Source organism: Marivirga sp., assembly GCF_051117495.1.
Taxonomy (GTDB): Bacteria; Bacteroidota; Bacteroidia; order Cytophagales; family Cyclobacteriaceae; genus Marivirga.
This window is the reverse complement of the sequence record NZ_JBNPEF010000006.1, coordinates 1-53,426: the sequence shown is the minus strand read 5'-3', so window position 1 is coordinate 53,426 and position 53,426 is coordinate 1. Positions and strand designations below refer to the sequence as shown.

Genomic DNA, 53,426 nt, shown 5'->3' with positions numbered 1-53,426 from the left:
TTGTTTGTTTACCATTACAATTTAATCATACCTCATTTTACCGTTTCCAGTAAGAAACGGTTTAGTTCAACAATTCTATAAAGTAACAAAGGTTACTTTATATGCATTGTACTTTTTTAGCAATCTAACGGATTTTGAATTGATTTAAAAATATTATTGGCCACATGAGTGTATATTTCTGTCGTTCGTGAGGAATTATGCCCCAATAGTACTTGTATATAGCGTAAATCCGTTCCAGACTCTAACAAATGTGTTGCGAATGAGTGTCTTAAGGTATGTGGCTTTACTTTAGTCTTAACTCCAGCCATTTTGCCGGCCTTTGCTACAATCTTACCAATGCTGGTGCCGCTGTATGGGATGCCATCACGTCCTTCAAATTAGTATTTTTTGGGTTTATAGGTTTGATAATAAAGCCGTAGCTTTGCTAGTATGCTATTACTTAATAAAGTGATTCGATCTTTTTTTCCTTTTCCATTTTTTATATTTATCAGCATCCTTTTACTGTCAATATCCTCTATTTTTAAATTAATTAATTCACTTCTGCGAAGACCAGCCGAATACAATAAGCTAATGATGCATTGGTGTTTCAGGTTAGTTGTTCTTACTATCATGGACTTTACTTGCCCTTTACTGATCACATTAGGCAACTTTTCTGCTACAGGCGGTCGATCAATGCTGTAAAATCGGTTGGGCATTTTTAAAACTATTTCATAGTAAAATTTTATGGCATTTAGGCTTTGGTTTCCGTAAGAATCTGATTTCCCTTTTTGAACAAGCTTCTGAAGATACTGTTTTATTTCTTCTTCCGTAATTTCTACCAACTTTTTACTTTTATAGAAATTAATAAAGTGTTCAAAATGAGAGATATAACTCTTTACCGTATTGGGGGAATAGCGTTTTCGCTCTAATTCATCAAAATATTCTTTAGGGCATGTTCTGTAATCCGCGTTCAAAGTTCGCTTTCTATAGGCTTTTAAGATTAGGGATGGATCAGAACTGCCCATCCAGCCCCTTTTACTAAAGTAACGCATGTCTAAATAGGCAATACCCCGAAATTTTTTAAGAAGTTCAGTATAATGCTCAGGTGTATTAGGAATACAAACCATTGAAAATTTCTTGCTCCACTTCACGTCAGAAAGCGTTTTTATTAGTTCCTGTAATAGCTTGTCTGGATAAAACTTTAATCCAATCATTCTTTGATTGTTAATTACAAGGTGTTTGAGGGTAATGACTTTAGTCAAATGCTCCATAACGCTATTTTTAATTGTCAAAAACCAAATTCGTTCTTATAAAGTCAAAAAAAACAGTATATTTATATGTATAATATGCGTATAAATATACTGTTATGAAAATTACTTCAAATTGTAAATATTGCAATGAACCTTTGAGTGGGCGTGTCGATAAGATGTTTTGTAGTCCATATTGCAAAAGTGCCTATCAGTATCAGCAGAAAAAGGATAAACCTAAATCTCTATTTGAAAAGGTGGATAAACAGTTGAAGCTAAATAGAAAAATCTTAAAGCAATACAATAAAGAAGGAGTTACCACAGTAAGAGAAAAATTATTGTTAGAAGAAGGCTTTAATCCTAAATATTTTACCAACTATTGGAAAAATCAAAAAGGGGATGTCTATCTGTTTTGTTATGAATATGGATTTTTGAGAAAATTTGATAAAAGAAAAAAACTTCACCGTTTTGTTTTAGTACAGTGGCAAGCTTTTATGAATTAAAAAAGTGATATAAAATTATTTGTTTTTAAGTAAATCCGAATTATTGTAAATGGAAAATTCACCTTGTTAAAATGGCAAGACCACATGGAGAAATAATGACTCCCTCTTCAATAGAAAGTCCTGATGCTTAAACATTATGTGTTTTATTCATCGACTATCTACCAAGCTATGAAAGTTAGGACGAAACTCTCACAAAGATTTTCGATCATTCCAAAATTCAATCCTTAAAACTACCTCATCAATTATTTGAATTGCTTACCTTTGCCCAAAATTTGAATTAAGATTTTATCATGCATAGGACACATCACTGCGGAGAATTAAGAATAGAAAATAAAGGAGCGAAAGTAGTATTAAGCGGCTGGGTACAGCGGGTACGTAATAAAGGAGGTTTGCTTTGGATAGATTTACGTGACCGCTATGGAATCACGCAACTTTTATGCGAAGAAGGGAAAACCAATGAAGATATTTTGAAAACAGCCCGGAAAGTAGGCCGTGAATTCGTATTGCAAGCCAAGGGAGAGGTAGTGGAGCGTTTCTCCAAAAATGATAAAATGGCCACCGGTGATATTGAAATTTTTGTGGAGGAATTGAATATCCTGAACGCGGCTAAAACACCTCCTTTCACCATAGAAGATGATACTGATGGGGGTGAAGAATTAAGAATGCAATACCGCTACCTTGATTTGAGAAGACCTGCCGTAAAGGAGAAACTAAAACTCCGTCACCAATTGATGCAAGCCACTCGCAGATTTATGGACGGTGCAGGTTTTTTGGAAGTAGAAACGCCTGTTTTGATTAAATCTACTCCAGAAGGGGCTCGTGATTTTGTAGTGCCATCCAGAGTCCACGAAGGGGAGTTTTATGCCTTGCCGCAATCGCCTCAAACTTTCAAGCAATTATTGATGGTGTCAGGCTTTGATAAATATTTCCAGATAGTGAAATGTTTCCGTGATGAAGATTTACGTGCCGACCGCCAACCTGAATTCACTCAAATTGACTGCGAAATGTCATTTGTGGAGCAAGAGGATATATTAAATACTTTTGAGGAAATGGTGAAATACCTTTTCAAAGAAGTGAAAGGAGTGGAAATTGAGGATTTTGAAAGAATGACTTATGATCAGGCTATGAAACTGTACGGCTCCGATAAGCCTGATATTAGATTTGGGATGCCTTTCGTGGAACTAAATCAATATGCGCAAGGTAAAGGATTTAATGTATTTGATCAGGCTGAGTTGGTAGTGGGAATTAATGTTCCTGGAGCAGCCGAATATACCCGCAAACAATTGGATGCTTTGACGGAATATGTAAAGCGTCCTCAGATTGGCGCCAAAGGATTAGTTTATGTAAAATGCAATGAGGATGGTAGCTTCAAGTCATCTGTTGATAAGTTTTATAGCCAAGAGGATTTAAAAGAATGGGCGGAAGCGGCTGAGGCCAAAGCAGGCGATTTACTATTGGTGTTGAGTGGAGATATTGATCATACTCGAAGGGCCATGAATGAACTGCGTTTAAAAATGGGGGCTGAATTAGGCTTGAGAGATAAGAATGTGTTTAAACCACTTTGGGTTTTAGATTTTCCTTTATTGGAATGGGATGAAGAAACAAAAAGGTTCCATGCCATGCACCATCCGTTTACCAGCCCTAAGCCAGAAGATATGGAGTTAATAGAATCCGATCCGGGTAGAATAAGAGCGAATGCCTATGATATGGTCATTAATGGGGTTGAAATAGGTGGAGGAAGTATTAGGATTCATGACAAATCATTGCAGCAGAAAATGTTCAAGGCATTAGGTTTTACGGAAGAAGAAGCGCAAAAGCAATTTGGATTCTTAATGGAAGCCTTTGAATACGGAGCGCCACCACACGGAGGAATAGCATTCGGTTTTGATAGATTGTGTGCGATGTTTGGAGGATCTGATTCCATCAGAGATTACATTGCATTCCCGAAAAATAATGCAGGTAGGGACGTGATGATCGATTCGCCAGCTACCATTTCTCCTGAACAATTAAAAGAATTACACTTAAGTATAAAATAAAATTAATATATTGTTCATCAGTTTAGTTTTGACTAAATAAGTTATTGATAAAATATCTTCAGAGCGTCATTTCGGAATTTTTCTTTTTATTTTTTAAATAAAGAAAAATATCCGAAATCTCTTAAGGCAGTAAACAGGAGATAGGAAGGTCCTCCTTGATTTTCCATTAATGCCCTTCTCGCTTTAAGGGAATTTACCTTTTAATCGAACATATTTAAATAATTTATTGATTTTTAGGTTTTTGAATTGTATTTAAATTGATTGAACATACTTATATAGAGTTTTTGGGATTGGAATTAGCCGATCCCCTAACCTTCATCTCAGATATTTTGATGGCTGTTTTTTGTGCCTTTTTTGGACACAGGCTTTTCCATGATTTGAAATCAAAATATGCAAAGTTATCCGCTTATTTCTTCTTGTTTTTAGGAGTTTCCGCCTTTCTTGGGGGCACTTCTCATCTTTTGGACTTATATCTAGGTAAAACACCGCATTTAATTGCCTGGACTTTGCAGGGTGTTTCTATCCTATTTTTTCAACTGGCAAGTTTAAGATTATTGTCATCTGCTAAAGTTAAATTCTTTTTAAGGGCTTTAATATTTTCATTTTTTGGGATATTTATTGCTCAAATCTTTTCAGTTCAACATTTTGATGTGGTAAAGGTCAATTCAATAGTAGGATTAATTGGATTTGTATCATGCATTCACATTTATAAATATTTTGAATCGGGAGATAAAACTTATGTAAGAATCCCATTGACCATCATATTATTTGCCGGACCTGCCCTTATTCATAGTTTTGGTCTTAATTTCAATAAATGGATTGATCAAAATGTCATCAGTCATCTATTGTTACTACCGTGCTATTATTTACTTTACAATGCAGTGAAACAAGTAGCCATGCTTAAAAAGAAAACTCAGCGAGTACCGCAACAAGTGCCCCTAAAAGAGAAATAAATAATTTCTTGAAATTAAAGCTATGATCAGGACTGCTTTCAAAAAAGATAGTAGTGGAGATATGCAGGAAATTCCCAGATACTAAGGCAAAAAGAATCAAGAATACTTTATCGGAGAAAATTTCAGCATCATGTAAAATATGGCTTAATCCCAATCCGGCAGGACTAGCTAAACTGAATATCACCAGAATCAAGACTGTTTTCCATTTTGTATGCAAATGGCAAATCATTACTGACATGAGTGCAAATGAAGCCGGCATTTTATGCATCAAAATCCCAAAAAATACAGAATTGGTATTGTCGTGAGAATGGATAGTATCGGGATGAGCTAAAAGCGTACCTTCCAAAAAGGCATGAATGGATAGTGCGATTAATAATCCGAGCCATTTGTTTTGGCCATGTTGATGATTTTCATGAACATTATGCAAATGTCCGTGCTCTACTCCCTCTGAAAAATATTCCAAGATGACTTGTATGAAAAAGCCAGCCAATACATATAGGCTGATATAAGCTACACTTTCTCCTTGTGAGAAAATTTCGGGTAAAATATGGATCACGGTCACCGAAAAAAGATAGGCACCGGCAAAAACCAAGGCGAATTTAAAAAAATGATTATTGACCTTGGGTAAAAAAAAGACCAAATAACCTGCACCAAAGGTGAGTAAAAACAATATTATGGAACTGCTGATCATAATTTCTTTACAATAAATATCATACGTTCGGAACTTTCAGGTATATAATCATTCAGTTCATAATCACCGAAGATTTGCACTAGCATAAAGTTAGCATTACGGAAATATTCCAGAAATGTCAATCTTCTGATGGCTTTCACCCTTTCTTCAAAATGATGGTCTTTCCCATTTGAATGGAAGTCTATTTCTTTGATGATGCTTTCCCCATCAAAACGTCTTTTCAAGTGAAATTCAATGCCGTCTATAGTCTTAACTTCTTCCTTCACCAAATTATGGATCACTCTATAGGGATTTAGAAAATCCAAGGTAAACACCCCGCCTGATTTGAGTGAATCAGAAATAGCACTAATACATTTTTGGTTTTCATCATCACTTTTGAAAAAGCCAAAACTGGTAAAAAGATTAAATGCATAATCAAAATGATTTTCATTTAAAGGATTTCGCATGTCCTGAACGTGAAAATGGAGTTCATCATTTTCATGCTTCTTTGCCATTTCAATATTTCTTTTGGAAATATCTATTCCTTCTACCTTATAACCTTGCTTATTTAAAAATATGGAATGTCTCCCGCTTCCACAGGCTACGTCCAGAAGCTTGGCATCTTTTGGGATTTCTAAATATTTCAGCAAATTAGATAAAAAGAACTGCGCTTCCTTTTCATCCCTGTTTTTGTAGAGGATATGATAAAAAGGGGAGCCAAACCATTCATTGAACCATTCTTTTTTAGCTTCAGACATTATTCCAGCATGATGTTTTTACTTAGATTTTCAGTATTGAACTTTTGCAATTCACCATTTTCATCTTCATAAATGAAAAATGCTTTAAGATGATTTTCAGAATTGAGCATTTCTTTAGCCTTTTCTAATCCTGTTACCATAAATGCTGTGGACCAAGCATCGGCTTCCATGCATGTTGGAGCCACAACAGTAGCACTTATAATATCCCTTTGAACAGGATATCCTGTTTTGGGATTGATACTATGCCCGTATTTTTTCCCCTCGTGCATAAAAAACTTTCTGTAGTTTCCCGATGTTGAGATGGCCTCATTATCCAAATTGATAATGGCTACCCTTTTGGGCTGTTGCCCAGCTTCTTGTTTAGGATCATCTATACCAATGGCCCACAAATCACCATTTTCATTATTGCCTTTCACTCTTAGCTCACCGCCTAATTCCACCATCATATTTTCAATTCCTTGAGATTGCAAAAAATCATAAACTACATCAATGGAATATCCCTGAGCAATGGCATTAAAATCAAGAGAAACTTTTTCTTTTGCTTTTTTAACTTGCCGCTTATCGAACTTTATATATTCAAAGCCAACATATTTTTTTATTTCTTCTATTCGACTGCTATCAGGAAAGTCAACTTTTTCAGGACCAAAGCCCCAAGCTTCAATTAAAGGATAAACCGTAGGGTCAAAGGCGCCTTCGGAAGCATTATATATTTCTTTTGATTTTTCTAAAACAGGATAAAAATAGGGTGATTGAAATTGAAAGCTATCCGAATTATTAAATCTTACTATTTCAGAACTTTTAATATAGGTAGATAAGCTTAAATCAAATTTCCTTAGAATTGAATCTACTTGGTTTTTAAAATTCCTGTTTTCCGTATCTGAATAGGTGATGTTATAGGTAGTACCTTGGGCTTCTCCAGAAATAAATATGTAGGGTAGTTTTTCGGTTTTCGGTTTTTGGCTGTCTCGGTAAAACCAAACGATGGCCACTATGGCCACTAAAATCAAGGAATAGATAGCGTTTTTCGTCCTATTGTTCATATTATTAAATTTGAGGCGAAATTACATTAAATGCAAGTGAATTGCGAATATGAGGTGGGATTTTTAAAATTGTTGGTAATAAAAAAGCCACCTTGTGGGGTGGCTTCAAATATTAAATAGTTTGGAAATGTTTGTTTAACACATCACGGTACTTACTACTAAAATTCCTGTAGCACCATTCCTTCAACAAATTCAGCTCATGTTCAACCAACAGAGCAATAGCTTTTCTCAACTCCTTTTCAAATAAACGTCTGTCGAAACTTACTTTTGAAAGAATTGATTTTGCATAATCTAACATAGCTATTATGGTTTGGGTTGTAGTTATTACTTTAAAGAACTTAATTTTTATGGTATCTTGAAAGTAGTAAAAATTTATTAAAATCGAAAATTAAACACTAATTTTAACGTTCGGTTTCTTGAAGTATTTGAATCTAAATACGAATAAAATGATAAGAAGGTTAGTGAAATTTTTAATTATATTTTCTGTATTTTTCTTTAACGTCATTGGGCTAAAAGCACAGGATATTTCCATAGAACTAGGTCCAGATAAAATTGCCTTGAATCAAGCTTTTACTATTACGGTGAAAGTAGAAGGGGAGACTTTGAAATCTTATGATAAATTCCCCGATATCAATGGTTTGGTGAAAAGAGGGACATCCAGTAGTTCTTCTACTAACATTTTTAATGGTCAAGTAACCAGGAGCCAAAGTATAACCCAATCTTATATTCCTGAAAAGGAAGGTGTCATAAACATCCCAGCTTTTAGTATAAATGTTAATGGAAAGGTGATCAGCTCATCAGGAAAGAAAGTTGAAGTTGGCCCTGCCAAACAACAAAATCAAAATAGAAGATATGACCCTTTTGGAAGCGATCCATTTGAGGATTTCTTTGGCCGAAGAAATGAGCCAGAGGAATTTGTGGACCTAAAAGAGGATGCATTTTTTGCTTTAACAACTGATAAAGATGAAATATATGTTGGGGAAGGAGTGAATACTACTTTGGCATTTTATGTTTCTAACGAAAATAGGGCGCCATTGCAGTTTCATGATTTAACCAATCAACTCACCAAAATTTTAAAAGAAATAAGACCTAACAACGTCTGGGAAGAAAATTTTAACATTGAGAATATTGCAGGAGAACCAGTTAATTTAGGAGGAAAAAGATATACTGTTTATAAAATTTATCAAGCCACCTTCTTTCCTTTGGGAGATGAGGATATTGAATTCCCTAAAGTAGGCTTGGAAATGATAAAATATCAAGTGGCCAAAAGCAGAAGCTTTTTTGGACAAAATAGAAAGGAGAGTTTTAAAACATTTTATTCTAAGCCGAAAACTGTAAAAGTAAATCCTTTGCCCGATCATCCATTAAAGGATCAGGTTTCCGTTGGAGATTATAAATTATCTGAAGACATTAATTCCACTGAGCTGAATACTGGCGAAAGTTTTCAATATGAATTTGATATTAGGGGAAGCGGGAATATTTCAGGCATAGCTGAGCCACAGGTAAAAAACAAAAAGGAGCTTGAAATATATTCTCCTAACGTAAGCGAGAATATTACCCGAAGTGGTGTGTCAGTCAGGGGATCAAAAGCTTTCCGATATTATATGATTCCAAAAGAGCCTGGTGAATATGATTTGTCAGATTATTTCCAATTCATATTTTTTAATACACGAACCGAAAAATATGATACCTTAAAACCAAATTATCAAATTAAAATTAAGGGCGAAAGCATGGCCAATGTAAATATTGAACAAGCTTCATCCGATGGTTTGTTTTATGATCGGATTGTTGATGCATCAAATGAATTACAATCTCATCAAACCACTGAAATCTGGAAATGGGTGTTTAACATATTTCTTGTAGTGGCTTTTTCGGTTTCATTGTTCATCTTACTGAAAAAATCCTAAATTGCGCATCAATTTTTGTATAAATGAGCAATAGTTTCGGAAAAATCTTCAAAATCACGACTTACGGTGAATCTCACGGTGTTGGAATAGGGGTCATCATTGACGGCTGTCCTGCCGGAGTAAAAATTGATGAAGCATTTTTACAATCAGAAATGCAACGCAGAAAGCCTGGCCAATCCAAAATCACCACTCAACGAAAAGAAGAAGATGAAGTGGAGATTCTATCAGGAGTATTTGAGGGTCTCACTACAGGAACTCCAATCGCTTTGGGTATCCGAAATACTAATCAAAAAAGCAAAGACTACTCTCATATAAAAGATAGCTATAGACCTTCTCATGCTGATTTTACTTATCAGGAAAAATATGGAGTGCGAGATTATAGAGGAGGAGGAAGAAGTTCAGCTCGAGAAACCGCTGCCAGAGTGGCGGCCGGAGCCATTGCCAAAATGTATTTAGAACAATTTGGAATTAGTGTTCAGGCTTATGTTTCTCAAGTAGGTAGTTTAAAGCTTGATATGCCTTATCAAGAAATGGATTTAAGTAAAGCAGAGGAAAATATTGTTCGCTGTCCGGATCCTGAAATGGCTGAAAAAATGATTCAGCATATTGATGAGACTAGAAAAAACAGAGATACAATAGGAGGAATTGTGAGCTGTGTGGTAAAAGGCACTCCCATTGGTTTGGGAGAACCCGTATTTGATAAATTGCATGCAATTTTGGGTCAGGCAATGCTAAGCATCAATGCGGTGAAAGGTTTTGAATACGGAAGTGGTTTTGAGGGGGTGAAAATGTACGGTTCAGAACATAATGACCCTTTTGAGACGGAAGAAGGAAAAGTAAAAACAACCACTAACAATTCAGGTGGCATACAAGGTGGCATTTCCAATGGGCAAGATATTTATTTCAATGTTGCTTTTAAACCCATTGCCACTATCATGAATGACCAAGAAAGTATTGATAAAGATGGAAACAAAGTAACAGTAAAAGGAAAGGGAAGGCATGATCCATGTGTGGTACCAAGAGCGGTACCTATTGTGGAGGCAATGGCTGCCTTAACTATTGCTGATTTTTTATTAAGGGCTAAAACGAATAAGATTTGATGAAAAAATTACCATTACACATAAAAATCATAATTGGTCTTGCACTGGGAATCATCTGGGCATTTATTTCAAGTTATTTAGGTTGGAATCAATTCACCATAGACTGGATAGATCCTTTTGGCACTATTTTCATTAGAGTGTTGAAAGCCATTGCAGTTCCGTTAGTCTTGCTATCAATCATAAGCGGGGTGTCGAGTTTAACTGATATCAATAAATTAGGGAAACTAGGCTTAAAGACTATTCTTTTTTATATAGGTTCAACTGTTTTGGCGGTAGGCATTGGGCTTACCCTAGTTAATTTGGTAAAGCCCGGAAAGTTTGTAAATGAGGATCAAAGAGTTAAAAACAGAATTAAATATGAGCTATGGGTAAGCGAAAACCCTGATGTGCCTCAACCAAAAGATGGGCGCTCATTTTTAAAAGAGCAACAATATCAAGACCTGGTAAATTCAACCATGAATGAAGGCGCCATGGATTCACTTAGAAATGTAGCTGAAGCATCTAATGAAAAAGTGGATCAATTATCACAATCAGCGGAAGAAACCACCAATCAAGGGCCATTAAAGTTTTTTGTAGATATGGTTCCTGAAAATGTCTTCGGTGCTTTTAGTAGCAATGCCAATATGCTACAGGTGATTTTCTTTGCCTTATTCTTTGGGATTTGTCTGGCAATGTTGCCGAACGATAAGGTAGGTGGAGTTATTAGTTTTGTGAATGGCGCCAATGAAGTCATCCTTAAAATGGTGGATATCATTATGAAAGCGGCCCCGTTTTTTGTCTTTGCGCTATTGGCAGGTGTTATAGCAAAAATGGCGGATACCCCGGCTCAGGTGTTGCAGATTTTCAAAGGACTTGGAAGTTATTCAATCACATTATTGGTGGGCTTACTTTTCATGATTTTTGTTTTATATCCTTTAATAGTAGCCTTATTTATCAAGAAATTAACCTACAAGGAATTTTTAAAGCGAATAAGTCCAGCTCAATTCTTGGCATTTTCTACCTCCAGTAGTGCGGCTACTTTACCAGTAACCATGGAGTGTGTAGAAGAAAATATGGGTGCCTCTAAAAAAATCAGCAGTTTTGTACTGCCAATAGGGGCAACCGTCAATATGGACGGCACAAGCATGTATCAGGCCATTGCAGTGGTTTTCTTGGCGCAATTGCACATGGTCGATTTAACACTCGGTCAGCAATTGACCATAGTTTTAACCGCTACTTTAGCCTCCATTGGCTCAGCAGCCGTTCCAAGTGCGGGATTGGTAATGATGATCATTGTATTGAATTCAGTAGGTTTAAATCCTGCTTGGGTGGCCATCATATTCCCTGTGGATAGAATTTTGGATATGTTTAGAACGGTAGTGAACGTTACAGGCGATGCTACTGTTTCTACTTTAATTGCAAAGTCTGAAGGTGAACTAAATGTGCCCGATGACGTTCCTGCAAATAAATAATTTTAAAAATATAAAAAGAGAAGATGAGTACACAGACACAACAACCTGTTACCATTTATATGGAAGCTAATCCGAATCCGAATTCTTTGAAATTCGCCACCAACCAAATGTTGGTTCCTGAAGGAGATTCTTTTGATTTTCCATCTATAGAAGATACAGCACAGGCGCCTTTAGCAGAAATCCTTTTCAAAAAGGAATATGTGGATAGAGTGTTTTACATGAGCAATTTCGTTACGGTTACCAAAAAACCCGAATACGAATGGGTAGAAATTCAAAATGATGTAAAGGATACCATTAAAGAATTTTTGGAGTCCGGGAAGCGAGTGATTGAATTACGTGCTCAAGATTTATTTGAAGAAACCAATACCAGTGAAAATGCTGAGTTAGAGGAGCAAATAAAGAATATTTTGGAAGAATATATTAAACCTGCCGTGGAGCAAGATGGTGGTGCAATTTCTTTCCATTCTTATGAAAAAGAAGGTCAAAAAGTGAAATTATTACTGCAAGGTGCTTGTAGTGGATGCCCGTCTTCTACTATCACTTTAAAAGCAGGAATAGAAAATCTCTTGAAAAGAATGTTGCCTAACGATGTGAAGGAAGTAGAAGCGGAAGGCGTTTAAATTCTTTATTTCATCCAGATTTCATCAAAGACCTGTCAGGTTTATATTTGAGGTTTAAATGGTTGGTGTGTCACCAACCATGGATTCTACCCTCTACCCCGGTCGGTGGCACACCGACCGGAATCTAGGATATTAAGAGCTATTTATCGCTAAAAGGTATAAATTAAAATATCATTAAATGAAAAATATAAGACCATTTCATGTGGCTTTTCCCGTATCAGATTTAAAAGCGACACGCCAATTTTTTGAAGATGTATTGAATTGTAGGATTGGGCGTACTTCAGAAAGATGGATTGATTTTGATCTATACGGCCATCAAATTACGGCTCATTTAACAGATGAAACTATACAGGAACCTGCAGCCAATCCTGTGGATGGAAAATCCGTTCCGATTAAGCATTTTGGAGTGATATTGGAATGGCAACAATGGCATGATTTGGCCGATAGATTGAAAGAGGCTAAAACAGATTTTATAATCGAGCCTTATATTCGTTTTAAAGGAGAACCAGGCGAACAAGCCACCATGTTCTTTTTGGATCCAAGTGGTAATGCATTGGAATTCAAGTCTTTCAAAAGAGACGAGGATATCTTCGCATCCTAAATAGAGCCTATTAGGCAATTACATGAGAGGAGTTTGTGTCTATTTGATATTCAGTACTAAATAATAATGTTTACGAAATTAATTATTAGATTCCATATAATAATACTTTCTGGCAATGGAGCTAAAAGACCTATATCGATTAGTAAGAAGAGGGGAAGGAGATACGCTTGAATTCAAAAGAAAAGCTGCTCATCCCGAAAAAATAGTACGAGAATTCGTAGCTTTTGCTAATACAAAAGGTGGAAATGTATTAATCGGTGTTGATGATAATGGCAATATTCCTGGAGTGAAATATGCAGAGGAAGAAATCTATGTTTTGAACAAAGCATTAGCAAAACTTTGCAAGCCCAGGCTTAAGTACGAATACAATATTATTCCATTAGATGAAGATGAAAGTAGGGCAGTGGTTCATTATAAAGTCCCAGAAAGTAAGAAAAGACCGCATTATGCCTTGCCTGATGAAAATACAGATTGGGGAAAAGCTTACGTCCGTTTAGCGGATAAGAGCATCCAAGCCAGCAAGGAAGTTCGAAATGTGATCAAATTTTCTAAAAGAAAGTACGGTAAAATTCTCCAAATTCAAGAAAAAGAAAAAGTTTTACTAGAATATTTAGGGGAACATGAGTCTATTACTTTGAGCAAATTCCAAGAGATTTCGAAACTTAATCGTTACAAAGCCTCTTGGATTTTAGTTAATTTGGTGGTGTCTAATATTTTAAAGATTAATCCATCTGATAAGGAAGATACTTTTAGTATGGCGCCTATTATTAATTTATAGGTTTAGTGCTCACTAGTTTTTCGCATATATTTTTTTGCCTTTTTTATCTAATTTCATCCATTTTCCCGTTGGATCGCCTTTTCTATAAATTCCATAAGATATGGTGTCTCCTAATTCATTAAATTTCATCCAGATTCCGTGTTTCACATCATTTTTAAAGTTCATAAAGGCAGAAAGGTTTCCATTTTCAAAATATCTTTCCCATTTCCCTGATTTTTCACCACTTTTATAATTTGCTTTATGGTTTATTGAGCCTGATTCAAAGTACACAAACCATTTGTCAATCTTTTGTCCGTTTTTATAATGCCCTGATGTGTAGATGCTTCCATTTTCGAAATAAGTAACCCATAAACCAGATTTCAAACCATTCAGGAATTTGCCTGATGACTTAATTTTTCCATTATCATGAAATTCATGCCATGTTCCGACTTTTCTATCATTGCGAAATTTTCCTACGGTAGCTATATTTCCATTATCATGGTATTTTAGATAATTTCCATTCAGTTTACCTTTTTCGTATTTCCTAATTTCTATTATTACACTGTCTTTATTTCTAACATACTCCAATCCATTTTTCGACAAATTTTTGTATATAAAAAACTGCTCTTTCCAAGTATTAGAAGATTTAATAACATTGTAGTCATATGGCATTTCATTATCGTTCTTATTAAATTCACAAGAACTGAAAAGGATTAGAAAGAATATGAAAAAGTAGGTTGAATTATCCATCCGAAAAAATCTGTATTATAGCTTCCAAAACCATCGATCTTAAGTCCAATCATTGACCTTTTATTTTTTGAGAAGAAACCATATTCTAAGCCTATATTAAGACCTAATTCATGATTCACATTATTATGCACCAGAGGAAATCCAGGGATATAATTACCATCTTCATCAAGCTCTATTTCGTAATCTACAATAGAAGTGAACAAGCGGTAAAAATGTAAACCATAATCAAATCGAAATTGATGGCGACTACTTTTTTTTATTAAATCAATATAGGATCCCAACACTAAGCCAGTATATAGCTTATCGAACTCTTCCCCCTCAAAAAACATCAAATCATCACTGTAGTCTTCTCTGAAATCTCCTTTGTAAAACTTTAATTGAACAGGGAATTTTTCATCCATTAAAAATGACCATGAAAAGGATATAACCCTGCCCACTACTAGTGGATCCTCTTCCCAGTTGGTCGCTAAATGTTCGGGACGACTACTATTTTCATCATATTTTGGGAACAAGGTATTGTTATAGTCAAAACCCATCCCCATCCCAAAGGATATTTTGCTTTCTGAAATGAATTTTTGTGCTTTTACATTCAGTGCTGAGAAGCAGATCAATAGTATGAAAATTAATAAAAATCGTCTCATAATTAAAAGTTGATTGTTACAAAAGGTGATAGAATAATACTCTCAAGCCCATAACCACCATATAAGGTGTAGCCATTTAAATTTAAACCTACATGAAACGCCTCTTTTATTTGCTGAGAGTAGGAGGCGTTAAATGAAAAACCGATATCACCAAAAGTTCTAGAATTTGTTTGTAGCTGTGTCACGTATAGTTTACCATTTGGCCCTTCGCTTACCATATATGATACAGCTGAGTCTGAAAACATTCTTATAATGGGACCAAAACCAAAACTAAGATCTCCTTTTTTTAAATTGAATTTCCTAACGATCATAATATCGATAGGCATATACTTTTCTACATATTTTTTATCTCCGAAACCACCTAAAACATCTACATTTGACTTTTGATACTCCCGCTTAAAGGTAGTGAACCCTATCCTTCCTAATAAACTCCATTTATCATTGAAAGCAAAATTAATTCTTACCCTATTGTTCCAACCCACTAAGACTTTTTGAAGCTCGAATTCATCTGGAAAATAAGACGGTCGAGGATTATGTGGGCCATAAGATGGTCTTAAAACCTGAACTAAATCTAAGTGAAGACCAGATTCAAAGCCAAGTGAGAACTTAGAACTGTCAGTTGTTTTTTGGGAAAATAATGGTAGTATTGAAATTAAATTCAGTAGTACTAACACAATAAAATTTTTCATGTTTTTTATTTAAAAGAGGACGGGTGGCTATTTCCTGCACCCGTCTTCCTGTTTATTTAGAAGAATTATTCATATTCCATTGTTGGAGCAAGAGTAAACCGCAGACTGCCAGCAGTTCTCCAGGCATATCCGTTATGTAATCCATTTCCAAAATCACGTTCATTTATCACATCATTATAGAAATTTTCTCTTCCTAAATCTTCATTTAATAAGACTGGGTCTTTAGAAGGATATTCTTCTGAGTAAGTAGCTGTACTGACATTACCATTACGCAATAACCGCACCGTTCCATCTAAAGTAACACTTTTTCTTTCAGTATTATCAAATTCATAAATCCCCAAGCCCTGTGTATATTCTTCAGGAGACCAGGCATCATCCCAACTAGCGTTAACGTTAACTACATCATATTCATTTATTTGTTTTCGAGTGAGTGTCACTCCGACTTCTGCCATTTGGGATTTTGTACCTCCTGAATAATAAGGGTATGCACGAACAAATTGGAATTCTGAACCCTTTCCGTTTCGAGTAAAACTTATTAAAGCATCATACTGCTCATTACACTTAATTGCACCAACTTCAACCATCATTCTATATAAATCTTCATATTCATGAGGGTGTGTTGATCCACCACCTGTGGAACCTCCACCTGTAGAACCTCCACCGGTTGAGCCTCCGCCACCATATCCTCCTCCTGATTCGCCACCACCATCAATTGGTGCTATAATTAAAGTGGAGTTGTTTGCGGCATAATCATCATTAACATCAACTAACTGAGGTTCTTCATAGGGCAGGGTATTCCTACTGCTTGAGTTAGATAAATCAACTCTGTACCCTTCAACTTCATCTCCCTGGTTTTCCAAGGTAGCGGCTACTATGGTAATATTATCAGATTCAAACATTTCCTCGTAAATATAGGGCATGTAAATTTCAATATCACCATCTACAAGTGTTTGGATTAGTTCTTCCAACTCTTCATTGTTTTGCTGATTTGTCCTTTGTGCATTACTATTATTTCCATGATAGTAATGAGCAAACTTATCTTTAAAAGTAAGTAAAGAAGGACTTAACCTTTGAAAACTTTCAGTGGTCGGGTCGAACAAGGTTTTTAACATAATGCCTTCTTCCTTTAATCCGATCTCAAGCAAATCCTTTCTTAAGTCAGGCTCCTTTTGCAACATTTCAAGTAAGACTTCCTGTGCTTTCACATTAGCATCTCCGAGCTTAATTAGTTCTTCAGTCTGAACTTCATCCTCAGAGATGATTAAATTCTCATCCTCTAAATTTGGATTACAAGCATACATAGCAACTATGCACAATAGTGCAGTAATTTTTAAATTCAAATGTTTCATAATTAACTTGATAGTTTAAATGTTATAATTATTTAACACAATAGGGAGGTATAAAAACTGAAGGGAAATTTATTGTTTGCTTCCTCAAGTAAGGAGAATACAAATCAAAAGTTATCTCTTCGTAAGGTTAATTAAAGGATATTAGGTACCATTTATCCTTAAATTGGTTTCACATATTTTCATACATTAACCCTAGTTGATATTCAAAAGTATAAACAAATATTCTTCTTACAAAAAAAACTTACATTGTTTGTATATGAATTTATTTCATAAAATATCGAGCCTTCTTAAAAAATTATTTTTAAGTAACTGTAAAAGAGTGTTAAGTATGGTTATGAGCTATTTTATGATTTATTTTATTGTTAATATTTTGAAAAAAAATTACTTTAATAGAATTTGCTTGATTTAATAAAATTTTATCAAAAACACTTCATTCCCCAAATCCAACACTTCATCCATCCCAAATGACACTTGAGTCAGTATTAATTTAAAATAGGGGAGCAATACCGCAACTTTGAAAAAAACAAAAGCGGTATGCGACATTTAATCACACTTTTCTTATTCCTTTTTTCTTCTATCCTTTACGGACAGACCCTTATCACAGGAACCATAACCGATAAAAGCAGAGAGGCTTTACCGGGCGTTAGTATTTATATAGAAGGAACTTACGAAGGAACTTCCACTATTGCGGATGGTAGCTTTCAGTTTTCTACTAAAATTGAGGGTGAAAAAAACCTGGTTTTTCAATCAATTGGGTATAAAAAGGAAGCCTTAACAATCAACTTAGAAGGCATGCCTTTAAACTTTCAGTTAGCCTTAAAAGAAGCTATTGATCAAATGAAGGCTGTTACCATCACGGCCGGTGCCATGGAAGCTTCTGATGAAAGAAAAGCAGTGGTATTGAGACCCATTGATATAGTAACGACTCCATCTGCCATAGGTGATATCGTAGGGGCGTTTCAAACTTTGCCGGGCACCAGTACAGTGGGCAATGATGGCAGATTATTCGTAAGAGGTGGAGACGCTTCTGAAACGGCCATTTTTATAGATGGTTTGAAAGTAAGCAATGCCTTTGGTACAACTGCCAATAATGTTCCTAGTCGGACTCGGTTTAGTCCTAATATGTTTAAAGGTACTTTTTTCTCCACTGGCGGATATTCTGCAGAATATGGTCAGGCGTTGTCCTCCGCCTTAGTGTTAAATAGTATTGACATGCCGGTTAGAAGTCAGGCAGATATTAGTTTAATGTCTTTAGGTGGAGGTGTTTCGCAAACATTGGTGGGAAAAAGAAATAGCATAACCGCAAATGCTAATTTCTTTGATTTAGGGCCGTATCAACAATTAATTGAGCAGGATTTTGACTGGGAAAGGGCTCCTCATAGCTGGGATGTGTCACTATTGGGCAGACAGAAGTGGGGAAATAGCGGAATGCTAAAGGCATTTTTCCAGAAAGAATCTAGCGGTATGGAATTATGGCAGGCACAGCCTGGAAGTTCAGATAGAGGTCAATTAATCAAGATTAACAATGATTATAATGTCGGCCAAGTCTCTTTCAAACAAGCCGCTAAAAATGATTGGAGCTTTACGGGAGGGTTAGGATATACTCAAAATAATGATTTATTCAATATTGATGGCTTGGAAGTAGAGCAAAGTACTCAGCTTTTTCATGCTAAAGGAGTTGCCATAAAGGATTTTTCAGATGCTTTTTCTACTAAATTCGGTGTAGAAACTTATTGGAATCAATATGAGGAAACGCTATTGCAAGAAGATTTAAGCCGAAGCTTTGAAGATCCTCAAGCTAATTTATTTATAGAGTCAGACTATTATTTAAACAACGATTTGGTACTAAGAGCTGGATTAAGATCTGGCCATAGTCAACTAATCAATAAACAATGGCTTGACCCAAGAGCCTCTTTAAGTTATAAATTCAAACATGAAGGGCAACTATCTTTGGCTTATGGACAATTTAGCCAACTGCCGGAGAGTAAATTTAGGGTGCTCAACAATAATTTGGGTAATACGGAAGCAAGTCATTATATCCTTAATTATTTCATCGCTAAAAATAATAGAACATTTAGGGCAGAGGCTTTCCATAAAGAATATAACAATCTCCTTACCTATGATGGAAATAATTTGAATCCAGTTAACCTGCAGGTGAATGGTGATGGGTATGCAACTGGAATGGATTTTTTCTACAGAGATAGGGAGAGTGTCAAGAACACCGATTTTTGGATTACTTACAGTTTCGTAGATTCCAAAAGGCAGTTCAACCACTTTCAAACGGAAGTCCAGCCAAATTATGCGCCCAGGCATAACGGTTCGGTAGTTATAAAGCATATTGTAAGCGCTATAAATTCGCAAATAGGGGGCTCTTTTTCTTTCAATGATGGATATGTCTATACAAATCCTAATATGGTTGGAGAACAAAACTCGAAAACTAAAAGCTTTCAATCATTGAGTTTATCATGGAGCTATCTTCCAAAGCCCAACCTGATTATACATTTTGCTTGTAATAATGTGTTGGAAAGAGATAATAAATTTGGATATCAATACGCAAACCAAGCCAATGAAGAAGGTATTTTTGCCTCTTCGCCCATTATTCAAGGAGCTCCAAGGTTTTTATTTCTTGGCGTATTCTTAACACTTTCAACCGATAAAAACGCAAATCAATTAAACAACTTATAAAATACTTTACATCTAAATTTTAATATTATGAAAACTAAATTCACATTAATCGCACTTTTATTCTTTATTTCAACTGCAGTTTGGGCATTTGACCCAGCGTATAATGCCGCAATGGAAGGGCAACTCAAAGCCTTGAAAGAGGCGCAAACAGCTGCAGATTTTAAGGCGGTAGCCAATGGGTTCAATAGAATTTCACAAATGAACCCCGATAAATGGTTGCCGGATTATTATGCAGCATTGGCCTATACTAACGCTGGATTTGTACTTGAAGGGAACCAAGATGCTCAGGATAAGAATTTCAAGCTTGCGGAGAAAGTTATTGATGATTGCATCGCCAGAAACGGAGAGAATGCAGAATTAGTTGCCTTGAAAGGCTATGCTTTAATGGGTGAACTTGCAGTGGATCCTCAGACCCGAGGGCAGCAATTATCTGGATTAGTAATGCAAACATTTGGTAGGGCTTTAAAACTGGAACCTGAAAACCCAAGAGCCATGGCTATGATGGCGCAAATGCAATTGGGAATGGCTAAGTTTTTTAGGGAAGGACCAGAAAAAGCTTGTGGCATGGCAAAACAAAGTTTGCAATATTTTGAAAAAGAAGAAAATCAAGAACCTTCCTACCCATTTGCACCAAAATGGGGTAAGGAATCTGCCGAAGCAGTAATAAATTCTTGTAACTAAAAAGATTAAACATGCCAAATGCTTAAGGCAACTCTTGCTGACTTGTCTGCCGACAGGCAGGGTCGCCAAGATGCGAAGGCCTCGCAGAGAAATGATTTTAACATTGCGTTAAACTCTGTGTCCCTGTCTGTCAATAGGCAGGTTCGCGCCTAATGTAGTTAAGTTAAGGCATACTGCTTTTCTTTTTCCGCCAGCATTTGTGCCTGCTTGTTCCGGCAAGTCTTCACAAATGCATACAGGAATGCTTAGCAACATTCTGCAATCTAGTTATGGAGACACAAACTGGGGAAAGGGAAGACAGCATACGCTCAAGATGATGAGGAAAATAGTGAAATAAAATCTGTATTCTACCTAATTAAATCTGTGAGTCTATCCCCTTGAGGGGATTATGGGGTTTTACTTGAGGGGACTATAGGGGTGTTATGTGACTGTTAATTTAGCATAATTAGAGCCATTTATATAGTAAATGAAAAAGATAAAGAACATTCAAACAGTCAATAACTCTAATAAGAATGAATCTATTACTCTTTTAAAGTAATTGATTTCTGATACCAAAATATAAAATGCATTTAATTGAATTAATCAATTCTAGCAAAAGCATTAAAACAAAAATGTATATTTGAAATAATAATGACTAAGGCAAAAACAACAACATATTCCTCCGCCTTTGGCAACCTGAAGAGTTTCTTAAAATTGAATTTAGGAATATCAGTTGTTTTGGTTTTTATATTTTGTCCCAGCTGTTTTTTTAAGCTGGATCAAATGCAATATTTATTGCCAAGTTTTATTAATGCATTTCTCTTATCATCCTCATTATCATACGGTGGTTTTTTGATTGATAGCCTGTTTGAAAAAAGATTTAAATGGGTGGAAAAGCCGATTACGCGCCTAATTGGAACTTTAATCACTTATTCCATTTATTCTTTTATAGCAAGTTTTGTGGTAATTACTGGATATGTATGGGCAAGAAATTCACATTTGACTTTTGAGGAATTGAACCTTTTGCATTTTGCTGAAGAATCGTTGAGCCCTGTTTCGATCGCTGTTGTCATTAATGGAATATTTACCACAAGGTCATGGTTAATTGAGTGGAGGAAATCGGTGTTGGAAGCAGAACAGTTAAAAAGGACTGTGCTAGCAAGTCAAAATCAATCTTTGAGAGATCAATTAAACCCACACTTTTTATTCAATTCTTTAAATACGCTCAATAGCTTGGTTTTCGAAAGTCCGCAAAGATCTTCAAAATTTATTCAGCAACTTTCCAAAATCTATAGGTATGTATTGGAAGTGCAAAGTGAGGAACTGGTGCCCTTGGAAAAAGAACTAGGCTTTGCAAAAAATTATTTAGGGCTCCAGCAGATTAGGTTTGAAGAGAAATTAAAGTTTAAAATTTCAGTTCAAGACACAGCTTCTTATTATTTACCTCCATTATCCCTGCAGTTATTGTTGGAAAATGCCATTAAGCATACTACAGCTAGTGCAGCTCATCCACTTTATGTGGAAATTAATCAGGAAGAAGATAATCTGTATGTCCTTAACAATTGGCGACCCAAAAAAGGGGATGCGAACAATACAGGAATTGGTCTCGAAAATATTAAAAAAAGATATCAGCTATTGGGTAAAAACCAACCTGAAGTGGAGCAAAATGGAGATTTTTTTATAGTTAAATTACCATTAATAAAACTGGAGTCATGAACATATTGGTAATAGAGGATGAAAGACCGGCCGCTAGAAGGATTATTAATTTGATAAAGGAATTACTTCCCTCCGCAAAGATATTTGGACATCTCGACAGTATCGAAGATTCCATTAAATGGCTACATTCAAATCCTGCACCAGATTTAATATTAAGTGATATTGAGTTGGCAGATGGAAAAAGTTTTGAGATTTTCAAGCAAGTTGACATTGTGAGTCCAATTATTTTCACTACTGCTTATGATCAGTATGCCATTAAAGCATTTAAGCTCAATTCTATTGATTACCTGCTGAAACCCATCGATCCGGATGAATTGGCATTGGCCATTGAAAAATATGAAAATCAAAACAAACCGGCCACTATCAATATTCAAATGCTGCAATCCATGATGCAAAGTCAGCAAAAGCAATATAAGGAGCGCTTTATGGTGAAAGTAGGGGAGAAAATCCATAGCGTGCCCACTAAAGATATCTCATTTTTTTACAGTGCAGAAAAGGCAACTTTTATCCAAACAAAGGAAAAGCGGAAGTATTTAATAGATTATACTTTAGATCATTTGGAGTCCGAAATTGATCCCAAAATTTTCTTTAGGCTCAATAGGAAATATATTGCCAGTCTGGATGCAATAGATGATATAATTACCTATTCCAATAGCAGATTAAAAATTAATTTAAAGGACTGTGGTGATCAAGATATATTAGTGAGCAGGGAAAAGGTCACTACATTTAAGCTTTGGTTAGATGGCTAGTGTTATAATTTTACAGCCAAACCCACTCGCATGGCAAATCCGCCACTAACGGCAAAATAATCAGCCATAGTTTCTAATCGCCAATTATTGTTGAGTCCTATTGCATATCCCATGCCTAAGGCTAAATCAGAATTTTCTTTTAAAATACCTCTCATTCTTAGAAAAACAGGATTAATTGGGTAGAATCTGAATCCAGCAGAACCCCCTAGATCCTTTTCAATAAATTCTAGCCCACCTGTTAAAGCAAAGCGATTTGCCATAAAGTATTGGGCTTCTGCTCCAAAACGATATTTTGGAATATTTTCAAAGAAAGGGGTGCTTAAGACATCGATACCCGCGGCCAATCTCCATTGGGCTTTTAATTCTGAAATTGCCAATAATGACATGAAACTGAGGAGTAGGATAAATTTTTTCATATCAAATTAATCAAGTTGAGTTACAAAATTAACCCAAAATTTAATTTTCGTGTTGCCGTAATGTTATGTTTTTTGTTACTGAAATTGAAAATAAATAGATACGCTATTGGTTACCAATTCATTGATGGGGCTACTATAGCTATTCTGCCTTTCAAAAAGGGCATTTGTTAAGCCTCTAGAAAACCGAATTTCAGGAGAAAATTTGAAAAGTTCGTAGTATATGTCAATTCCAAATCCAATTTCCAAAGCCAAATTAAAGGTGTTGATTAACAAAACATCCTCATTTATTTCAGAAGGTCTTTTTCCACTCACCTCAAAGGATGGTTTTGCACCACCTATCATATATGCTCTAAAATTCTTTCTTCTTTGTGATTTGTATTTTAATAAAAGCGGTAGTTCGGCATAGAAAGCCTCTTTTTTACCTTGGTAAGTAACCTCTTCTGCGCGGTCATAAGTATTGTAATTCAAGGTATATTGATACAGACCTACTCCCGGAAGTGTTCTGAAATCCAAATATTGGGCTATTCTTAAATTGAAAATAAAGCCGACAGTGAAACCCGGAGCACTTTCAGGAATCACTGAATGTAAGGAGTCAAATTGGTTGCTTAGGTATGCTTCATTGTATCGAACCTTTAAATTGGCTGTATGTCCCCCCAAATAAAATCCGTAATGAATTAAATCATCGTCATAATTGGGTAAGTTTTCTTGCTCATAATGCTGTGATGAGACTTGAAAACTAATAAATATACCGATTCCGAATAATATTATTTTATTCCAGTGTATATTGAGCTTATGCCAAAGGTTAATGGTTTGCATTCTGTGTTTTTGAAGCCTAGTTTATCCAAAATTGATGTAAAATCCTTTCCATCTGGAAATGACTTAACAGATTCCGGTAGATACGTATAAGCTGCGTTATCTTTTGAAATTGTTTTGCCTAAAGTAGGCAAGATATTTTTAAAATAGAAATTGTATAGCTGTTTAAATGGAAAGCTTTTAGGTTTGGAAAACTCCAAAACCACTACTTTACCGCCTGGACTTAACACCCTAAACATTTCTGCCAATCCTTTTTCAAGATTCTCAAAATTCCTTACCCCAAATGCAACGATGATGGCATCAAACTTATTATCCTCAAATGGAAGGTTTTCAGAGTCCCCAGAAGATAGCGTGATTCTGTCATCCAGTTTTCTTTTCTTAAGCTTTTCTCTACCAACATTGAGCATCCCCTCTGAAATATCAACTCCTGTCACATGATCAGGATTTAATTTTAATGCTTCGATGGCAAAATCACCGGTTCCTGTAGCGATATCCAAAATTTGCTTGGGTTGGATTTCCTTCAATAGCTTGATGGCTTTTTTTCTCCATCTGATATCGATTCCTAAGCTTAAGAAATGATTAAGGAAATCATATTTGTGGCTGATATTGTCAAACATATCGGCCACCTGTTGCTTTTTGCCTGTTTCCTTGTCTTTATAGGGTAAAACTGTCATCTGAAATTTGGATTTACTGTTATTAAAGAGCTAACAGCATGTTTCGAAGAAATGTTTGTTATGGGTAAAAATAAAACTGCCATGCTTTCAAAGTATTGCACAGCAGTTCTATTTCTGTAATGTTCAATTTAAATAATCAACATAGCATCCCCATAAGAAAGGAATCTATATTTGTTTTTTATAGCTTCTTGATAAGCATTCATAACATTTTCATAACCTCCAAATGCTGCGGCCATCATCAACAAGGTAGATTCCGGCATATGAAAATTGGTCAATAGCGCATTACAAATTTTAAATTCGTAAGGAGGGAATATGAATCTATCTGTCCAGCCTTCATTTTCTTTTAAACGATTGTTGGCTGTTACCGAAGATTCCATGGAGCGCATAGCAGTAGTACCTACAGCACAAACTCTTTTTTTGCTATCTAAAGACTCATTAACCAATTCCGCAGTTTTTTTCGGAACCTTAAAGTTTTCCGAATCCATTTTGTGTTTGGTTAAATCTTCCACATCAACTGGACGGAAGGTCCCCAAACCAATATGCAATGTAATCGGACTGGTTTTGATGCCTTTCAATTCCATTCTCTTCAATACCTGACGAGTAAAGTGCATACCCGCAGTTGGTGCTGCCACAGCTCCTACTTCCTCGGCATAAATCGTTTGGAATCTTTCCCTGTCGGCTTCTTCAACTGGTCTTTTTATATATTTCGGAAGCGGAGTCTCTCCCAAAGAATCTACCAATTTGTAGAAATCCTGGTCATCACCATCGTATAAAAATTTGATGGTTCTTCCTCTTGAGGTGGTGTTGTCAATAACTTCCGCTACTAATTCACCATCTCCAAAATATAACTTATTACCAACACGGATTTTACGAGCCGGGTCAACTAACACATCCCATAAGTGCATTTCTTTATTAAGCTCTCTCAATAGAAAAACCTCAATTTGGGCACCAGTTTTTTCTTTGTTACCATAAAGACGGGCAGGGAATACTTTGGTGTTGTTGGTAACCAAAATGTCACCTTCATCAAAGTAATCTACAATGTCTTTAAAAGTTTTGTGTTCAATTTCCCCGGTATCTTTGTGCAAAACCATTAGTTTTGCTAAATCTCTGTCTTCTGCCGGATGTTGTGCCACTAATTTTAGTGGTAATTCGAATTTGAATTCTGATAATTTCATACTTAATATTACGGTATTAAGTGGTTAGACTTAAAAATTTTAAGAGGGCAAAGTTAAGAATAGTTTTTGTAAACTTGTAGGATTATATTTTTATATTTACGTATGATTTACATTCATCTGCTTTTAGAGAGTTTCCGATTTGCTTTAAGTGCTTTACGAGCCAATTTATTAAGGACTATTCTTTCACTTTTAGGTGTAACAGTCGGGATTTTCTCTATCATCACTGTTTTTACTTTGGTGGATTCATTGGAAAAGAACATAAGGGACAGTCTCAACTTTTTGGGTGATGATGTGATCCGTATTGAGAAATTCCCATGGATATTTGAAGATAATTATCCGTGGTGGAAATATGTCAATAGGCCTAAGGCACAATTCAGTGAATATCAATTTTTAAAAAATAATGCAAATCAAGCAAGTGCAGTCACCATTTTTGCTGAAAGGTTTGGGGTGACGGTAAAGCATGAGAGCAATAGTTTAAGCGGAGCTATAGTTTCAGGTGTAGCCTATCAACATAAAGATGTATTTGAAATTCCGGTTGAAACAGGTCGGTATTTCGGATTGCAGGAAGTTGAAAAGGGGGCAAATGTAACCATTATAGGGGCTGAAGTGGCTAAAACTTTATTTCCATTGTCAGATCCGATAGGAAAAGAAGTAAAATTAAGAGGATTGAAATTCAGGGTGATTGGAGTGATGGAAAAACAAGGGGCTAGCGTAATTAATGCCCCAAGTGCAGATGATTTTTGTTATGTTCCTTACAATACTTTCTTTAAAATGTATTCAGGCCAGGGGAATTTTGGAGTGGAATCCATTATTGCCCTAAAAGGTTATCCTGATGATGAAGGCTTAAAAAACCTTGAAGGTGAAATTACAGGATTGCTTAGGCAGAAAAGAGGCTTGCGTCCAAGAGAAGTTACCAATTTTGCCATCAATAGACCAGAAGCATTTGGCGAAGTGATTGGTTCAATCTTTGGGGTTATTTCTTTGGCAGGATGGGTAATTGGTAGCTTTTCTATTTTGGTAGGTGGCTTTGGTATTGCCAATATTATGTTTGTTTCTGTTAAGGAAAGAACCAATATCATTGGTATTCAAAAGTCATTAGGGGCTAAAAATTTCTTTATTTTATTTCAATTTCTGTTTGAAGCAGTATTCCTTTCGCTACTAGGGGGGCTTTTCGGATTGTTATTGGTGTATTTATTGAGTTTTGTTTCCTTAGGTAGTTTAGAATTGAGCCTTTCAATGGGTAATATCATTCTTGGAGTGGGCGTTTCAGTCATAATAGGAACTTTGTCGGGAATTGTACCGGCAGGAATGGCCGCCAAATTAGATCCCGTAATTGCCATTAGAGCATAAATTTTTTGAATGATTAAAATAATATGTTAATGATTAAATCAATTGGTTTAATATTTTTGATGCTCTTTTTTGTTCAAGAGCCTGTTTTAAAAAAACAAAAGCTTACGGATTATGTAAGCATGGAGGTTTCCACTGAACTGAGAAAGATGACCCAACAGGAGCTTTCCGCCAAATTTTTAGGTGCCCGAATTCCGGATGTGGCTATGACTGATGAACAATCATCTGTTGAATTTACCATTACGGCATCGCCTACTTTTTGGCAAGATGGGGATGTTGCCTTACTCAAGGAATTTTATGATTCAAGTATTCCTAACTTATTTCAAGAAATTGATTTTTCTCAAAAAGAACTAGTAACCATCAATGAAAAGGAATTTGCCGCTTATCAGTTTGATGGGAAACCAGATGCGGAAGGCAATCGGTCGGCTGAAGAGCGTTATACATATTTGCTTTATACTATTCATAAAAATGGGTTGGTGGTAATTAGTTTTTCTTGCCCTCCTTATATGAAATCTCAATGGGAGCCAATTGCTCAAAAAATGTTCAAAACCACCAAATTCCGGTAAACATAAAATGGAACTCACCGTTAATTCTGACGAGCACTTTATGAAGGAAGCTCTTCGTCAGGCTGCAATAGCCTATGATGAAGGTGAAATTCCCGTTGGTGCTGTCGTTGTTTGTCAGAAAAAGATTATTGCAAAAGCTTATAACCAAACTGAGAGATTGAATGATGTTACTGCTCATGCAGAGATGTTGGCGATCACTTCAGCCGCCAATTATTTAGGGGGCAAATATTTAACTGATTGTACACTCTATGTTAGTTTGGAGCCATGCGGAATGTGTGCGGGTGCACTCAATTGGTCACAAATTGATCAAATTGTTTATGCTTTAGCGGATGAAAAAAGAGGATTTACTAAAATAAATCCCAATATGATTCATCCCAAAACAAAAGTTAAAAGCGGTCTGATGGCAAGTGAAAGCAAGAAGTTGATAGATGATTTTTTTGCAAAATTGAGAAAAAAATAAAATTGAATTTTTAATAAATGTTTAACCTATAATTTATAAATATTATGGCTTTTGAATTACCAGCATTACCATATGCAAAAGATGCTTTAGAACCACATATAGATGCGAAAACGATGGAAATCCATCATGGAAAGCATCATAATGGATATGTTACAAAATTGAATGCAGCTGTTGAAGGAACAGATATGGATGGCAAATCTTTAGAAGAATTGCTTAAAAATAATAGTGATAATAATGCTGTTAGAAATAACGGTGGAGGTCATTATAATCACTCTTTATTCTGGACTGTAATGAGCCCAGACGGTGGAGGAGAACCTTCTGGAGCTTTAGCTGATGCCATCAATGCAGCTTATGGTTCTTTTGATAAATTCAAAGAAGAATTTTCAAATGCTGCGGCAACTCGTTTTGGTTCGGGTTGGGCATGGTTATGTGTTCACTCTGGTGGGAAAGTAGAAGTTTGTTCTTCTCCAAATCAAGATAATCCGATCATGCCAAATGTAGGCTGTGGTGGCACTCCGATTTTAGGTCTTGATGTTTGGGAACATGCTTATTACCTAAATTATCAGAACAGACGACCTGACTATATCTCAGCTTTCTTTAATGTAATTAACTGGGATGAAGTATCCAAACGATATGAAGCAGGTAAGTAATTGCTAGTACAGTAGAATAAGAATGAATTAACAGATAGGAGGTAAATCGTGAATTTATCTCCTATTTTTTTTAAAAGAATCTCCTTCCCAAACCATGTCTGCCCAATAATTCAAGATCCAAAGAGACCATAAGTGAGTGGGTTCCAAATCCTGTTAAAGCAGTGTTGTTGACAGGCAATTCAAATGCATATCCCAACTTGAGTGTTTCGCCTACTTTCATTTGGGTATTGAGTCCTATGGTTCCAAAATTTCGGAAGGAAGCGCCAAGCCATATAGCCTCGTTTAATAGAAAGGAAGCATTTAAATCAAATGCATAATGATCCTTATCCATAAACATAAGCAGTATCGATGGTTTAAATTTCAGGTCAAAAAGCTGATCAAAAACATAACCAGCACTGAGATAATAATGTCTTCTGTATCTTGTGCTTTCCATACCACCATCATTAATCTTGATGTCCAGCATTCTGGGTACAGATAATCCCACATAATAGTCCTTGCTCATATACCAAAAGCCAACTCCAAAATTTTCCTCCGTCAAACTCGGTTGAGCACCAGTTAAAATTACATCGTCTAAATATTGTAGGGTTAGTCGGTTATAATCATAATTGATGTTGACCAAACCAGCTTGTAGGCCCATTGAAAAAACATTTCCAACTGCAGTAGTGATTTTATAAGAGTAGGCTACATTAAATTCTGTATTGCTGTTGATTCCGTATGAATCATAGATGAGACTGGCTCCCACGCCAACTTTATTTTTAAAGACCGAACTACTCACATTCAGTGTATTGGTTGTGGGTGCCCCGTCTATTCCCGCCCACTGAATCCTGCTTATAGCAGTTGCATTAAAAACATTATTCACCCCAGTATAAGCAGGGTTAATCATGGCTTGATTGAAAAAATATTGGTTGTATAGCGGGTCAAGCTGAGCGGTCAGACAGAAAGGCAACAAAATAAAAGTTAGGAACAGAAGTCTCGATTTTTTCATCATCTTTTAATAATTAAAAAGCCACTAATTCTTTTTTCACCGTTGCCTTTGTCAATCACATAATAATAGTTTCCAGTAAGCAATTCCTCTCCATTATCAGAATATCCCTCAAAAATTCGGCTAGCATTATCGTAATTGTTCATTACAAATACTTTGTTTCCCAAGCGATTGAAAATACTTACTTTATTGTTTTGGTATTCTGTTATATTATCGATTTGAAGGAAATCATGCCTTCCGTCACCATTTGGGGTTACCACATTATATACTTTGATTTCAGTAGATAATTCCTCCAAAACTGTTCCTGTCACAAGAAATGAAAAATCATTCAAGTTGGTGGAAACAGTGACAGTTCCGCTATATTCCCCTACGGCATCGGAATTTAGCCTTACAGTAAAATTTTCAGAAGATGAGGGCGCAATTGAAGAGGGCGCATCAATAATTTGAAAAACAGGATTGTCCACGGTTATGCTTAATATATCAATTGTTGAGCTTGAACTCAGGTTTTCAATATTGAAATTCTTATCTATATTCACATTGATTAAAGTGGAACCAAGGTTGATATCTTGATTTGAAATAACAAGTGAATCTGTTTCGCCATCAATAATATTGAGTCCAGTTAGTTCTGCCTGAACTCTAAAAACAAATTCCGGATTATTAATACTGTTATTGTCAATCCTTATTTCACTTTCAAAAACCCCTACATTTGCTGAATTAAAAATTATAGTGATTGGGGCGGGGAAACCGGCTTTAACTGTATCTACCGTTGAAATGATTTCAAATTCATCATCAGAAGAGCTCATGTTTGAAATGACTAGGTCATTATTCCCACTGTTAAATATTACAAACTGGTTTTGAATATTCTCTCCGATAATGGCTTTTCCAATATCTATGGGATTCGTTTGATTGTTTTCGATAGCAATATTATTACCCCAAAATAAGGCTATTTGGGAAAATAACCAGGTAAAACCTTCTTTGGAACCGGTACCGCCCGTTGCAGTGACCGATACGTTTCCAGATGATCCGTTACCTACAGTAGCATTGATTACGCTATCTGAAATTACGGTAAAAGATGATGCGTCAGTGCCTCCAAAACTGACCTGGCTTGCATCCGTAAAATTCATACCTGTTATCTCTACCATTTCCCCAGATTTGGCCGATGTTGGTGAGAATGAAGTAATGTTAGGTCCTGGAATAAATTCAAAACCTGCTTGGTTTGCAGTACCGCCTGGGGTAGTAACCATTACATCACCTGAATCACCAGAGCCTACAATTGCCGTAATTTCAGTATTGGAAACTACCGTGTAGGAATCAGCTTCCGTACCGCCAAAGCTTACCAGACTTGCATCAGAGAAATTCGAGCCATTTATGGTGACAGTTTCGCCTTGTGCAGCAGATGTAGGTGAAAATGATGAAATGCTTGGGGCTGGGATAAACTCAAAGCCTTCTTCTGATGCAGTTCCTCCAGGCGTAGTTACCATTACATCCCCCGATGTGCCTGAACCGATAATAGCTTCAATTTCAGTATCGGAGACAACTGAAAATGAGGATGCATCTGTTCCACCAAAACTTACTGCACTTGCATTGGTGAAATTCATACCAATAATGGAAACAGTTCCTCCCTGAGGTGCTGATGTGGGTGAAAAGCTTGAAATAACAGGGGCTGGAATGAATTCAAATCCTGTCTGTGTATCCGTACCTCCTAATGTGGTTACTAATACATCTCCTGAAGAGCCTTCTCCAACAATAGCCATAATTTCAGTATCAGAAACTATATTGAAAGTATCCGCATCCGTACCTCCAAAGCTAACTACTTCTGCATCTGTGAAATTTAATCCTGATATAATGACAGTATCTCCTTGTCCAGCGGATGTAGGCAAGAAAGAAGAAATTATTGGAGCAGGAATAAATTCAAATCCTGCTTGGGTTGCCGTACCTCCTGGCGTGCTTACTTCTACATCACCTGAAGCACCTGAATCTACTATTGCAATTATTTCAGTGTCGGAGTTAACCGTAAAAGAGGAGGCGTTTGTACCTCCAAAGCTTACTTGATTTGCATTTGTAAATCCACTTCCGGTAATGGTGACTGTATCACCGGTGCCTGCGGATGATGGATTAAAATCTGTAATAGTTGGAATAGCTAAGGTCATTTGGGAAGCAGGATTTCCTGCTGCAGTACTTTGTAAATATACTTCAAGTCCATTTGCTCCATTGTATTCATAGACCCTAAGATGATATGTTGTACCATCAGAAAGACCTGTGAGTGTAAAACCATTCCCATTGCCTTTATAAACTACAAAGTTACCACTACCTAATCCGTCCCCAACTCCAAATGCGGAGTTAGCTGAATAAGAGTTTAGGTTAGTGGGGTTAGTGCTTACGGCATTTCCCTCTCTTGCTAAGACAATCCTGTTAGTGCCATTGCCATTTGTCCAAGAAATATCCATTTGAGAGGTGGTCACATTGGAAAATGAAATATTAGATGCTTGGATTGTAGGCGTTGGGCATCCTGGTCCGTTATCGTAAATTACCCATCCATAATCCTCGAGCAATTTTGCCCTTTCTGTGTTTGATAAACAATAGCTTAAATTTTGAGCACCTAAAGAAAGGTTCAATGGGATTTGAGTTTCTTCAGCCGTAAGCGTTGACCAGCCAATCAATGTGGAGTCATAATTAAAAGTTGACATACCGGAATTTGTAAATAATGAATCAACACCTAGAGGGGGGCTGGATTCTACCTCAAAAGGCTCAACTGAACTTATATCCCAATTGCCTAAATTTTGATCGAAACCAGTGGCATTCCAAAACATTCCGCCCATTTGTCTGACTTTGGCCACGTTCCAATCGCTTAAGTCCCTATTAAAAGAAGTGGCGCCATTAAACATAAGCCTCATTTCTAAAACGTTTCTCACATCCCAATCACTTAAATCGCTGTTGAAGGCAGTGGCATTGGCAAACATCTCATTGATGTTGGTGACATTCCCAACATTCCAATCACTTAAATCACCAGTAAAAGAATTAGCACCTTTAAACATCCTATTCATTGTAGTAACATTATTGACACTCCAATTACTTATATCACCATTAAAAGAAGTGGCTTCTTCAAACATGGAGTTCATGGAATTGACGTTGCTCACATCCCAAGAATTTAAGTTTTGATTAAAAGAGGTTGCTCCACGGAACATGGAAGACATGAAATTTACATTGCTAACATTCCAATTGCTTAATTCACTGTTAAAGCTTGCGGCTCCCCTAAACATTGAGCTCATTTGGTTTACGTTGCTTACATCCCAATTATTTAAATTACTATTAAAATTGACAGCGTCCTGAAACATATTGTTCAAATCCTCTATACTGCTTACATCCCAATTGCTTAAATCACCAGTAAATGATGTAGCCCCTGCAAACATTCCATTTAGTGTTGCGGCATTGATTAAGATGGGCGAATCGGTTGCATTAGAAATTAAATTCGTGCAATTGGAAAAAGCACCACTCATACTTGTCCATTCTTGATCGCCCCATTGTTCGATGGTTAGTATCTTATTTCTATTATCTGCGGAAATATTGAAGTTTTGGAAATATATCCTAGGGAAATCGCCAGAAATTGAAACTTCATAAGTATCATTATTATTTAATTCTGTTATAGTGTAGTTTCCAGTAATACCAGACACTGAACCTTCATTTTCACCCGGATTTGTAAGATTGATCCAAGAAACATTATATAAATAAGTTTCGGATCCAAATGTATAAGCTGGTATAGTTAATTCTCCGTCTGTTGTTTGCCATGTTGTTACAAAAGGCAGACATTCTAAATTATCTCCATTTATAACCCAGCTATAGCCTCCTGTTCCAGTTAATATAGCCCTGCTATCCGATGCATTACAATAAGTTAATCCTGCAGCCCCCAAGGTGATTCCTATTGGTGTTGCGAAAAAAGATTCCCATCCTCTCAATGTGGCATCATAATTTAATTTTGACATGCCACAATTATCCAACATACCGGCCATGGTGGTAACATCACTAATATTCCAGCTTCCCAAAGATTGATCAAAAGAACTAGCTCCTGAGAACATATTGCTCATATTTGTTACATTAGCTGTAAACCAATCATCTAATTCGCTATTAAAAGCTGTGGCGTTTTGAAACATTCCGCTCATGTTCAATACATTGCCTACACTCCAATTATTAATATAGCTGTTGAATGAACTAGCACCTGAAAACATATTGCTCATATTGGTAACATTTCCAGTGTACCAATTGCTTATGTCACCATTGAAAGATGTGGCATTCTGAAACATACTACTCATATTGGTGACTGAGCCAACATTCCAATTATTTAGATCGGTATTAAAAGAACTTGCCCCTGAAAACATATTGCTCATATTGGTTACATTTTCAGTGTTCCAGTCGCCTATATCACGATTAAAAGAAGTGGCCTGATAAAACATGCCGCTCATATTAGTGGCAGCACCTACATTCCAGCCACTAATATTTGAATTAAATGAATTTGCTCCGTAAAAGGCAAATCCAAAGTTTGTAACATTACTGACATCCCAACTGCTTATATCACTGTTAAAGGAAGTTGCAAATAAAAATATAGCGTACATGTCAGTGATAGTGCTAACATCCCAATTACTCAAATCACCCGTAAATGCATTAGCATAAGCAAACATTCCGTAAAGGCTTTTTGTAACTTGTAAATTTGGTGAATCAGTTGCATTTGATACTAAGTTGCTACAGCCAAAAAATGCAAGATACATGGTTGCCCATTCAATATCGCCCCATTGTTCTATGGTTTGAATTTTATCTTTTTCAGTACCATTATTGAAATATATAGCTGGAAATGCCCCAGAAATTTTTACTTCGTAAGTGTCACCGTTGTTTAAATTCGAGATAGTGTACGCTGTTGATATTCCAGTATCAGAACCATCTCCATCTCCAGGATTTGTTAGGTTGGCCCATTCTATATCATAATTATAAGTTAAACTATCTACAGAAATAATTGGAATTGTAATTTCACTGTCTGTGGTTTGCCATGTAGTAGTGAATTCATTTTGACTCAATGAATTAAATGAAAAGGCAAAACAAAAAAATAGTAATGAATAAGTATAAAAAAGTTTAAACATGGGGAATTAGCTTAGTCCTATGTAAAGATATAAATATATTATGAATAATTTGTGTTATTATGGAAAAAATTATCATAAATTATTTAAAATGATTGAGTTAGGGTTTAAGGTGAATGCCGATACCTTAAAATTCATAAAAATCTATTCCCTATATTTTTTAATACACATTTTTGAATCAAAAAAGCTCATATTTAAAGCTGTATTTTTGTTTTAATTATATATAGGCTTTACTTTGAGCCAAATTAATATTGGTTGATTCTCGAATAGTTATATTGTAATGACAGATATCGGTGCTTTTCTTAAAGAGAGATTGCAGAAACCACTTCCTGGTGATATTGCCCATAAGTATATGATGGCTCAACCCATTGGCCAGCGCTTTAAGATGCAATATGAAAAGCCGCCCAAAAATGGTGCTGTTATGATAGCATTATATCCTGATGAAGGGAAAATCTATTTTCCATTAATGCAAAGGCCTCCCTATCAGGGAATTCACGGAGGACAAGTGAGCTTGCCGGGTGGGAAAAAAGAAGAATCTGATCATGATTTGATTGAAACCGCTATTCGTGAAACTTTTGAAGAAATAGGCGTCAAAATATCAGATAATGAAGTCATCGGCAGTTTATCAGATTTGAATGTCACGGCCAGTAATTTTATCGTCAAACCGATAATCAGTATTTTAAAAAAGAAACCTGATTTTATAAGAGATCCCCGAGAAGTGGAGCATATTTTTCATGCTGAGGTTCAGCATTTAATTCACCCACAAACTTTACAAGAAACTGAATTAACAGTAGCTCAAGAAGTAAGATTGAAAGCCCCTTTTTTTAATATAGAAGATAAGGTAGTTTGGGGTGCTACTGCCATGATTTTAAGTGAATTTGTAGAAATTTTGAAAGAACATTATACATAATGGAGAAACCTTTAATCACCAATGATGCCGTAGTTTTAGGCCTGTTAATGTTAATATTGGCAGCCATTTTTATCACCGCTTCTAGCAAAAAATCAGGCTGGCAGAAATTCTACCGATTTGTACCCTCCGTTTTACTGTGCTATTTCATTCCATCTTTATTTAACACATTTGGCATCATTTCAGGAGATGAATCCAATCTTTACTATATGTCTTCTCGCTATTTATTGCCCAGTGCTTTAGTGTTATTGACGCTCAGTATTGATTTAAAAGCCATTGCAAGATTAGGGAAAAAAGCTATCATTATGTTTTTTGCAGGTACTGTTGGGATTGTAATTGGTGGACCACTTTCGATTTTAATAGTTTCTTCTTTTGCTCCGGATATTGTGGGTGGTGTTGGTCCTGATGCTGTCTGGAGAGGAATGGCTACAATAGCCGGAAGTTGGATAGGTGGAGGAGCCAACCAGGCAGCTATGTTTGAAACCTTCGGAGCCAGTGAAGATTTATTCGCCACCATGATTACTGTAGATGTGATTGTAGCCAATATTTGGATGGCATTTTTGCTTTACGGAGTAGGGATTTCTAAAAAGCTTGATAAAAGATTAAAAGCAGATGCCTCGTCCATTGAAGAAGTGAAAAATGGAATTGAGAAATATCAAGCATCTATTATGAAGATTCCTACTCTACCAGAAGTGATGACCGTATTAGCCATTGGTTTCGGAGCTACGGGAATAGCGCATTTTGGAGCAGATATTATTGCACCATGGATAGGAGAGGTTGCTCCTCAATTAGATAAATTCAGTTTGACTTCCTCTTTCTTTTGGTTGGTCGTAATTGCCACCACTATAGGCTTAGGACTATCTTTTACCAAAGCCAGAAAATTTGAAGGCGTAGGGGCTTCCCGCCTAGGAAGTGTGATGATTTATGTTTTGGTAGCTTCCATCGGTATGTTAATGGATGTAACTGCCATATTCGATAATCCCGGTTTCTTTATGGTAGGTTTGATTTGGATGGCAGTGCATGTGATAGTTTTACTGGGAGTAGCCAAAATCATCAAAGCTCCATATTTCTTCGTGGCAGTTGGAAGTCAAGCAAATGTTGGCGGTGCTGCTTCAGCTCCAATAGTTGCAGGTGCTTTTCATCCTAGCTTAGCTCCGGTGGGCGTACTGTTGGCAGTTTTAGGATATGCGCTTGGTACTTACGCAGCTTATATTTGTGGGTTGTTGTTGCAGGCTTCTGCGGCTGTTTGATCAGTATCTATTGGTTTTTTGTTACTGAAATAATTACATTTAGATATGGGGAAGCAAGAGAAAATAGTTATTTATACTTCAAATGGTAAGCCATTATCTCAGTTTCAATATAAAAAGGAAATCGATAAAGCGATAGAGGAAATAAAAAGTGGGCAATTTGTTTCTCAAAAGGAAATTTACAAGAAAATTAAAAAGAGTATTTAATTCAACTCATGAGTCTGCCAAAGATAAAATAAAGGAACTTAAAGATTACTTTATCAGCAACCTGTCTACAGTGCTTCAATTTTTGGTTCATTCAGTAGAGGTAAGGAGAATTAAAATAGTGATGTGGACATTTTACTTGATTTAGATTATTCAAAACCTATTGGACTTCAATTTATTCAAATGAAAATTGATTTGGAAAAAATATTAAATCGAAAAGTCGATTTACTGTCTAAAAACGGGCTTGATAAAGAGTTTCTAGCTGAGATCGAAAAAAAGGGTTTCTTGAAATATAAATTTATTAAAATGTAAATCTTTGACAAATAATGGAACAGGAACCCACACCTATAATTGAGCTTTTAATCTTAACTCTTTTTTTAGGGTCAATTACATTTTTAATGGCAGCAGTTTATCAAGGATATGTTTTATTCATAAACAAAAACAAGATATTAAAAAGCGTTATAATTATTGTTCTTACAAGGATTATTACTATAATCAGTTCATTCTTTATTTGGTCATTTTGGATTTTGCCAATAGATATAATGTTTTTGTTTGTTTATTTGCCAGGGTTATTACCAGAATTGATTTTTACTCCAACAATTTTGAAAATATTTGGGAATGATTTGTGGAAAAAGGGTAAATAAAAGTCTTAAAATAGTTTTTACCGGTAGAGCGCACACCGGCAGGTGTAATTATTTTAATCCGGCTTGCTTTAAGATAGCGTTTAATGTGCCTTTGGGTATGTCTTTGTTGTGAAGGGGTACTATTGTTCTTTTTCCGTTAGGATGCTTATATAAGTGATGGCTGCCTTTAATTCTTTGGAGTATAAAACCATTTTTTTCTAATTACTTTATTAACTCTTTAGCTTTCATTTTAAGCGACAATTAATGATAGCTCAAGGCTATTATTGTCATCCAGCACATTTTCACCAGAGGAAATTAAATCTTCAATATATAATTCAATAGCTTCTTTTGCCATTTCTTTAGCTCCCTGAATATCTTTTCCCCATGTAATACATCCAGGTAAAGCTGGAACTATAGCCGTGTATCCACCATCAATATCAGGGTTTAATACTATTCTGTAAGTTCTATGCATATTTATTTCTTTTACCAATTAACAAATTAACAAAAACAGATTTAAAATAATTTATAAACAAATATTGTTGTTATAAACAGTCCCTCATAGTAGGGAATATGATTTTTTTATGATGAGTTCCAATAGAACTAACTCGACCAATTCCGAGGAGCTCGGAAAAGCGGGAGGGAGGAAAGTTTAGCGGGCCAGCGAGGGCATTGAGGGGGGAAGCATTAAACTTTCTTGAATTTCCACATAGTGATGCCTATGGCGTTGTTTCTTTTTGTTCAAGCAAAAAGAAAAGGAGAAAAATGAAAGCAAAGAACATTACTTCAAAAAAAAATAAAGCCGATAAAACCAACATTTTAAGCCAATTTAAAAATAATCCCCACTCAAATTTGGAATTGTAGAAAAGCTGTCTCTATATTTGAGGCATCATATCGGTTTCGACCGATTTATATAGATGAGGTGAGAGAACAGGCTCGTTGACCCTCTGGCAACCCCCAAGCAATTTGGAAAGGTGCCAATTCCTGCCCAAGGAAGGGAAATATAAAACGGTAAAACAATGAACAAACTGAAAATTTACATCTCGCACAATCTCCAAATTGATTTACACGATCAATCATTGGAACGCATGTCTATTTCTAAATCCAAAAATCAAATGAATATTTGCTGTTGTAGCAACTGTTGTTGATTTCCAATTTAAGTTTTTGGGGAATATGTAGCATTTGCACAGGATTAAAATCCTAGCAATTAACTAACTCCTTTTAAAAGCTTATCCAACTCAATTTTTGTCAAATTTAATTTCCTCCAGCAGGAAAACTATAACCAATATATTTATGTCTCAACATTTCGAAACTCAGGCTATCCGTACGCAAGCTGCCCAAAGTGGCAACAGGGAACATGCTGTGCCGCTTTATTTGACTTCTTCCTTCACTTTTGAAAATGCCGAACAAGCAAAAGCATTATTCAATGATGAAGAGGAAGGCAATATTTATTCCCGATTTTCTAACCCCAATAGTTCGGAGCTAATTGATAAAATGGCTCGTTTAGAGGGCTTGGAGGATGGTTTTGCTACGGCTACAGGAATGGCAGCTATGTTTGGAAGCATGGCGGCATTGCTCCAGCAAGGCAATCATATTTTAGCGGCCAGGTCATTATTTGGTTCTACCCACCAATTATTGACACAGATTTTCCCGAAATGGGGCATTTCACATACTTATGCGGATATCAGCAGAACGCATGAATGGGAAAGCTTGATTAAGCCTGAAACCAAAATGATTTTTGTGGAAACGCCCTCCAATCCCGGATTGGAAATCATTGATTTGGAATGGCTGGGGAAATTGGCGGAAGCGCACAATTTAATTTTAGTGGTGGACAATTGCTTTGCCACTCCCTATTTACAACAACCTGCCAAATGGGGTGCTCATATTGTTTCGCACAGTGCCACCAAATTTATTGATGGCCAAGGCAGAGTATTAGGCGGCTTGATCCTGGGTTCCAAGGAATTAATCAAGGATGTACGCTTTTTCAGTCGCCATACGGGGCCGGCCATTTCACCTTTTAATGCATGGGTGCTCTCGAAAAGTCTGGAAACCTTAGCGGTACGCATGGACAGGCATTGCGAAAGTGCTTTGAAAATAGCGGAATATTTGGAGGGACATACCGAATTGGAAAGCGTGAAATACCCCTTCTTGAAATCGCACCCTCAGTTTGATTTAGCCAAAAAACAGATGCTTAAAGGAGGCGGTATTCTCACCTTTATAGTGAAAGGAGGAGGTGAACGATGTAGCAAATTTGTAAATAATCTGAATATGCTTTCGGTTACTTCCAACCTTGGAGATACCCGATCAATTGTGACGCATCCTGCCACGACCACTCACAGCAAACTAAGCGAGGAAGAAAGGCATAGAGTGGGTATTGCCGATGGACTCATCCGATTGTCGGTCGGTTTGGAAAATGTAAACGATATAATTGAAGATATTGAGCAAGCGCTAAAAGCTTCAAAATAATGGAATTAAGGACAAAAAATAGGATCTGTTTTATAATGTGTTGCAAGGCTCCTCCGGATGCTGCATGATATCGCTATACCCAAATTATAGTGCCTCTTGCAGAATCCCAACTTCAGCAAGAGGCATTTTTTTTACCCAAAAATTTAAAATTATGACACTATTAAATGAAAACTTAGTATTACCAAAGCCAGCAAAAAAAGACATAGCTGAGCTTAAAAATAAGATTGAACTCTTCCGATCCGGTCAGATTGATGAAGAGAAATTTAAAGCCTACCGATTAACGCGTGGGGTTTACGGACAAAGGCAACAGGGCGTGCAAATGTTCCGATTGAAAATCCCTGCGGGGAGAATTACCACAGATCAATTGCGAGTGGTGGCTGATTTGTCGGATCAATATGCTACAGGCAATTTACATTTGACTACCAGGCAAAATATTCAATTTCATTATGTAAAACTGGATGATTCCCCGGCTATTTGGACTGCGCTAGAAGCTTCTGGTTTAACCGCCAGGGAAGCATGTGGAAATACGGTTCGAAACATCACCGCCAGTCATAAGGCAGGAATCGATCCGCATGAGCCCTTTGACGTAACACCATATCTGGATGCTGTTTTCAGATTCTTTCTGCGAAATCCGATTTGCCAGGAAATGGGCAGAAAAATTAAAATCGCTTTTTCATCAAGTGAGCAGGATACGGCTTTTGCTTTCATCCATGATTTTGGATTTATCCCGGTCTTGAGAAAAAATGGAAAAGAAGAAGAAAAAGGGTTTCGGGTTTTAGTGGGAGGCGGATTAGGCGCACAAACTATTCTGGCTCAGGAGTTCTTTGAATTCCTGCCTGAAAACAGATTGATCACTTTTTTAGAAGCTGCCCTAAGAGTTTTTGACCGTTTTGGTGAGCGAGAGAAAAGAATGAAAGCCAGATTAAAATTTCTCATCAAGAAAATCGGATTGGATGAATTTAGAAGATTGGTGGAGGAAGAAGAAAAAGTTTTGCATCCCAAGCCATTGGATTTGAAGCCCAGTGCGATTACTGAAGCAAAGCCGAAGAAAATCTATTCCAGCTATGATGTGAAGGATCAATGGGCATACCAGCAATGGTTGGATTCCAATGTTTTTGAGCAAAAGCAGGAAGGTTATTATGGAGTTTTGGTAAAAGCGCCTTTGGGCGATATCGATTATATAACTGCCAAAAAACTAGCGGATGTGATTGATGAATTTGTAGGCGGTGATTTGGTCATCAGTGTATATCAGGGATTGGTGATTCGATTTGTCCGAAAAAATGCTTTGCCGGTTTTATTTGAAAAGCTGGGTGAACTGGGACTAAATCAATCCGGTGCGGAGAGCTTTGCGGATATCACGGCTTGCCCGGGAACGGATACTTGTAATCTGGGGGTGACCAATAGTACCGCTCTAGCGGATATTTTGGAAAAATTCCTATTGCAGGAATTCCCACATCTGGCGCATAGCAAACTGATCAATACCAAAATCAGCGGATGTATGAACGCTTGCGGGCAACATATGATTGCCGGCATTGGGCTTCATGGCAGCTCCATTAAAAATCAGGGGAAAGTAGTGCCCGCCATGCAAGTGGTTTTGGGCGGTGGCTTGCGATCTGATGGAACCGGTTTAGCGGCAGAAAAGGTCATCAAACTGCCAACCAAAAGAATCCCGGAAGCTTTTAGGGTTTTGCTAAATGATTATGAAGCCAATGCTGATGGTGCTTTTTATCCTGATTATTTCAGAACGAAAGAGAAAAAGTACTTCTATGATTTGCTGAAGCATTTGGGTGATCTGACGGACATAAGGGATCAGGACTATATCGATTGGAACCGAGATCAGGAATTTACCCCTGAAATTGGTTTGGGAGAATGTGCCGGAGCCAGTTTTGATTTGGTCAGCACCATTTTCAAAGAAGCAGAAGAAAAGTTGGTGAATGCCTATGAGCAGTTTCAGGAAAATGAGCTAGAGCATGCTTTGTATAACAGCTATAATGTATTGGTCACCACGGCTAAAGCGCTATTGCTGGCGGAAGATGTGCAGTGCAATACGCAAGCAGGCATCATAGCAGATTTTGATGTGCATTTTGTGGAGACCGAAAAAGTGAAGCTAGAAAGCTCCTTTGCCGATTTGGTTTACCAGATAAAATCACAAAAACCAACTGAGGAATTTGTACAACATTATCTGAAATCTGCGCATCAATTTTTGGAAGAAGCCAAGAGTTTGAGAGGCATAGCATCAACAGAAAAAACAGTCATCAATCATTTTTATAAAGCATAATCATGGAAAGGAAATTAAGTTTAGTAGGAGCTGGGCCGGGAGATCCGGATCTGATCAGCGTGAAAGGCATCAAAACATTGGCGCAGGCGGATGTGGTATTGTATGATGCCTTGGTGCATCCTGAATTATTAAATTATGCTCCCTCAAAAGCATTAAAAATTTATGTAGGCAAGCGAGCAGGTAAGCACAGCTATAAGCAGGAAGAAATCAATGAATTGATTATTGAAAATGTGTTTAGTCATGGGCATGTGGTGCGCTTAAAAGGAGGAGACCCTTTTATTTTCGCAAGAGGAAAAGAGGAAATTGAATATGCCGAGAGTTTCGGGATTCCCACTCAAGTGGTGCCCGGCATCTCCAGCATTAATTTAGCCGGAATGTACGGATTGCCTTTGACTACAAGGGGTGTGAATGAAAGCTTTTGGGTGGTGACGGCTACTACCAAAAGCGGGGAGTTATCCCAAGATGTAGCTAAAGTAGCCGAAACCACTGCCACAGCAGTCTTTTTAATGGGGTTGCGAAAAGCTGCGGCTATTAGTACCGCTTATGCACTGCAAGATAAAGCCGATCTGCCCGCAGCCATTGTTTCCAATGGTTCATTGGTCAATGCGAAAGTCTATAGGACAACGGTAGGGCAATTAGAACAGACCATAAGCGAGCAAAAAGTCGCCTCGCCCGGGATCATCTTAGTAGGGGAGTCGGTAGCACAGCAAAATGATTTTACCACCATCAAAAATATAAAACAGCATGTCACAGCGATCTAAAGAAAACCATTTGTTCCCGGTATTTCTAAAGCTGGATAAAATCCAAACACTTGTAGTGGGTGGAGGATATGTTGGCTGGGAGAAACTGGGGGCACTTTTGAAAAATGATCATGAAGCCAATGTAAAAATAGTAGCGCCTGAAATCAGGAAAGAGATTAGGGAAATTGCAGCGGTTCACCCAGCAATTGAGCTGGTGGAAAAGCATTATCATCCAAGCGATTTGGAAGGCGTCAATTTAGTGATTGGCGCCACTAATTTTTACGAGGTGAATAAGCAAATTTATCAGGACGCTAAGGCAAAAGGAATCTTGGTCAATGTGGCAGATACTCCTGAACTCTGTGATTTTTATTTGGGAAGCACAGTCAAGAAAGGTAATCTGAAAATCGGGATTTCCACCAATGGGAAGTCGCCCACATTTGCCAAAAGGCTAAGGGCAATTTTGGAGGAAGTGCTACCAGATAATACAGATGATATTCTGCAGAATCTTGCAGCAATTAGAAAAGGCTTAAAAGGTGACTTTGAGAAAAAAATGGAGGTGCTTAATGAGATCACTGCCTCCTTTGTACATGACAAAAAGGAAAATTGATATGGACAGTATCAAGGGATTTTCGCAAGCTGATTTTGAAACCTATTCCATAGAAGATAGGGTGCGATGGGTTTTCGATCATTTTGCAGAAGAGGAGATTCTGATGACTTCCTCCTTTGGGAGTTCATCTGCCTTGCTTTTGCATTTGATTCATAAAATAAGTCCCCAACACCCGATTTATTTTTTGGATACGGGCTATCATTTTGAAGAAACCAAAGCCTATAAAGAAAAGCTTCAAGCGCAACTGGGCTTAAATGTAAAAACCATAGGGGCACCGGAAAATAAGCATCGTTTTACGGAAGAAAATTATACTTATCAGCATAATCAGGATTTATGCTGCTTTATCAATAAGGTGGAGCCATTGGCAGCATTGCGCGAGTCCCATAAAATATGGTTGTCGGGTTTGTTCAAATACCAGAACGAGAACCGCAAGAACCTAACTTTTTTCGATCAAAAAGAAGATATTTTAAAGATCTATCCACTATTGGACATGACCCCAGAGGAGGTGCATGCCTATTTTTTCATACACGAACTACCCAGCCACAAATTAGTGGCAAAAGGCTATAGCTCCATTGGCTGTACGCATTGTACCCTGAAAGGAAACGGCAGGGAAGGACGCTGGGCCGGCAATGCTAAGGTGGAATGTGGGATACATTTATAAGGTTTATTTTCTTCAACTTTTCCAAAGTTCAATACTTTGAAAAAGTTTAAAAATCCAAACTTAACTTCTCCCTGTAAACACTATCTTTTACTCCATTTTTATTCCAATAATCCAGCATAATACGTTCTTTAATCTTTGCGGAAGTAGTCATCATTTTTCCGTTTTCCGGATAAGTTTCTTCCCATTTTTCTATTTTAAAAGGATGTTCGTTTTGATAAAAAATGGATAATTGGCGTTCTAGTTTTGGGATATTGATGTTCAACTCATTCAAACCTTCATTTTTTATAATTTTGATGTTGGCTGTATAAGCTTTCGATTCTTTATGTTTTAATCTTAGATATTGTGTAGAAGGGATTAATTGTACTTCTCCTTCAGGGATTTGGGTAGGATCTAATCTGATTAATGTCCATAGTTCATCTTCTAGCCAAACCTTTTCCATCTTACTTTCAACATCACCTTCGCTCTGAAAATAAGAACGAGTCATTAAATGGTAATGGTCTTTTTTATTATTGAGTTGCATGAAAACATGTCCGCACCATTCCTGAACGGAAGTGGTGACTTTCCTGGCATGTATATCATTTTCTGGATACACAGGAGCGAAGACAGAGGTCATCATGGAATATGGATAAATACCTGTGTTAAATTTCTTGTTGAAATTGAGTTTCATTACTTTCTCTGCATCTTCTCCGGCTTGTTGAGGGTTATCCAATTTCACTTGCTTGCTTTTAGAGAAATCTTCTGTTACGAAAATCAAGACCGCTTCGCCTGCTCTTTTTTCTCCATAGCGAACTTGCTCCAAATCGTAAGAAGTTAATTCGGCCTTTCCCTGATACCAATACTTACCAAATTGCTCATTAAGCTTGAGATTAACTTTTTCTTTTGATTCTATTTTGGTTTTTTGCCCACAGGCTTGAAATAAGACTAATAGAAAGGAGAGGATCAAAATATTTTTCATGATTAGCTGATTTTGAGTTTTGTTAAAATTTAACGAATAATGGCTACCGGTGTTAGTGCTCAATGCTCCTAATGTAATTAAAGCGACTAAACATTTCCTCTTTATACCAATTTTCCTTCTTTACCTTACCAATAATTTCTTTATGAATGTCGGCATAGGCATAGTCTTTCATAGCTTGTTCATTTTCCCATATGCTGAAAGTGGCTTGCTCGATTAAAGGCCATTCCCCTATTCCTTTGGTGTAAATTAATCCTTTAGCATTTTCAATTGCTTTACTTGCCTTAGGTACAAATTGCCAAAACCTGGGAAGTTTGTGAATGTTGATTCTGGCTCTGGTAATCACCGCAATTTTTCCACCGGCATATTCTGCTTTCTCTGCAAATGGATTTTTTCCATACCAACTACCGTGAGCTCCTAATGATTCTAAAAAATGAGTTTCAATCTTGTTTGATTTGCTTTTAACCTCATGGTAGATTTCTGATGTTTCAAAGAAAGTTTTAGCATTTTCTTCATGGTCCCATTTCATCAATAGGGCATAAGTTGAAAAATCTGGCCAAAGACTAAAGCCAAACCCGCTACCTGTACCCAGCAATTTAGCAAATTCACATCCCTTGACTTTAGCCAATTTAGGCGGGAGTAGTTGCATTTGCTTAAATGCCCAATATTTGTTTTTGGAATAGTGGATGAGGGATAGTGTAACCATAAATTTTAATCTATGGGTATAAACTTTAAAAGAGGAGGAGGGTTTTGATTATCACTAGGAAAAGTAGAAGTACAATGAATTTTTAACTAATTCAAATAATTCTCCAACACTTCAACCATTTCACTAAAATCAATGCCATTGCCTTCCGTATCGTTAAAAGCTCTTTCGCTCCGAGCTTCATCAATGATAGTTAAACCAGAGTCACATATTATAAGCGGATCAGCACCTTTAGAAAGCATGAATCTCACGAGTTCAACTTTATTTTCCATCATTGCCATATAAAGCGGAGTAATCCCATCATTTTCATACTCATTTAAGTCAGGTTGGTAGTTTTCAATCAAGTAAATAATCACCTCATCACTTATCTCTTCAATATTGATATCTAAGGCTTTGTAAAATATAGTTTCTCCATCCAAGAGGGATTTTGCGTTGATATCAGCTCCCTCAGCAATATGTGATTTTACAGCTTTCAGATCGCTTGCAAAACTGTGGGTAAGACTGCCTAAGAGTTGGCGGTTTGGGAAAGTGTATTCTTTGTCTTGTTGGTTCATAAATCTGAAATAATAAAAAGAATATATCAAAATGTCCTTTTATATCAAAAAAAAAATATTTTTAATCTCATTTTGAGTTAATCTAAAAATATTGCTGTTTTGCAATTGAAAACGCTTTTAGCATTTTGAAGGCTTACGTACTACGTAGGATTTTATTAGAAATGTTTGGAGCGTTTTTTATTTTAATCCCTCTCTTTATATTCATGTTCCTCCAAATTAGGTTTAATCAGTTCATACATTTCTTCATGGGCAACCAAACCAATCAGATGTCCGGCTAGATAAGCTAGGTGGAAATCTTGATTATAGCCCTCCTTTTCAAAATATTGGAATTCAGGAAAGACTTCGCAAGTTGCTAAGTAAGATATCTCATCTAAAGCTCGCCTATATGCACTACTGTTTCCATCTCCGTAAAAATCAATTTTTGTTTGAGCACCCTTTTCCAATAGTGCCTTTACAGCTTCAAAATCAAGGCAATCTACTCTATTGTAGAGTTGTAGATCAATTTTTCGAAAGCCTTTTTCAAGAAAGTACTTCATAGGATCCGTCACAACTTCGTCATAATCTTCGGGCTCATTGCAAAAGAAAAAATCACTGTATAAGTTATATTGTAAATCCAAAACCAGCTCTTCCTCTTTAAATTCATTTTCCCAATGCGCCATCATTTTCTCGGTTTTTGCTCTTTGCCTTCTAACAAATGGGAGTATTTCTTTTCGCCAATCATCTTTGCCCCAAACTTTTTGATTTAAAAGAGTAAGCTGCACTAGATCAAGCGGCAAATCAAGGTACAAATAAAATCCCCTCTTCTTTTTATACAGCAAAGGATGCTTCTTATGAAAAGCTTTTACCTGTTCCAAATCATTGAAATAAATAGCCAGAAACAAATCCTTTAATTGAGCATTTTCGGTTGTGCTTATTTCATGTCTGTGATTAGGAGCTCTCACCCAACACCCCCTTCCACTATGTTAATTTGTTCACTACTATAATTTTCTTTTATATGGTGTTCACGAATCGCCATAGATTTAATAATTAATTGAATTTTCAACTATGGCGATTTCCTCTTCCGTCAACCCATACAACTCATAAACCATTTGGTCTATCTCTTGCTCTAAAGAGGTGGTGTCAGCTGTTAAGTCTTCTGATTTGAGTAAAAGGATTTCGGATGCTAATTTAGAAATGTCTTTATTTGATTTGGAGTTATCTAATTTTAATGGAATTGACGATAAACTTTTTATTGTTACTTGAGGAAAGGTTGTTTTAAAATCGTGAAAAATTATACTCCAATAATATTTTATGAGCTTAGAATTAATTAATGCAAGTATAAATCTAAGATCATCTAAATTTTCACCTGTTACAGAAAATATGTTTCCAGTAATTGCAAATTCCTTTTCAATTAAAGTAGCAGTAGGCTCTGCACCTATCTGCCGAATACAAATCTTAAATGGGGCTAAATGAACATCCTTATCCCAGCAACCCCCAGAACTTTTTGGTCTATCAAATAACACATATTCTGTAGGCTTATTATATGAATATCTTAAGATGTCACTTCCCGTCAATATCGGTATATGTAGCTCAGATTCTTTCTCCACAGAAAAATACTTATCCCTATCTCCAGTTATTAACCCTCTATTTATTTGAAACGTATTTCCTAGATTTGGTAATAAAGCTAACTTCTCAAATATTGACTGATTATATTGATTCACAATAAGATTCCAATTACCACCAGATAAGGTGTTAAGTTTTTGCTGCTCAATTATTTTATATTCTGCTTTATTGTTGATAACATTCTCTAATTCTGTAGAAAGCCTTACCAACTTTTTATTTCCATGAAGCTTTATTTTCTTGAGAATGAAAATCCCTGTATGTACATCCGCCTCTTCAAATATTTTCTTTTTTGTCACAGCAATAGTTTGAATGTGATGGTTTTTTGAAAGAAAATCTCTTAAAGAATCAGCATATACATTGTTTAATATTGAACTTGGAGTAATGTAGCTTAAAAAAGAATTTAATTTCAATATTTGATTTCCTTTCTGGAAAAACAAATGAAATAATTCAAGCTTAAAGTGAGACAAAGGAAACTGTAATTTATATATCTCTAATTCGCTAGTAGATGTGTTATTTGGTTGAATCATTTTATAAGGTGGATTCCCAATCACCACATCAAAGCCAATGAAATTCCCTTCATCATCCAAAACTTCAGGAAACTCAAATCGCCATTCGAAAGCATTTTCATAAATGGCATTACTTTTAATTTCTTCTATAGCAGTTTCCAGCTTATTGATATCCGTTTCCAGTTTATCAATCTGCTTTTTGCGCTTTTTCTGCTCGGTTTTGGAGACTTCAAACAATCCTTGTTGCATGGTGAGGTTGTATAATTCACCTGCTAACTTAGCTTTACGCTTTATTTTAGGGTCATTTTTATTAATCTCCGTGCGGAAATCGCTTTTAATATCATTGATCAAGCGCTCCATGTCTCGCTTCTCATCCTTGCTTACAGCATTGCGGTAACTGTCCACCGCATTTCGGTAAGTACTGATATTCCACTTGCTTTTCTTTAATGCCTTGCTTAAATCTTCATCTAATCCAAAACGGCTAATCAGTGAATTACCTGTTTTAATGTTAATGTCAATATTAGGTAGGGTTTCCAGTTCCCTTATTTCATAATCCGCATCGCAAACAGGAGAGGAATTTTGCACTCTTTGGGCACGCTTATAATACGCACTTTTCAATAACTCAATCCAAAGCCGTAATCGGCATATTTTAACCGAATTGGGGTTAATATCCACTCCAAACAAGCATTTTTCAATTAGTTCCTGCTTTTCATGGAAAAGGGCTTTCTGCATTCTTTGACTATTGTCATGGGTGGGCTGGTAGGTAAACAGCCTATCTTCCAAATCAGTAATGATCAGTTCATCATTTTCTATGCTGATTTGATAATCGCTAAGCGGTTCACCATTTCTATCACAAAGGATGCTCAATTCGTGTTTAATAGCAATCAATTCGTTTAAAGCCGATACCAGAAAGTGACCAGAACCCACGGCAGGGTCACAGATTTTCAATTCGTTTATCAATTGATTGGCTTGCGCTCGCACGGCTTTTCTTCCCAAATTGCCCTGCTTTATTTCCTCATGTAAGTCTTCTTTTAGCTCACCAAAATCTTTGCATTTCCAGTCGTAATGAGTGTTGAATTTTTCCACCACCGCTCTTCTGATGGTTTCTCGACACATATACATGGTGATAAAGCCTGGAGTAAAGAAAGAACCGTCTTTATAGCCGTTAATTTTTTCAAATATCAATCCCAATACAGAGGCATTGATCAGTTTTTTATTTTCCTCCTGAATTTCTTCAGATCCTTCACTACTAAAATCATAAGCTTCCAAAAAGGAAAAAAGGTATTCTAAAATGGGCAATTCACCACTTAATCGTTTGCCTTTATTGTCTTTCAGTACCGTTCCTTTACTTACAGGAATACTCTCACTGGCATCCAATGTATCAATGTGTAATGCACGGTTTTCTAGTTCATTGGCTTCAAAAAGGCTTGAATTCAGATAAGGTACTTTAGCAAAAGCTTCTTGAAATGCGGGTTTTCTTTTATCGGTGGGTACGGCCAGTACGTTGAAAAATAAATCCGCTAGTTTATTGAAATTGCCTATTCGTTTTAAATTGAGAAAGGAAAAGCTTTTATCACCTTGGTTGTAGTCCAGTAATTGGGCTTCCAGTAGTTTTAGGAATAGAATACGGTTAAGCCACGTAATCACCAACTGTAATCCCACGTTAAACAAACGCTCCTCCGTGTTTTTACCGTACAGTTGTGGATTGTCCAATCGGTGCAACTCTCCACGGCTTTCCAGTTTAGAAATTACTGATTCCAGTAGCGTACCGTAAATTCTATCTTTCTCAGGTCTTCGTTGGATGAGTTTCTTTCCCTTTTCCTGAAACTCTTCCAAACCCATGATGTACAGCAATTCATTATAAAAGCCCTTATCTAAAGAGTTGCTGTCATTAGCAAAAGGCAGTTTAAGCAAATGCTCAGGAGAAAGGAGTTTGTAAAGCACTATTAGTTTGCTATCATGCTCTTTACTGCTTTTTAGTGCTTTATCGTAGTCATTTATATTGAAATAAGTAAAGCTGATTTCATTCTCTACCGCTTCAATGGCTGGTTTTGCGATTTCTTTGTAGAAATGTTCTGTATTGGTAGCCGAAAGTGTACCCGCCTCAAATTCCTTAAACTTACTAACCAGTTTTTTATCCCGTGCAAAAAGGGTGTCAAATAGGTGCGCATCAAAAACAAACCATTCATGAATGTTGGTAATCACCAAATGGCGCACCTCTGTATTCCCTTGTTTAACACGCTCCCTTAGAAAGTATAAAACTAATTCTTGCATAGCCTTAGAATCAATTTTATCCTTTTTAGGCATTTGAGAGTGGTTAGTAGGGCTTTTGGCTTCAATAATGACCCCTACAGAACTCTTGGTAGTTTTACCGTTATGAATTACTTGATCATTACGACCTTTCGTATTGATGTAGTAATCGGGTGCATAATAGGTGTTCTTTAGAAAGTCGGCTATAATATTCTTATGAAATTCTTCTGATTCCCCTTCCTTAATTTGCTCCAAAAGCGAAGAAAGCTGCTGTTTAAAGCTGTCAATCTGTGAGCGATTGGGTTTCACTTTCAGAAAAGCCTTATTCAGAGATTTACGGGGAGTAAGTATATTATAAGTCATAAGCGTGCAAAATGGGTGCTATGGTTTAATTAACTTTTAATTTAAGGGAAATTATTGAAATTGAGGTTTTATTTTAGTCAAAAAATTCGAAGATCTAAAAACATGAAAAAGAAGCATCAACATTTTATTCCCAAATCTTATTTAAAGAACTTTGCAAGAAAAACGAAAGATGATACTTACTTAATTGCAACCTACGATAAGTTTTCAAAAAGTAGTTGTGACAATTTAAGTATTAAAGATGTATGTGTGGAAACGGATATCTATACTTTGACTGGTTTAGATGGTGATGAAAAATATAATCTCGAAAATTATTTCAGCGAAAATATCGAAAACCAATATCCAAAAGTTTATAAGTTATTAACTAAGGATAAGAGAAAATTCGTAAGTCCAGAGGAGAGAATGAATATCTTATTTACAACAGTTAGCCTTTATTTTAGGACTCCCAAAATACTAAATCAGTTTTCGGAATTTAGTGCTAAGCTTATAGACGATATTTCAAAAGAAGTTGAAAGCGATAGTGTGAATTTTTTAGGCTATGAAATTGATCTTAATGAAAGTTCAATTAATAAAATAAAGAAAAAAATAAAAGAAAAGGGTCGGGTTGAATATTTTAAGGCACGAATGGCATTATTTCATAAGTTTATTGAATTTAAAATGTTAGACGGAATTTCTGTTATCGAGCTGGTTGGTGATCAAGAATTTGTTACTAGCGATAATCCAGTACAAATAGGAAGTTTGCATGTTGAAAATTTGGATCTGTTTGACCTGACAAATTCGATTTATATCCCATTAGATGTTAAACATGCCCTATTTATTGCACCCAAAAGAGAGGAAGCAGTATTAAATCAAATATTTTACACAAAGAATAATTTTTTTCAAAATATTATGCAAAATCATTATTCATTTGAAAATGCTGAAAGATGGGTGCTGGGTTCAGAAAAGGGTATTCAACAATTTATAGAAGACGAAGAGAAATACAGTAAACCAGCATCACCAAATCATCCAATTGTAACAAAAGCTAAAGAGAAGCTTGAAATAATGAAAAAGTTCGAAAAATTACTTTCTAAAGGAATTTCTAATGAAAATAAAGATTTAATAAGTTTCTTAAAGAATCTAAAAGGAAATGAGATAGCTGATGGGAGTGTTGAAATCCAAGAGCATCTTAAAACTTTAAAAAAGGCAGGGCTAAAATTTTGAGTAATAAAATTTATTGAAGGCTCAATTTTATTACTTTAAAGTGTACCCCATACTGTACCCTAAAATAAAAAAGCCTGCTTAATTTGCATTAAACAGGCTTTATAGTAGCGGGGACAGGACTCGAACCTTTGTCCGCTAGCCAGCGGATAGGAGCCCAACTAGCATTTTTATAATGTTTTGGACACAAAAAAACCAGCCTTGAAAGCAAGACTGGTTTGTAATTTTAGTAGCGGGGACAGGACTCGAACCTGTGTCCGCTAGCCAGCGGATAAGAGCCTAACGAGCATTTTTATCAGGTTTTGGACATAAAAAAAAACCAGACTTGAAAGCAAGACTGGTTTGTTACTCTAGTAGCGGGGACAGGACTCGAACCTGTGTCCGCTAGCCAGCCATAGCCGTCAGTTTAGTGGTTTAAGTGATTGTTTACCAGTAATTTATAATAAGGGTGTAAATCCCCCTTGGGATCTTTCTTCCTATTGTTCATATCTGTATTTGTATTTGT

General features: G+C 36.4%; 47 protein-coding genes, 2 pseudogenes and 1 riboswitch. Of the genes and pseudogenes, 27 read left to right on the top strand and 22 right to left on the bottom strand.

Annotated features, from left to right (window positions below):
- Positions 1-116: 116 nt before the first annotated feature.
- Positions 117-1,004 (bottom strand): annotated as a pseudogene (locus ACFE0M_RS04825) (tyrosine-type recombinase/integrase).
- A 341-nt stretch (positions 1,005-1,345) separates the two neighbouring features.
- Here ACFE0M_RS04825 and ACFE0M_RS04820 point away from each other — a divergent pair.
- From ACFE0M_RS04820 to ACFE0M_RS04810, 3 genes are all read left to right on the top strand, one after another.
- Positions 1,346-1,729, top strand: coding sequence for a hypothetical protein (locus ACFE0M_RS04820; RefSeq protein ID WP_434544613.1), 384 nt, complete (start codon positions 1,346-1,348; stop codon positions 1,727-1,729).
- Between the two features lie 290 nt (positions 1,730-2,019).
- A complete protein-coding gene (gene aspS, locus ACFE0M_RS04815) occupies positions 2,020-3,765 on the top strand; it encodes an aspartate--tRNA ligase (RefSeq protein WP_434544612.1) in 1,746 nt (581 codons plus the stop codon).
- 257 nt (positions 3,766-4,022) lie between these two features.
- Entirely contained in the window at positions 4,023-4,718 is a 696-nt protein-coding gene (locus ACFE0M_RS04810) for a DUF6962 family protein (protein ID WP_434544611.1), read from the top strand.
- On the opposite strand, the gene ACFE0M_RS04805 is transcribed toward ACFE0M_RS04810, so the two are convergent.
- The 4 genes from ACFE0M_RS04805 to ACFE0M_RS04790 form a co-directional block, all read right to left on the bottom strand.
- Positions 4,666-5,409: a ZIP family metal transporter gene (locus ACFE0M_RS04805; protein ID WP_434544610.1), complete on the bottom strand. Its 744-nt coding sequence runs from the start codon at positions 5,407-5,409 to the stop codon at positions 4,666-4,668. The genes ACFE0M_RS04810 and ACFE0M_RS04805 overlap by 53 nt on opposite strands.
- Positions 5,406-6,146 (bottom strand): class I SAM-dependent DNA methyltransferase, encoded by a 741-nt coding sequence (locus tag ACFE0M_RS04800; protein ID WP_434544609.1) that lies wholly within the window; start codon positions 6,144-6,146, stop codon positions 5,406-5,408. Before ACFE0M_RS04800 ends, ACFE0M_RS04805 begins: the two co-directional genes overlap by 4 nt.
- The gene (locus ACFE0M_RS04795; RefSeq protein WP_434544608.1) at positions 6,146-7,186 is read right to left on the bottom strand and encodes an FAD:protein FMN transferase; all 1,041 of its coding nucleotides are present in this window, start codon (positions 7,184-7,186) and stop codon (positions 6,146-6,148) included. The genes ACFE0M_RS04800 and ACFE0M_RS04795 overlap by 1 nt, the downstream gene beginning before the upstream one ends.
- 112 nt (positions 7,187-7,298) lie before the next feature.
- A complete protein-coding gene (locus ACFE0M_RS04790) occupies positions 7,299-7,484 on the bottom strand; it encodes a hypothetical protein (RefSeq protein WP_340153824.1) in 186 nt (61 codons plus the stop codon).
- 148 nt (positions 7,485-7,632) lie between these two features.
- On the opposite strand from ACFE0M_RS04790, the gene ACFE0M_RS04785 reads away from it, so the two are divergent.
- From ACFE0M_RS04785 to ACFE0M_RS04760, 6 genes are all read left to right on the top strand, one after another.
- Positions 7,633-9,093 carry a BatD family protein gene (locus ACFE0M_RS04785; protein ID WP_434544607.1) on the top strand — a complete coding sequence of 487 codons (1,461 nt, stop codon included), beginning with the start codon at positions 7,633-7,635 and terminating at the stop codon, positions 9,091-9,093.
- A 23-nt stretch (positions 9,094-9,116) separates the two neighbouring features.
- A complete protein-coding gene (aroC, locus tag ACFE0M_RS04780) occupies positions 9,117-10,193 on the top strand; it encodes a chorismate synthase (RefSeq protein ID WP_434544606.1) in 1,077 nt (358 codons plus the stop codon).
- Positions 10,193-11,644, top strand: coding sequence for a dicarboxylate/amino acid:cation symporter (locus ACFE0M_RS04775; RefSeq protein WP_434544605.1), 1,452 nt, complete (start codon positions 10,193-10,195; stop codon positions 11,642-11,644). The genes aroC and ACFE0M_RS04775 overlap by 1 nt, the downstream gene beginning before the upstream one ends.
- Before the next feature lie 23 nt (positions 11,645-11,667).
- The gene (locus tag ACFE0M_RS04770; RefSeq protein WP_434544604.1) at positions 11,668-12,264 is read left to right on the top strand and encodes a NifU family protein; all 597 of its coding nucleotides are present in this window, start codon (positions 11,668-11,670) and stop codon (positions 12,262-12,264) included.
- Between the two features lie 178 nt (positions 12,265-12,442).
- Entirely contained in the window at positions 12,443-12,865 is a 423-nt protein-coding gene (locus ACFE0M_RS04765) for a VOC family protein (protein ID WP_434544603.1), read from the top strand.
- Positions 12,866-12,980: 115 nt separating this feature from the next.
- Entirely contained in the window at positions 12,981-13,643 is a 663-nt protein-coding gene (locus ACFE0M_RS04760; RefSeq protein ID WP_434544602.1) for an AlbA family DNA-binding domain-containing protein, read from the top strand.
- 12 nt (positions 13,644-13,655) lie between these two features.
- Here the strand turns inward: ACFE0M_RS04760 and ACFE0M_RS04755 are convergent, their stop codons facing one another.
- The 4 genes from ACFE0M_RS04755 to ACFE0M_RS04740 all read right to left on the bottom strand — a co-directional run bounded on the left by ACFE0M_RS04755 (position 13,656) and on the right by ACFE0M_RS04740 (position 17,051).
- Positions 13,656-14,372 carry a toxin-antitoxin system YwqK family antitoxin gene (locus ACFE0M_RS04755; protein ID WP_434544601.1) on the bottom strand — a complete coding sequence of 239 codons (717 nt, stop codon included), beginning with the start codon at positions 14,370-14,372 and terminating at the stop codon, positions 13,656-13,658.
- The gene (locus ACFE0M_RS04750; protein WP_434544600.1) at positions 14,336-15,013 is read right to left on the bottom strand and encodes a hypothetical protein; all 678 of its coding nucleotides are present in this window, start codon (positions 15,011-15,013) and stop codon (positions 14,336-14,338) included. The genes ACFE0M_RS04755 and ACFE0M_RS04750 overlap by 37 nt, the downstream gene beginning before the upstream one ends.
- A gap of 2 nt (positions 15,014-15,015) precedes the next feature.
- The gene (locus ACFE0M_RS04745; RefSeq protein ID WP_434544599.1) at positions 15,016-15,702 is read right to left on the bottom strand and encodes a hypothetical protein; all 687 of its coding nucleotides are present in this window, start codon (positions 15,700-15,702) and stop codon (positions 15,016-15,018) included.
- A gap of 65 nt (positions 15,703-15,767) precedes the next feature.
- Positions 15,768-17,051, bottom strand: a complete 1,284-nt coding sequence (locus ACFE0M_RS04740) for a hypothetical protein (RefSeq protein ID WP_434544598.1) — start codon at positions 17,049-17,051, stop codon at positions 15,768-15,770.
- Positions 17,052-17,585: 534 nt separating this feature from the next.
- On the opposite strand from ACFE0M_RS04740, the gene ACFE0M_RS04735 reads away from it, so the two are divergent.
- The 4 genes from ACFE0M_RS04735 (at position 17,586) to ACFE0M_RS04720 (ending at position 22,861) form a co-directional block, all read left to right on the top strand.
- The gene (locus ACFE0M_RS04735; protein WP_434544597.1) at positions 17,586-19,736 is read left to right on the top strand and encodes a TonB-dependent receptor; all 2,151 of its coding nucleotides are present in this window, start codon (positions 17,586-17,588) and stop codon (positions 19,734-19,736) included.
- Between the two features lie 27 nt (positions 19,737-19,763).
- A complete protein-coding gene (locus ACFE0M_RS04730; RefSeq protein ID WP_434544596.1) occupies positions 19,764-20,417 on the top strand; it encodes a hypothetical protein in 654 nt (217 codons plus the stop codon).
- Positions 20,418-21,179: 762 nt separating this feature from the next.
- On the top strand, positions 21,180-22,112 hold the full coding sequence (locus tag ACFE0M_RS04725) for a sensor histidine kinase (protein WP_434544595.1): 933 nt from the start codon (positions 21,180-21,182) through the stop codon (positions 22,110-22,112).
- On the top strand, positions 22,109-22,861 hold the full coding sequence (locus tag ACFE0M_RS04720; protein WP_434544594.1) for a LytR/AlgR family response regulator transcription factor: 753 nt from the start codon (positions 22,109-22,111) through the stop codon (positions 22,859-22,861). Before ACFE0M_RS04725 ends, ACFE0M_RS04720 begins: the two co-directional genes overlap by 4 nt.
- 2 nt (positions 22,862-22,863) lie before the next feature.
- Here ACFE0M_RS04720 and ACFE0M_RS04715 read toward each other — a convergent pair whose 3' ends face one another.
- The 4 genes from ACFE0M_RS04715 to queA form a co-directional block, all read right to left on the bottom strand.
- Entirely contained in the window at positions 22,864-23,277 is a 414-nt protein-coding gene (locus ACFE0M_RS04715; RefSeq protein WP_434544593.1) for a hypothetical protein, read from the bottom strand.
- Between the two features lie 75 nt (positions 23,278-23,352).
- A complete protein-coding gene (locus ACFE0M_RS04710) occupies positions 23,353-24,093 on the bottom strand; it encodes a porin family protein (RefSeq protein WP_434544592.1) in 741 nt (246 codons plus the stop codon).
- Positions 24,042-24,764: a bifunctional demethylmenaquinone methyltransferase/2-methoxy-6-polyprenyl-1,4-benzoquinol methylase UbiE gene (ubiE, locus tag ACFE0M_RS04705; protein WP_434544591.1), complete on the bottom strand. Its 723-nt coding sequence runs from the start codon at positions 24,762-24,764 to the stop codon at positions 24,042-24,044. The genes ACFE0M_RS04710 and ubiE overlap by 52 nt, the downstream gene beginning before the upstream one ends.
- 128 nt (positions 24,765-24,892) lie before the next feature.
- Positions 24,893-25,939 carry a tRNA preQ1(34) S-adenosylmethionine ribosyltransferase-isomerase QueA gene (gene queA, locus ACFE0M_RS04700; RefSeq protein ID WP_434544590.1) on the bottom strand — a complete coding sequence of 349 codons (1,047 nt, stop codon included), beginning with the start codon at positions 25,937-25,939 and terminating at the stop codon, positions 24,893-24,895.
- Positions 25,940-26,041: 102 nt separating this feature from the next.
- On the opposite strand from queA, the gene ACFE0M_RS04695 reads away from it, so the two are divergent.
- Genes ACFE0M_RS04695 through ACFE0M_RS04680 form a run of 4 tightly spaced genes read left to right on the top strand, consistent with a single transcriptional unit; the run spans position 26,042 to position 28,962 of the window.
- Positions 26,042-27,289, top strand: a complete 1,248-nt coding sequence (locus ACFE0M_RS04695; protein WP_434544589.1) for an ABC transporter permease — start codon at positions 26,042-26,044, stop codon at positions 27,287-27,289.
- Between the two features lie 29 nt (positions 27,290-27,318).
- Positions 27,319-27,852, top strand: coding sequence for a hypothetical protein (locus ACFE0M_RS04690; RefSeq protein WP_434544588.1), 534 nt, complete (start codon positions 27,319-27,321; stop codon positions 27,850-27,852).
- A 7-nt stretch (positions 27,853-27,859) separates the two neighbouring features.
- Positions 27,860-28,312, top strand: coding sequence for a nucleoside deaminase (locus tag ACFE0M_RS04685; RefSeq protein ID WP_434544587.1), 453 nt, complete (start codon positions 27,860-27,862; stop codon positions 28,310-28,312).
- 44 nt (positions 28,313-28,356) lie between these two features.
- Positions 28,357-28,962, top strand: coding sequence for a superoxide dismutase (locus ACFE0M_RS04680; protein ID WP_434544586.1), 606 nt, complete (start codon positions 28,357-28,359; stop codon positions 28,960-28,962).
- Positions 28,963-29,032: 70 nt separating this feature from the next.
- Here ACFE0M_RS04680 and ACFE0M_RS04675 read toward each other — a convergent pair whose 3' ends face one another.
- Together ACFE0M_RS04675 and ACFE0M_RS04670 are read right to left on the bottom strand one after the other, a co-directional pair.
- The gene (locus tag ACFE0M_RS04675; protein WP_434544585.1) at positions 29,033-29,950 is read right to left on the bottom strand and encodes a PorP/SprF family type IX secretion system membrane protein; all 918 of its coding nucleotides are present in this window, start codon (positions 29,948-29,950) and stop codon (positions 29,033-29,035) included.
- Positions 29,947-35,070 carry a BspA family leucine-rich repeat surface protein gene (locus ACFE0M_RS04670; protein ID WP_434544584.1) on the bottom strand — a complete coding sequence of 1,708 codons (5,124 nt, stop codon included), beginning with the start codon at positions 35,068-35,070 and terminating at the stop codon, positions 29,947-29,949. Before ACFE0M_RS04670 ends, ACFE0M_RS04675 begins: the two co-directional genes overlap by 4 nt.
- 277 nt (positions 35,071-35,347) lie before the next feature.
- Between ACFE0M_RS04670 and ACFE0M_RS04665 the strand changes: the two genes are divergently transcribed.
- From ACFE0M_RS04665 to ACFE0M_RS04650, 4 genes are all read left to right on the top strand, one after another.
- On the top strand, positions 35,348-35,977 hold the full coding sequence (locus ACFE0M_RS04665) for an NUDIX hydrolase (RefSeq protein ID WP_434544583.1): 630 nt from the start codon (positions 35,348-35,350) through the stop codon (positions 35,975-35,977).
- Positions 35,977-37,224 (top strand): DUF819 domain-containing protein, encoded by a 1,248-nt coding sequence (locus ACFE0M_RS04660; RefSeq protein ID WP_434544582.1) that lies wholly within the window; start codon positions 35,977-35,979, stop codon positions 37,222-37,224. Before ACFE0M_RS04665 ends, ACFE0M_RS04660 begins: the two co-directional genes overlap by 1 nt.
- Before the next feature lie 45 nt (positions 37,225-37,269).
- The gene (locus tag ACFE0M_RS04655) at positions 37,270-37,428 is read left to right on the top strand and encodes a hypothetical protein (RefSeq protein WP_434544581.1); all 159 of its coding nucleotides are present in this window, start codon (positions 37,270-37,272) and stop codon (positions 37,426-37,428) included.
- 323 nt (positions 37,429-37,751) lie between these two features.
- Entirely contained in the window at positions 37,752-38,069 is a 318-nt protein-coding gene (locus ACFE0M_RS04650) for a hypothetical protein (protein WP_434544580.1), read from the top strand.
- A 48-nt stretch (positions 38,070-38,117) separates the two neighbouring features.
- Here the strand turns inward: ACFE0M_RS04650 and ACFE0M_RS04645 are convergent.
- Together ACFE0M_RS04645 and ACFE0M_RS04640 are read right to left on the bottom strand one after the other, a co-directional pair.
- Positions 38,118-38,258 (bottom strand): annotated as a pseudogene (locus tag ACFE0M_RS04645) (type II toxin-antitoxin system HicA family toxin); the annotation flags it as partial.
- Positions 38,259-38,298: 40 nt separating this feature from the next.
- On the bottom strand, positions 38,299-38,520 hold the full coding sequence (locus tag ACFE0M_RS04640; protein WP_434544579.1) for a type II toxin-antitoxin system HicB family antitoxin: 222 nt from the start codon (positions 38,518-38,520) through the stop codon (positions 38,299-38,301).
- A 431-nt stretch (positions 38,521-38,951) separates the two neighbouring features.
- Positions 38,952-39,055: riboswitch (SAM riboswitch) on the top strand.
- 283 nt (positions 39,056-39,338) lie between these two features.
- Between ACFE0M_RS04640 and ACFE0M_RS04635 the strand changes: the two genes are divergently transcribed.
- From ACFE0M_RS04635 to ACFE0M_RS04615, 5 genes are all read left to right on the top strand, one after another.
- Positions 39,339-40,511, top strand: coding sequence for a trans-sulfuration enzyme family protein (locus ACFE0M_RS04635; RefSeq protein ID WP_434544578.1), 1,173 nt, complete (start codon positions 39,339-39,341; stop codon positions 40,509-40,511).
- Positions 40,512-40,662: 151 nt separating this feature from the next.
- Positions 40,663-42,789 carry a nitrite reductase gene (locus ACFE0M_RS04630; protein ID WP_434544577.1) on the top strand — a complete coding sequence of 709 codons (2,127 nt, stop codon included), beginning with the start codon at positions 40,663-40,665 and terminating at the stop codon, positions 42,787-42,789.
- A 2-nt stretch (positions 42,790-42,791) separates the two neighbouring features.
- Positions 42,792-43,550 carry a uroporphyrinogen-III C-methyltransferase gene (gene cobA / locus ACFE0M_RS04625; RefSeq protein WP_434544576.1) on the top strand — a complete coding sequence of 253 codons (759 nt, stop codon included), beginning with the start codon at positions 42,792-42,794 and terminating at the stop codon, positions 43,548-43,550.
- The gene (locus ACFE0M_RS04620; protein ID WP_434544575.1) at positions 43,534-44,136 is read left to right on the top strand and encodes a precorrin-2 dehydrogenase/sirohydrochlorin ferrochelatase family protein; all 603 of its coding nucleotides are present in this window, start codon (positions 43,534-43,536) and stop codon (positions 44,134-44,136) included. Before cobA ends, ACFE0M_RS04620 begins: the two co-directional genes overlap by 17 nt.
- 1 nt (position 44,137) lies before the next feature.
- The gene (locus tag ACFE0M_RS04615; protein WP_434544574.1) at positions 44,138-44,797 is read left to right on the top strand and encodes a phosphoadenylyl-sulfate reductase; all 660 of its coding nucleotides are present in this window, start codon (positions 44,138-44,140) and stop codon (positions 44,795-44,797) included.
- 46 nt (positions 44,798-44,843) lie between these two features.
- Here the strand turns inward: ACFE0M_RS04615 and ACFE0M_RS04610 are convergent, their stop codons facing one another.
- The 5 genes from ACFE0M_RS04610 to ACFE0M_RS04590 all read right to left on the bottom strand — a co-directional run bounded on the left by ACFE0M_RS04610 (position 44,844) and on the right by ACFE0M_RS04590 (position 51,727).
- Positions 44,844-45,752 carry a hypothetical protein gene (locus tag ACFE0M_RS04610; protein WP_434544573.1) on the bottom strand — a complete coding sequence of 303 codons (909 nt, stop codon included), beginning with the start codon at positions 45,750-45,752 and terminating at the stop codon, positions 44,844-44,846.
- 52 nt (positions 45,753-45,804) lie between these two features.
- Complete coding sequence (locus ACFE0M_RS04605; RefSeq protein ID WP_434544572.1) at positions 45,805-46,455, bottom strand: spheroidene monooxygenase; 651 nt, start codon at positions 46,453-46,455, stop codon at positions 45,805-45,807.
- Between the two features lie 86 nt (positions 46,456-46,541).
- On the bottom strand, positions 46,542-47,006 hold the full coding sequence (locus ACFE0M_RS04600; protein ID WP_434544571.1) for an ankyrin repeat domain-containing protein: 465 nt from the start codon (positions 47,004-47,006) through the stop codon (positions 46,542-46,544).
- 182 nt (positions 47,007-47,188) lie between these two features.
- Positions 47,189-47,947: a hypothetical protein gene (locus ACFE0M_RS04595; protein ID WP_434544570.1), complete on the bottom strand. Its 759-nt coding sequence runs from the start codon at positions 47,945-47,947 to the stop codon at positions 47,189-47,191.
- Positions 47,948-48,025: 78 nt separating this feature from the next.
- The gene (locus ACFE0M_RS04590; protein ID WP_434544569.1) at positions 48,026-51,727 is read right to left on the bottom strand and encodes a DUF7149 domain-containing protein; all 3,702 of its coding nucleotides are present in this window, start codon (positions 51,725-51,727) and stop codon (positions 48,026-48,028) included.
- 102 nt (positions 51,728-51,829) lie between these two features.
- Here ACFE0M_RS04590 and ACFE0M_RS04585 point away from each other — a divergent pair, with 102 nt between their 5' ends.
- Positions 51,830-52,924, top strand: a complete 1,095-nt coding sequence (locus tag ACFE0M_RS04585) for a DUF4238 domain-containing protein (protein WP_434544568.1) — start codon at positions 51,830-51,832, stop codon at positions 52,922-52,924.
- Positions 52,925-53,426 lie beyond the last annotated feature (502 nt).

What these genes read in the sequence shown, in the direction of transcription:
- ACFE0M_RS04630 (WP_434544577.1), top strand. Translation starts at nt 40,663, where the DNA reads ATGACACTATTAAATGAAAACTTAGTATTACCAAAGCCAGCAAAAAAA.
- ACFE0M_RS04755 (WP_434544601.1), bottom strand. Translation starts at nt 14,372, where the DNA reads ATGGATAATTCAACCTACTTTTTCATATTCTTTCTAATCCTTTTCAGT.
- ACFE0M_RS04690 (WP_434544588.1), top strand. Translation starts at nt 27,319, where the DNA reads ATGATTAAATCAATTGGTTTAATATTTTTGATGCTCTTTTTTGTTCAA.
- aspS (WP_434544612.1), top strand. Translation starts at nt 2,020, where the DNA reads ATGCATAGGACACATCACTGCGGAGAATTAAGAATAGAAAATAAAGGA.
- ACFE0M_RS04745 (WP_434544599.1), bottom strand. Translation starts at nt 15,702, where the DNA reads ATGAAAAATTTTATTGTGTTAGTACTACTGAATTTAATTTCAATACTA.
- ACFE0M_RS04775 (WP_434544605.1), top strand. Translation starts at nt 10,193, where the DNA reads ATGAAAAAATTACCATTACACATAAAAATCATAATTGGTCTTGCACTG.
- ACFE0M_RS04720 (WP_434544594.1), top strand. Translation starts at nt 22,109, where the DNA reads ATGAACATATTGGTAATAGAGGATGAAAGACCGGCCGCTAGAAGGATT.
- ACFE0M_RS04600 (WP_434544571.1), bottom strand. Translation starts at nt 47,006, where the DNA reads ATGAACCAACAAGACAAAGAATACACTTTCCCAAACCGCCAACTCTTA.
- ACFE0M_RS04715 (WP_434544593.1), bottom strand. Translation starts at nt 23,277, where the DNA reads ATGAAAAAATTTATCCTACTCCTCAGTTTCATGTCATTATTGGCAATT.
- aroC (WP_434544606.1), top strand. Translation starts at nt 9,117, where the DNA reads ATGAGCAATAGTTTCGGAAAAATCTTCAAAATCACGACTTACGGTGAA.
- ACFE0M_RS04710 (WP_434544592.1), bottom strand. Translation starts at nt 24,093, where the DNA reads ATGCAAACCATTAACCTTTGGCATAAGCTCAATATACACTGGAATAAA.
- ACFE0M_RS04585 (WP_434544568.1), top strand. Translation starts at nt 51,830, where the DNA reads ATGAAAAAGAAGCATCAACATTTTATTCCCAAATCTTATTTAAAGAAC.
- ACFE0M_RS04675 (WP_434544585.1), bottom strand. Translation starts at nt 29,950, where the DNA reads ATGATGAAAAAATCGAGACTTCTGTTCCTAACTTTTATTTTGTTGCCT.
- ACFE0M_RS04820 (WP_434544613.1), top strand. Translation starts at nt 1,346, where the DNA reads ATGAAAATTACTTCAAATTGTAAATATTGCAATGAACCTTTGAGTGGG.
- ACFE0M_RS04765 (WP_434544603.1), top strand. Translation starts at nt 12,443, where the DNA reads ATGAAAAATATAAGACCATTTCATGTGGCTTTTCCCGTATCAGATTTA.
- ACFE0M_RS04760 (WP_434544602.1), top strand. Translation starts at nt 12,981, where the DNA reads ATGGAGCTAAAAGACCTATATCGATTAGTAAGAAGAGGGGAAGGAGAT.
- ACFE0M_RS04740 (WP_434544598.1), bottom strand. Translation starts at nt 17,051, where the DNA reads ATGAAACATTTGAATTTAAAAATTACTGCACTATTGTGCATAGTTGCT.
- ACFE0M_RS04790 (WP_340153824.1), bottom strand. Translation starts at nt 7,484, where the DNA reads ATGTTAGATTATGCAAAATCAATTCTTTCAAAAGTAAGTTTCGACAGA.
- ACFE0M_RS04590 (WP_434544569.1), bottom strand. Translation starts at nt 51,727, where the DNA reads ATGACTTATAATATACTTACTCCCCGTAAATCTCTGAATAAGGCTTTT.
- ubiE (WP_434544591.1), bottom strand. Translation starts at nt 24,764, where the DNA reads ATGACAGTTTTACCCTATAAAGACAAGGAAACAGGCAAAAAGCAACAG.
- ACFE0M_RS04795 (WP_434544608.1), bottom strand. Translation starts at nt 7,186, where the DNA reads ATGAACAATAGGACGAAAAACGCTATCTATTCCTTGATTTTAGTGGCC.
- ACFE0M_RS04750 (WP_434544600.1), bottom strand. Translation starts at nt 15,013, where the DNA reads ATGAGACGATTTTTATTAATTTTCATACTATTGATCTGCTTCTCAGCA.
- ACFE0M_RS04735 (WP_434544597.1), top strand. Translation starts at nt 17,586, where the DNA reads ATGCGACATTTAATCACACTTTTCTTATTCCTTTTTTCTTCTATCCTT.
- queA (WP_434544590.1), bottom strand. Translation starts at nt 25,939, where the DNA reads ATGAAATTATCAGAATTCAAATTCGAATTACCACTAAAATTAGTGGCA.
- ACFE0M_RS04680 (WP_434544586.1), top strand. Translation starts at nt 28,357, where the DNA reads ATGGCTTTTGAATTACCAGCATTACCATATGCAAAAGATGCTTTAGAA.
- ACFE0M_RS04770 (WP_434544604.1), top strand. Translation starts at nt 11,668, where the DNA reads ATGAGTACACAGACACAACAACCTGTTACCATTTATATGGAAGCTAAT.
- ACFE0M_RS04605 (WP_434544572.1), bottom strand. Translation starts at nt 46,455, where the DNA reads ATGGTTACACTATCCCTCATCCACTATTCCAAAAACAAATATTGGGCA.
- ACFE0M_RS04725 (WP_434544595.1), top strand. Translation starts at nt 21,180, where the DNA reads ATGCAATATTTATTGCCAAGTTTTATTAATGCATTTCTCTTATCATCC.
- ACFE0M_RS04610 (WP_434544573.1), bottom strand. Translation starts at nt 45,752, where the DNA reads ATGAAAAATATTTTGATCCTCTCCTTTCTATTAGTCTTATTTCAAGCC.
- ACFE0M_RS04695 (WP_434544589.1), top strand. Translation starts at nt 26,042, where the DNA reads ATGATTTACATTCATCTGCTTTTAGAGAGTTTCCGATTTGCTTTAAGT.
- ACFE0M_RS04730 (WP_434544596.1), top strand. Translation starts at nt 19,764, where the DNA reads ATGAAAACTAAATTCACATTAATCGCACTTTTATTCTTTATTTCAACT.
- ACFE0M_RS04685 (WP_434544587.1), top strand. Translation starts at nt 27,860, where the DNA reads ATGGAACTCACCGTTAATTCTGACGAGCACTTTATGAAGGAAGCTCTT.
- ACFE0M_RS04640 (WP_434544579.1), bottom strand. Translation starts at nt 38,520, where the DNA reads ATGCATAGAACTTACAGAATAGTATTAAACCCTGATATTGATGGTGGA.
- ACFE0M_RS04665 (WP_434544583.1), top strand. Translation starts at nt 35,348, where the DNA reads ATGACAGATATCGGTGCTTTTCTTAAAGAGAGATTGCAGAAACCACTT.
- ACFE0M_RS04650 (WP_434544580.1), top strand. Translation starts at nt 37,752, where the DNA reads ATGGAACAGGAACCCACACCTATAATTGAGCTTTTAATCTTAACTCTT.
- ACFE0M_RS04660 (WP_434544582.1), top strand. Translation starts at nt 35,977, where the DNA reads ATGGAGAAACCTTTAATCACCAATGATGCCGTAGTTTTAGGCCTGTTA.
- ACFE0M_RS04785 (WP_434544607.1), top strand. Translation starts at nt 7,633, where the DNA reads ATGATAAGAAGGTTAGTGAAATTTTTAATTATATTTTCTGTATTTTTC.
- ACFE0M_RS04620 (WP_434544575.1), top strand. Translation starts at nt 43,534, where the DNA reads ATGTCACAGCGATCTAAAGAAAACCATTTGTTCCCGGTATTTCTAAAG.
- ACFE0M_RS04655 (WP_434544581.1), top strand. Translation starts at nt 37,270, where the DNA reads ATGGGGAAGCAAGAGAAAATAGTTATTTATACTTCAAATGGTAAGCCA.
- cobA (WP_434544576.1), top strand. Translation starts at nt 42,792, where the DNA reads ATGGAAAGGAAATTAAGTTTAGTAGGAGCTGGGCCGGGAGATCCGGAT.
- ACFE0M_RS04805 (WP_434544610.1), bottom strand. Translation starts at nt 5,409, where the DNA reads ATGATCAGCAGTTCCATAATATTGTTTTTACTCACCTTTGGTGCAGGT.
- ACFE0M_RS04615 (WP_434544574.1), top strand. Translation starts at nt 44,138, where the DNA reads ATGGACAGTATCAAGGGATTTTCGCAAGCTGATTTTGAAACCTATTCC.
- ACFE0M_RS04800 (WP_434544609.1), bottom strand. Translation starts at nt 6,146, where the DNA reads ATGTCTGAAGCTAAAAAAGAATGGTTCAATGAATGGTTTGGCTCCCCT.
- ACFE0M_RS04670 (WP_434544584.1), bottom strand. Translation starts at nt 35,070, where the DNA reads ATGTTTAAACTTTTTTATACTTATTCATTACTATTTTTTTGTTTTGCC.
- ACFE0M_RS04635 (WP_434544578.1), top strand. Translation starts at nt 39,339, where the DNA reads ATGTCTCAACATTTCGAAACTCAGGCTATCCGTACGCAAGCTGCCCAA.